This window comes from Robertmurraya dakarensis, assembly GCF_900156875.1.
GTDB lineage: Bacteria > Bacillota > Bacilli > Bacillales > Cytobacillaceae > Robertmurraya > Robertmurraya dakarensis.
In genome coordinates, this window is sequence record NZ_LT707409.1 from 2,155,324 (window position 1) to 2,212,994 (window position 57,671).

The following is a 57,671-nucleotide window of genomic DNA, read 5'->3' on the forward strand; positions in this document are numbered from 1 at the left end:
CTGTATACAATTCGTCAATCGAAGGTCCTGAACCAGCCTTCTTTTGAAACCGCACTTTATTCTTATCAAATGTTTGATCAGATTGAAGCTCAACCCCTTTACGAACTAAGGTCGAAAAGTTCTCCAGTTGACTTGGATCGGTCCATTCTGGTCTTTTATCCTTTGTCATTTTAATCAGCTACTTCCACATAACCAAGACGTTCATAAATGGAACGAACAACCTTTTGCGCCGCCACAGGAATAACGGTTCCCGGACCAAAAATGGCTGCAGCTCCTTTGTCATATAAATACTGATAATCCTGAGCAGGGATAACACCGCCAGCAACAACCAGGATATCTTCACGGCCAAGCTTCTTTAATTCCTCTATTAATTGAGGAAGCAGCGTTTTATGGCCGGCTGCTAATGAACTCATACCGATCACATGAACATCATTTTCAACAGCCTGAAGAGCCGTTTCTTCTGGAGTTTGGAACAATGGGCCGATATCTACATCAAATCCTAAGTCAGCAAAGGCAGTTGCTATGACCTTCGCCCCGCGGTCATGTCCATCCTGACCCATTTTGGCAATTAAGATCCTTGGACGACGGCCTTCATTTTCTAAGAATTCGTCGGTCATCTTCTTTACTTCTGCGATTTCTTCTTCATTGGAGAATGCAGTGCTATATACTCCGCTAATTGAACGGATGACAGCTTTATGGCGATTCGCTACTTTTTCAATTGCAGCGGAGATTTCACCTAGAGTGGCTCTTACCCTAGCAGCATTAACAGCAAGCTGGAGCAGGTTTCCTTCTCCTGTTTCGGCAGCCTTTGTAATCGCTTCAAGGGTTTCTTTAACTTTGTCCTCATCACGGTTGGCCTTTAATTCCTGAAGCTTCTCAATCTGGCGCAGGCGGACAGCGGTGTTGTCGATATCCAGAATATCGATTGGATCTTCTTTATCAAGTCGATATTTATTCACACCGATAATCGTTTCTTTTCCAGAATCAATTTGAGCCTGGCGTTTTGCAGCTGCCTCTTCAATCCGCATCTTTGGAAGACCAGTTTCAATAGCCTTTGCCATACCGCCCAGGTTCTCGATTTCTTCAATATGCTCCCATGCACGTTGTACTAGCTGATCTGTAAGAGCTTCTACATAGTAAGAACCAGCCCATGGGTCGATCACATTCGTTATCCCTGATTCTTCTTGTAAATATAATTGTGTGTTACGTGCAATTCGTGCAGAGAAATCAGTCGGGAGGGCAATCGCTTCATCCAATGCATTTGTATGAAGAGATTGTGTGTGTCCCATTGCCGCTGCATGTGCTTCAATCAATGTTCTTACAACGTTATTGAACGGATCCTGCTCTGTTAAACTCCAGCCGGATGTTTGCGAGTGCGTTCTGAGCGCCATTGATTTTTCATTTTTCGGATCAAAAGTCTTCATCATTTTTGCCCAAATGAGGCGTGCTGCACGCATTTTGGCAACTTCCATAAAATAATTCATTCCGATTGCCCAGAAGAAAGATAATCTTGGCGCAAAAGAATCAATATTAATACCAGCTTTTAAACCTGTTCGAACATATTCCAAACCGTCCGCTAATGTATAAGCTAATTCAATATCTGCTGGCGCTCCAGCTTCCTGCATATGATAACCAGATATACTGATGCTATTGAATTTTGGCATATATTTGGACGTATATTCAAAAATGTCGGCAATAATTTTCATTGACATTTCTGGCGGATAAATATATGTATTACGAACCATATATTCCTTTAAAATATCATTTTGAATCGTGCCTGAAAGCTTTTCTTGTGAAACACCCTGCTCTTCAGCTGTTACGATATAAAATGCCATTACTGGAAGGACAGCACCATTCATTGTCATCGAAACGGACATTTGATCAAGCGGGATGCCATCAAATAATGTTTTCATGTCTAGAACTGAATCAATGGCAACTCCAGCCTTTCCGACATCCCCAACCACCCTTGGGTGATCAGAGTCATAACCGCGGTGTGTCGCTAAATCAAATGCGACAGATAACCCTTTCTGCCCCATTGCTAAATTTCTGCGATAGAAGGCATTACTCTCTTCTGCCGTTGAGAAACCAGCATATTGGCGAACTGTCCATGGACGATTTACATACATGGTTGGGTACGGACCTCTCGTAAAAGGAGGAAGACCGGGTAGGTGGCCTAATTGCTCCAAATCCTTCCTGTCCTCTTCTGTATACAAAGGTTTTACTTGTATTTGTTCATTTGTTTCAAAAAGTAGATCATCAATGTTTTGAGTTACTTCTTCTGCTGCTTTTTGTTTCCAATCTTCTTCAGATCTTGTTTTTTCAGAAAATAGAGAGATGTTTTTAAAATTCGGCTTATTCATCTGCTCCCACCTCCATTGCATTTAGTAGAGAAGATAGGATTTCATAACAATTACTGCGTACATGGATAAAGTCTTCTACTCCATTGTTACGCCAATCCTCCTGCTCATCTTTAGCCGGCAACCCAGCCAAATAAAGATGAATATTCGGATACTTCTCTTTTATTTGCCCAACAAATTTGGGTCCTGCCTCTTGATATTGATCGTTAGAACCGCAAATAAAGAAATGCTTTAGTCCACTTTCACTTATAAATGCTGATGCATCATCAAAAGAATGAATCTCTTTGCTTAAAACAGACTCAACCCCGCCAGGAGTTAAAAATCCTGTCATAAAGTCAGTACGAGCTTTATGGTCTTTAAGACTGCCTAAAGTTAGCAGACCGACAGAAGGTGTTTTCCCGCTTTCTTTTAGTGCATTCGCTTGAGTTCTCAACGCCTCATAAGACTCGGAAAGTCTCGTACTGCGAATAGGTTTAATCGCCCATGTTTTTTCATTCTTCTGTTCTGCTTGTTTTAAAGAAACGTTAAGAGGCTCGTCTGCTGGATTAGCATATTTGTTCGTTCCTACAACAGTTTGTTTTCTTGTATTGACAGCTTCTGCTCGCTGAACTCTTATTTCTTCAATTTGCTCCTGAATATAGCCTTGTTTTAAAGCTTGAATGAACCCGCCCTTTTCTTCAATGTCTAGGAAGAGGTTCCAGCTCTGTTCAGTAAGTTCATCTGTTAATTTTTCAACATACCAGGAACCGCCAGCAGGATCGGCTGTTTTCGTTAAATGTGCTTCTTCTTTTAAAATCAGCTGTGTATTTCGTGCAATTCTATTTGAAAACGCTGAAGCCTGCCCTTCTGGCTCATTAAAAGGACTAACATGCAAATATTGAACGCCGCCAAGAACAGCAGCAAAGGCTTCATTCCCAGCACGAAGCATATTCACATATGGATCATAGACGGTTTTTGTGAAACTTGATGTTACCGCCGAAATGACCATTCCTTGATTTGTCACATCTGCTCCATACGCTTCCGTAATTTTAGACCATAGTATTCTTGCAGCTCTTAATTTTGCAACTTCCATAAAAAAGTTTGCACCTACTGCGAACTGAAAAACTAGTTTTGAAAGGATCGTTTCAAGCGATAGACCTCTTTCTAGCAGCTCCTCGATATGCGTGACTCCTGTACTAATGGCAATGGCCAATTCTTGAACTGCATTAGCTCCGCCATTATGGTAAGGAATGGTATTCACTAGAATTGTCTTAATTTCTGGTAGAGTTTGACTAGCTTTTTCTACACAGCGAGATAATTCATTATAGTCTTCTTCAATGCTATCATTTTCAGATCCATTTTCTATGAGCACTGCAATCGGGTCATTCCCTATATAACCGGACCCTTCATTAGCCGCCGAAAACTGTGATAATTGGTCTAAAATGTCTGCTTGAAGTTTTTTAGCATTTAAGCTATACGGATATTTAGCATGCAGTTCCTCAAGAGCAGCAATCTCCGAGACTACCGACTCTTTCACCTCGAATGAAATAGCTGTTTGTCCCTTTTCAAGTGAAGTTAGCAGCGACTGCTTTAATTCTTCTCCAGATTGCGCTGATAGCGTTTGGCTGACTCTCCAGTCATTTCCAATGTATCCAAGCGCATTAAGACCTCTTCTAAAATCTTGCTGTCCAGGGTATTGTGATAAATTTACGAGCTGTTGATCCTCTTTGGAGTAAAGCGGTTTCAACTTGATCTTCTCATAGGTATCATTAGCTAGCGTGCTGACTGGTTTTCCTTTAAGTGATTCTTCAGCTTTCTTCTCCCAATCCTGATTAGTTAATACAGGAAATGTGGTATTTAACATCTCGTTCATACTCATTGCGCAGCTGCTGTTTATGAAAAAAAACAGCATTCCTCCCTTCCTTATAGTAAATAAGGTGAATTATATTAAAATTCAAAATTCTTTATGTACCATCTTTATTTTAATATACGATTAATAATCTAGCAATGAGAGAAACAAACAATATTAGAAAAACACGATGATTTACCGCCGCTAATGACTAACAGATATCTTTTCTTACACTTCAATCCTTTTGAGAAGCTAAACTTTTTTTAAGTATAAAAAAACCGCTGCCTTCGCAACGGAATTCATATATTTTCCCTTATTGATTTTTCAACTTGATATTTACTAATAGATTGATGTATTTTCTTTCGATGTCGACTCGAGGATCTCTTTTAGACGCTGTAGAAAACGTCCGCATACGAGGCCGTCTAAAATACGATGATCGAGGGATAAGCAAAGGTTTACCATATCACGAACGGCAATCATTCCATTATTCATCACAACAGGACGCTTCACAATAGATTCAACCTGCAAAATAGCAGCTTGTGGATAATTAATGATGCCCATTGATTGAACAGAACCGAACGCACCTGTGTTATTAACCGTAAAGGTGCCTCCTTGCATATCTTCTGACCTTAATGTACCATTGCGAGTTTTGGCAGCCAGTTCAGATATTTCCCGTGCTATTCCTTTTATCGTTTTTTCATCCGCCATCTTAATGACCGGAACAAATAAAGCCTCTTCCGTTGCGACGGCTATGGATAGATTAATGTCTTTTTTCTGTATAATTTTGTCGCCCGCCCAAATAGAATTTAATTGAGGAAACTCTTTCAGTGCCTGTGCGACTGCTTTTACAAAAAAGGCAAAGAATGTAAGGTTAAACCCTTCTTTAGTCTTAAACTCTTCCTTTAGAGAGTTCCGGTACTCCACCAATTCAGTAACGTCTACCTCCACCATAGTCCATGCATGTGGAATTTCCTGCTTACTTCTAAGCATATTTCCTGCTATGGCTTTTCGTATACCTGTAACAGGGATTTCGATATCACCTGCAACAACCGAAACTTGAGGTGCTGTTGGTCTTGGTTTTTCAGCGCCAATTCCTTCATTCTTAACCGTTTCCTTTTGTTCCCTTACTACTCTTTCGTTTGCAGCATGCTCTTTAGGAATATCGCCACTCTCAATTATACTCAGCAAATCTTTCCTCGTGATTCTGCCGCCGGCGCCCGTGCCATTTACTTGTTTCAGGTCAATTCCATGCTCTTGGGACAGCTTTAAAACCGCAGGAGAATACCTGGTTTTATTGGATTGATTTTGATCTTCACTTTTTTCATTTGTTGGTGTTTTCTTTTCCTGAGAGATCTGCTCTGGATCACGGTCAGAGAGTTCCGCCCCGCTCTCCTCTGCTTCAATGCTGCAAATAATTTCTCCAACCTCAAGTGTATCGCCTTCTTCAGCAATTAATTCCTTTATGATGCCCGTAAAAGAAGAAGGAATCTCCGCATTTACCTTATCTGTCATTACTTCCGCAAGAGGGTCATATTTATTTACCTTATCACCCGGTTTGACAAGCCATTTACTGATCGTTCCCTCTGTTACACTTTCACCTAACTGAGGCATTGTTATTTGCTGTATGGACATCTTATCCCTCCTTTTTCCTATCCGCTTAGACTAGAACAATTCCTCTATTCCTCAAAATTCGGCCAATTCTCTCATTGCCTGTTCAACCTTTTCAGGATTGACCATAAAAAACTTTTCCATCGTCGGCGCATACGGCATCGCTGGTATATCTGGACCTGCTAACCTCTGAATTGGAGCATCTAATTCAAACAAACAATGTTCAGCAATGATTGCTGAAACTTCACTCATAATGCTCCCTTCTTTGTTATCCTCCGTGATAAGCAGTACTTTCCCCGTTTTGGCAGCTGCCTCTATAATTGCTTCCTTATCTAATGGATAGACCGTTCTTAAATCCAAAATATGTGCAGAAATTCCATCAGCCGCTAATTTTTCAGCAGCTTGCAGGGCAAAATGTACACAAAGGCCATAAGTAATGACCGTGATATCTTCTCCTTTTCTCTTTACATCGGCCTTGCCAATAGGCAGCACATAGTCATCATTAGGGACTTCTCCTTTTATCAATCGATATGCGCGTTTATGCTCGAAAAACAAGACCGGGTCGTCATCTCGAATCGCCGCTTTCAAAAGCCCCTTCACGTCATAAGGAGTGGAAGGCATGACAATCTTCAAACCTGGCTGATTGGCAAATACAGCCTCAACAGATTGGGAATGATATAGTGCACCGTGAACTCCCCCTCCATATGGGGCCCGAATCACGATTGGACAATTCCAATCATTATTGGAACGATAGCGAATCCTAGCTGCTTCTGAAATAATTTGGTTTACGGCCGGCATGATAAAATCAGCAAACTGCATTTCTGCTATTGGACGCATACCGTATAACGCAGCCCCAATTCCAACACCCGCGATGGCAGATTCTGCAAGAGGCGTATCAATAACTCTTTGTTCTCCGAATTGCTCATATAAACCTTGAGTCGCTTTAAAGACCCCTCCTTTTCTTCCCACATCCTCTCCAAGAACAAATACTTTTGAATCTCTTTCCATTTCTTCACGAATTGCCATTGTTACGGCATCGATATAAGAAATTACAGCCATTGTTCTTCCCCCTTACTGTTCAGCATAAACATGCTTCATCGCATATTCTGGTGGAGCATATGGAGCATTTTCCGCATACTCTGTCGCTTCATTTACAATATTCATCACTTCATCATTAATTTCTTTTTCCAATTTATCATCCATAATGCCCGCTTCTTTCAAGTAAGCGCCAAATGTAATGATTGGATCCTTCGTTTTTGCTTCCGCCACTTCATCTGGCGCACGGTAACTGCGATCATCATCATCTGATGAGTGGGGGGTTAGTCGGTAGGAAACGGTTTCGATTAGAGTAGGACCCTCACCACGGCGGCCTCGGTCTGCTGCTTCTTTCACGGCTTTGTATACCTCTAGCGGGTCATTCCCGTCTACCGTTACCCCAGGCATCCCATATCCGATTGCTCGATCTGATACACGTTCACATGATAATTGTTTTTCAATCGGTACAGAAATAGCATATTTGTTATTTTCACACATAAAAATAACGGGGAGCTTATGAACTCCAGCAAAGTTTGCTCCTTCGTGGAAATCACCCTGATTGGATGATCCTTCTCCAAATGTCACGAAGGTAACTAAATCTTTCCCTTCCATCTTCCCAGCTAATGCAATCCCTACCGCATGGGGGACTTGAGTCGTAACTGGGGATGACCCTGTAACAATCCGATTCTTCTTTTGTCCAAAATGTCCCGGCATTTGACGGCCGCCCGAACTTGGGTCTTCGGACTTAGCGAAAGCGGAAAGCATTAAATCCTTTGCTGTCATGCCGAAGGTTAAAACAACCCCAACATCTCGGTAATAGGGAAGAACGTAATCTTGTTCACGATTTAACGCAAACGAAGCACCAACCTGTGCTGCCTCTTGCCCTTGACAAGAAATGACAAACGGGATTTTTCCCGAACGGTTTAGAAGCCACATCCGTTCATCAATACGACGGGCCAGCAACATCGTTTTATACATTTCTAATATCTGTTCATCATTTAAACCTAATGCAGAATGACGGTTTTCAGCCATTTTTTTCACTCCCGTAATCAAATATAGGCTCTCTTAGAGGATACTCTTCTTAACTTCCATGTAGTGCCTTCCCATCTACAGCCAACGCCGCTTCGCCAATGGCCTCTGATAAAGTTGGGTGCGGGTGTATTGATTGTGTGATTTCCCATGGTGTTGCATCTAATACCCGAGCTAACCCTGCCTCAGAAATAAGATCCGTGACATGAGGGCCAATCATATGAACTCCTAAAATATCATCATTTTCCTCATTTGCAATTACTTTCACAAACCCGTCCGCATCGCCAGCTACTAACGCCTTGCCAATTGCACGGAAAGCAAATTTTCCTGCCTTCACACGATAACCCATATTCTTTGCTTCTTCCTCCGTATAGCCGATACTAGCTATCTCGGGCCTGCTATAGATACATCTTGGTACTAAACTATAATCGATTGGAACTGGGTTTTCACCAGCGATATGTTCCACTGCACGGATGCCTTCATGTGAAGCGGCATGTGCTAATTGAGGGCCGCCAATACAATCACCAATTGCGTAAATATGAGATTCCTTTGTTTGATAGTATTCATTTGTGACGATGACACCTTTTTCAACCACGATATCCGTATTTTCCAGGCCAATTCCCTCAACATTGGCATTCCGGCCAACCGAAACAAGAATTTTTTCAGCTTGAAATTCCTTAAGCTCCCCCTTTACATCTGCAGAAACCTTGACACCTTCCGCAGCTTTATCCAGTGTTTCCGGCAGTACTTTCGCATTCGTTACCACTTTTATTTTTCTCTTTTTGAACAGTCTCAGTAATTCCTTCGAAACTTCATGGTCTTCTGTAGGTACCAGCCGATCTGCAAATTCTAAGACTGTTACGTCCGTTCCAAAGTCCGCCAGCATCGATGCCCATTCCACTCCTATAACGCCTCCGCCAATGATGACGATTGATTTAGGAACTTCATTCATCTGTAATGCTTCATCTGATGTCAAGACCGTTTCACCATCGATATTTAAGTTTGCTAAGGTGCGAGGGCGCGATCCGGTTGCAAGTATAACGTTCTTTGGGATGAGCATTTCATTTTCATCCCCGTTATTCATCTCAACTGAAATCGTTCCTGGCATCGGAGAAAATATGGACGGTCCAAGTATTCGTCCGATTCCTTCATAAACATCGATTTTCCCCTGCTTCATTAAATGCTGTACCCCTTTATAAAGTTGATCGATGATTTTATTTTTTCTTTCTTGCACCTTTGGAAAATTTAAAGTCACATTGGAAGTTTCTATCCCAAACTCATTGCTGCGTTTCGTCAATGCAAAAACTTCCGCGCTTCTTAAAAGGGCCTTGCTCGGAATGCAGCCTTTATGCAAGCAGGTTCCCCCAAGCTTTGCTTTTTCAACTATGGCTGTTTTCAAGCCCAGTTGCGATGCGCGTATGGCAGCTACATAACCGCCTGTGCCGCCTCCAAGAATAACTAAATCGTACTCCTTTGCCATGTTTGATCCCCTCCTTTTTCCATTACTTGCACGAAATCACTCGGATATGTCTTTTCTAATTCTTCTCCTCTCAAAACCCTTATTGCACCTTCTGCTAGTGCTTGAAGCTCATTTTCACCAGGCTGTACGATTACATCTGCGATCCAATTGATCCTATCACTAATTTGCTCAACGAGTTCCTTTCCATGAGCTAGACCGCCCGTTAAGATGATGCCATCGACTCTTCCTGCAAGAACCGCACTGGCAGCACCAATTTCCTTCGCAACCTGATAAGCCATTGCAGAATAGACTAACCGAGCGTTTTCGTCTCCATTCGCAATCATATTTTCCACAGCAATCGCATCATTTGTTCCCAAATAACTAACAAGCCCTCCCCGTCCTACAAGCTGCTTGATGATCTCTTCTCGAAAAAATTCACCAGAATAGCAGAGGGAAATTAAATCTCCTGCCGGGACTGTACCAGCCCTTTCAGGACTAAAGGGTCCTTCTCCATTCAATCCGTTATTAACGTCTACTACTTTTCCTTTTCGGTGAGCACCGACTGTAATGCCCCCGCCCATATGTGAAACAATTAAATTTAACTCTTCATATTTTTTTCCAAGTTGTTTTGCCACCCGCTTAGCTGCCGCCTTCTGGTTTAAAGCATGAAAAATACTTTTTCTTTGAATTAAAGAGGAACCTGAAATTCGCGCAATCGAGTCCATCTCATCTACTACAACCGGATCAACTATATATGCAGGGATGTTTAACCCATCTGCAATTTCATAGGCAATAATCCCCCCTAAATTCGATGCATGCTCTCCTCCATATCCCGATCGTAAGTCAGCCAGCATTTCAGGATTCACCCGATAGGTTCCTCCTTCAATCGGTCTTAATAGACCACCACGCCCGCAAACAGCATCAAGCTTGGATAGATTAAATCCCTCATTATCAAGTGACTCTAAGATAATTTGTTTACGGTAATGGTATTGATCTATTATATGGGCAAATTCAGCAAGGGTTTCAAAATTATGCCGGATTGTTTTCTCTAATACAGGGAGATCATTATCATAAATCGCTATTTTGGTTGAAGTCGAGCCTGGATTAATGACAAGAATTCGATAATTTGTTTCCTGCAATGTGTATAACCCTCCCATTACTAGATGCTTCCAGCTACTGTGTCTAACGCCATTCATTTAAGTTTATTTCAGTAAAATAACTAAATTTATATAAACTATTAGGAATAGGTACTAAACCCTCCTATAGACTAATTGATCCTTTTATAAAAATCCATGCACGATTATCATTAAAGGAATATGATAAATGTCATATTTTGCAGGCATTGTAAGGTTAGACATGCCCTATCCAAACTATCTTCGACTTAAGATATGGTGGCCATTTTGCAAAAATTGACTGCGAGATCGACGCATTTTTTCAATTCGTTCCTCTGCCATCCGATCCGCCGCTTTATAGGTTGGAATTTTATCTCTTTTCGCTATTTCAATCACTTTTGAAATATTATCATAAATTCCTTCAACCCTTTTCATAGCCCGTTCACGATTATACCCATACAGCTCGTCAGCAACATTGATGACACCCCCGGCGTTTATCACATAATCAGGTGCATATACGATTCCCAATTCATGAATCATATCTCCATGACGTTGATCTTTCAGCTGGTTATTAGCAGCACCTGCAATCACCTTTGCTTTTATTTGCTTGATACTTTCATCATTGATGACAGCACCTAAAGCGCAGGGCGCAAAAATATCACATGAAGAGCTATATATTTCATGAGGCTCTACCGCCTTTGCTCCAAACTGCTCTACAGCTTTCGCAACAGCCTTTTTATTAATATCCGTAACAATTAATTTCGCGCCTTCTTCATGCAGATGTTTGCACAAATTATAAGCAACATTTCCAACCCCTTGAACAGCAATGACTTTGCCTTCAAGTGAGTCTGAACCAAAAGCATCCTTTGCAGCTGCTTTCATCCCGCGGTAAACTCCATATGCGGTAACAGGAGAGGGATTTCCTGAAGAACCAAAAGCAGGGGAAATACCTGTTACATAATCTGTTTCTTCATGAATAATATCCATATCTGCAACTGTTGTTCCAACATCCTCAGCCGTAATATATCGTCCATTTAAACCTTGAATATATCGCCCAAAAGCGCGGAACATTTCCTCATTTTTGTCCTTGGACGGATCGCCGATCAAGACAGTCTTTCCTCCACCGAGATTTAAACCTGCCGCCGCATTCTTATACGTCATCCCTCTCGCAAGCCTCAGAGCATCCTCTATCGCAGCTTCCTCAGAATCATATGTCCACATTCTCGTCCCGCCCAATGCAGGACCTAATGTCGTATCATGGATCGCTATAATCCCTTTTAATCCAGATTCCTTATCCTGGCAAAAAATCAATTGTTCATAATCATATTTTTTCATGTAATCGAAGATTTGCATTCAGACTCTCTCCTAATTTGATGATATTTATTGTTGCGCTGTGCAAATAGCAAGCCCAAGTGAATATAATTTACTTTCTGCACTATCTGACCGTGAAGTTAACACAATTGGTGCACGCGCCCCAGCAATCATTCCACCCACCTTTGACTGCGCAAAGTAAATCAACGATTTATACAAGACATTTCCTACTTCTATGGAGGGCATTAACAAAATATCAGCTTTACCGGCAACCATGCTTTTTATTCCCTTTTGCTCTGCAGCAATTGAGGAAATCGCATTATCGAGCGCCAGCGGTCCGTCCACTACACAGTTCTTAATTTGTCCCCTATTATTCATTTGAGATAAAAGTGCCGCATCGATAGTAGCCGCCATCGCCGGGTTTATAACCTCTACCGCTGCAATAGGTGCTACTAAAGGCTGTTCAATCCCAATAGACCTAGCCACCTCAACAGCATTGGTAATAATTTCGACCTTATCTTCCAGGCTTGGGGCGATATGCATTCCAGCATCTGTCAGAATAATAAACCGGTCATATTCAGGGATTTCAAAAACTGCTACATGAGAAAGGGTCCTTCTATCCTTCCTTAGGCCGTACTCTTTATTTAAAACAGCTTTTAATATCATCGCTGTAGGAATATGACCTTTCATTAAAATCGTTGCTTCATTCCTGCTTACGGCCCCAACAGCTAGTTCTGCTGCGATTTCTTTTTCAGGTGCATGAACAACCTTTACACTGTCGTTGTTCATAAGTTTAGGAAATAAATCATGTATGATTTCAAAGATTTTTTCTTGATCACCAAATAACTGAAACTTAGCTAAGTTATGTTCCAATGCTAGCGAGACCGTCTCGAGTATATCTTTCTCGTCTGCTGCTGCAATAGCTATCGTTTGCTTGTTATAATGTGCCGCCCTATTAACTAGTGAATGTAATAACATCTATCTCACTCCTATGCAGTTGCAGCTACATCCTCTGTATTTTGTTATGCAAGAACCATGCCACAGCGGAAACTCCTTTGAAAGCGCTTTAATTAATGAACACACTGTGCAATATTCTTCATACTATGAAGAATATTGCGTGCCATCATTTTCAATATTATGCTTTTCAAGCTTGTAATATAGATTTCTTACTGACAAGCCTAATGATTTTGCAGTTGCTGTCTTATTTCCATTCTTTTTTACTAATGTTTCCACGATAATCATTCTTTCATACTGTTCAAGAAGTTTATTTAAGCTTTCTCCTTCCTTCCATTTACTTATGCCTCCCATTACAATTGGTTCATCAGGTTCCATCATTAAATCTGGGAGATGAACAACGTCTATTTCATTTTCATGAAAGTTCATAAAAATCATCGCTCTTCCCAATACATTTTCTAATTCACGTACATTACCAGGCCAGTTGTATTCCATGAGTTTCTGTATGGCAGCAGCACTAACTCCTTCAACATTCCGTCCATAATCTTGGTTAATTTTGTGAATCAGTCTTTCCGATAAAACTGGTATGTCTTCCTTCCTGTTCCGAAGCGGTGGAATATGAATAGGCATTCTATTCAGCCGATAATACAAATCCTCCCTGAAGCTCCCAGTTACAATGCCTTTTTCTAGATTAACATTTGTAGCCGCAATCACTCGAACATTGATTGAGATTGGTTTTGTTCCACCCACTCTTGTTATTTCATGTTCTTGCAGCACCCTCAATAGTTTCGCTTGTGTATTGGGTGTTAATTCACCAATCTCATCTAAAAAGATACTGCCATTGTTTGCTTCTTCAAATAAACCTCTTTTTCCCCCGCGTTTTGCTCCTGAGAACGCTCCTTCTTCATAGCCAAAAAGCTCACTTTCCAATAAGTTCTCAGAAATCGCTGCACAATTTACTCTAATAAATTTGTTATATTTGCGATCGCTAGCGTTATGAATGGCATGAGCAAAGAGCTCCTTGCCTGTTCCTGACTCCCCTCTCAACAAAACTGTTGCCGGCGTTTTCGCTCCTAATTTTGCTTGTTCTATTGAAAGCTTCATTTCTTCTGATTGTCCAATAATATCGTCAAAAGTATACTTCGCTTCTAAATTTCGAATTATTTGTCTTGCTCTGCTTAGCTCTCGATTTAGACTTTTTATTTCGGACATATCATGGATAACTCCTACACTTCCCTTAAGCTTTCCATTTACAATCACAGGTGCAACATTCACAATTACTTCTTTTTTATTTGGCCCGACTCGCATCGCGACGCCCCGTACAGCTCTTCTCGTTTTAAGCACTTGCATATGCATACTGTCTCCTTCAGAGATATCCGCTGTTGCTGGCTGGCCAATTACATCCTCCTCAGTTAATCCCGTCAACCTCGTGTAGGCTGGATTAATAATAATTCCCTTCCCTGACTCATCCACTACCGAAATTGCATCATCACTTGATTGAATAACGGCTTGAAGCATCGTTTGAATTTCTTTTAAGTTCGTTATTTCTTCTGCCAGCCTGACGACCTCTGTTATATCTTTAAAAACAGCAAACGCACCAATTATTGTGTTATTTTCATCTATAATTGGAATGCGTGTCGTAATGATTTTGAATCCATTGGGCAAAATTTGCTCCTGGTTCGCTTCGGGCCTCCTAGTTTCGAGTACTCTTGTAAGCTGGCTAGTTGGAATGACTTCTAGGACATGCTTTCGAAGCACTTCTTCCTTTTTAATCCCAATCATCTTAGCAGCACTGGAATTCAGCAAAATAATATGACCTATCTCATCGATGACAATCATCCCATCATCAGTCGAATTAAAGATAAGGTCAAATTTGTTTGTTTCATTTTGAAATTTTGATATTAACTCTTCTTTTTCCCTCATCAAACTCGCTACTAAATAAGCAACACTCCCAGGGATTATGACCGTATCCTTTCCCCTTGCTTGGCGAATTTCTTTAAATACATCCTCTTGTCCTGTCACTTCAATAACAATGTCAATGTCATCATTTAAGTAGGCTTGCCAATCCGTTCCTGTAATAATTCCATATTGTTTAGCGAGAAAAATTCCGGGGGCTTCTTTGTTAATATCGATAACAACCTTAACATCTAGAACATCACTTTCTTTTAAGATTTTTAGAATGGCTGTACCACCTTTTCCAGCACCCACGATCATCACTGTCTCCATATGATAGGTCCTCCTTTCTATGTTCACGAAAACTTTTTCAACCTCTGCAATTTTTTTCATACATATAAAATATAGTAACCTTCTTGGTACGCCATGACAAATTTACAGAATAGATTAACTTTTCTCTATGAATAATTAGACAAACACTTCTACAATTGTCATGATATAATTTAACTAAGATCCAAAAAGAGAGGATTTCAATCATGATACGAATAGTTGCGCTACTGATATTAGTGATTCCGGGAGTATTTGCAGCTTATGGCATAAAACTAATGAGGGATATGGCATTTGGAATTACCAATGCTCCATTTACAACCTCTTTATTATGGCTTCAATTTCTTATTGGCCTGATTTTGTTTTTAGCTGGACTAGCTTTCATCGCTGGGTTCATTTTTTACCGGGATCGAAAGAAAAATAAAGTTCAGGCCCGTTTCCGCGTGGACAATAATGAAAAATAAAATGCTTGGAAGGATAACCCTCCAAGCATTTTATTTTTTTACCTGTTTCTTTACTCTCAGTGCTCTTACTGGATCATCCGTGATAAAAGCTGTACAGCCTACATCAAGTAATCTTTTCATATCAGATTCTTTATTGACCGTGTACGGACGAACTGCTATTCCATTTTCCATAGCTGAGACAATTAACTCATTGGAAGCTGCAAGATGCTTCGGATGAATGGCCTTTGCTCGGATGGATTGCGCATACACCCAAGGCATATAAAGCCCCTCTGCAAGGAGAGGAGCCGTTTCAATTTCAGGTGCAATGCGATAGCAGTAAACAATGCTATAATGGTTAAAGGATGAGATAACGACTCTGTTAGACATCTCATATTCCCTAATTAAACTAATTACTTTTTCCTCCATACCCTCATAAGGAATAATGCCATTTTTTAATTCGATATTACAGATGAGTTGATTTGACTTCATCCATTCTAATACTTCCCTCAGCGAAGGAATCAGTTCTTTTTTAAAAAGCATTTTATGTTGGTAACTTGCATCTAGCTTTCGTATCTCTTTAAAGGTAAAATCTTTAACATAGCCTGATCCATTAGTTGTACGGTCAACCTTCTCATCATGAATTACGACGACTTCACCGTCTTTCGTCAGCTGAACATCAAGCTCAATCCCATCACAGCCAGTCTTTTCTGCCTCTTTGAAGGCCTTCATCGTGTTTTCCGGATAAGAAGCAGAATAGCCTCGATGGGCAAATATCATTGTCAACACGACCACATCCTTTTTAAAAATGAACGGGGGAACCAACTTGAAACCATTACAAATTTCCGCTGAAACGGCCATAAAATTAGCCGAAAAACTTAAAGTTCCGATCGAACAAATCATGCATATGCCACAGCATATACTTATTCAGAAACTAGCGCAATTAGAAAAAGAAAATAAGAGTGAAGAATAAGGACATTAATCCATTTTGTTCCGAATTCCAATAAAATCCAAAAAGGCGCCCTAGGCGCCTTTTAAATATCCGTTGACTTCTAACTCTTTCAAGAAGCTTTATGCTCTAAACGAAGTTTATCCGCAACCATGGCGATAAACTCAGAGTTCGTTGGTTTTGCTTTGGACATCGATACAGTATAACCAAATAAAGATGAAATCGAATCGATGTTGCCGCGGCTCCATGCAACTTCAATAGCATGACGAATCGCCCGTTCAACACGGCTTGCAGTTGTGTTGTATTTTTTCGCGATATCAGGATAAAGAACTTTTGTGATCGAGCCGAGCAGTTCAATATCGTTGTAAACCATGGAAATCGCCTCTCGTAAATATAGGTAACCTTTTATATGAGCAGGAACACCGATTTCATGAATAATACTTGTTATACTCGCATCAAGATTCTTCGGTTTCGATTCTGACTGTTGACGGTTCACCGAAGATGTAAGTGGAGAAGATTTTCTAAGTACTGAATTCGTTTGTCCGCTTACTTGGCGTATATGGTTGCCTAAGTTTTCTAAGTCGAACGGTTTTAAAATAAAGTAAGATGCGCCTAATTCTACAGCTTTTTTAGTAACATCCTCCTGTCCAAATGCGGTTAACATGATAACGTTTGGAAAAGAATTTTTCTTTATGTCACGAACTCTTTCTAGGACAGCCAGCCCATCTAAATGCGGCATAATAATATCTAAAACAAGAACATCTGGATCTGTGCTTTCTAATAAATTCAGGCATTCTTGACCATTATGTGCTACTCCAACAACTTCCATATCCTCTTGAGCTGATATATAATCCTCTAAAAGGCCAACAAGTTCTCGATTGTCATCCACAATGCAAACTTTTATCTTTTTCACTAATTATTTCCTCCTCGGTCCGATTTCTCGTGTCTCTTTGTCAATATATATATTTATTCTAATAATGATTTCGACATCTCCACAGAAAATCCTTTTCTTTTTTTAGTTTTTGTTAAAAAACGTATAAAAGCTTATTAATTCTTTCGTTTTCTTTCATTTTCGACTATATTCGTCAGTTGATTTTTTAATTCGGACAAGTTTGTCGAATAATCTTTATTTCCTCTATCATATCATAAAAATTAAAACAAAAAACCAGGCGGATGTCTCCGCCTGTTCTTTTTTTATTCTTAGCTCGCTTTTTCCTCTTGTTTTTCATATATATTAATTCCTGCTTCATTTAACATCCACTCAATGTGTACCCCATATCCACTCGTAGGGTCGTTAACAAAGACATGAGTGACAGCTCCCACTACCTTGCCATCTTGAATGATCGGACTTCCACTCATCCCTTGGACAATTCCACCGGTTTTATCGAGCAATTCTTTATCTGTTACTTTAATGACCATTCCTTTTGTAGCAGGAAATTTCTGAGGAATGGTACTGACAATTTCTATATCAAAAGCCTTTACCTCGTCATTGTCTACAACTGTTAAGATTTTGGCTGGACCCTCTTTTACTTGGTGGGAAAGGGCAATCGGCATCGGCTTGTCCATAACACCGTTTTCTATATCACGATTAAGTTTGCCAAATATCCCAAATGGACTGTTCCTTTGAATATTACCAATTACTTCTTTATCTGAAGAGAACCTTGCAAGTTTTTCACCCGGATCTCCATTGCTTCCTTTTTCAATCGACGTAACGGTTGATCGGACAATTTGTCCATCCTCAACCACAATCGGTTTTTTTGTATCCATATCAGAAATAACATGTCCTAATGCTCCATATCTTTTTGATTCTGGATCGTAAAACGTCATCGTTCCAATCCCAGCTGCTGAATCACGAATATAGAGACCTAATTTAAAATTTTCTTCCCCTTTTTCTTTTTCCGGTTTTAAATCAGTTGTGATTTTACCGCTTTCTCTGCTTATTTCCATCTTAAGCGGCTTGCCGTTTTGACCAGCTTCCTGAACAAATGGAGCAACATCCGACATTTTTTCAATTTCTTTGCCGTTTATTTTTGTAATAATATCTCCTACTTTAATACCTGCCAGCTCTCCTGGAGATACTTTTCCTTGTGAGGTGTTTACTTGATGATGTCCTACCACCAACACCCCAACCGTATTCATTTTTACACCAATGGACTGACCGCCAGGAATGACTCTAAAATCCTTTAGAACATCAACATCGACTTTTTTAATGGGGAAACCTGCTAATTCTAAAAACATTTCGTCTTTTCCATATTTTTTCGCATTTAACGTAACACTTTGGTTATTTTGTTCAATTGAGATATTATCCATCGACACTTTCGCAGATACAGGTGAAGCTTTGCCAAACTCTATTGTATGACCCTCAAAGAGAGTTACCTGGTTCGGTATTTGTAAATACTGTTGGAAAGGCTTGGAGAATCCAATTGCAACTAATGAAACAAGGAGAATTCCACCAATTATTTTTCTAAGAAGTTCATATTTCAACTATCTTCACTCTCCTCGCTTCTAGTCCACACACACTTTTAATGGCTACATCTTTAATTTTGCCTGCATCAGACGCATTTATAACCCCTGTCAAAATAAAAAAGCTACCCATATTGGATAGCTTTTCAAGTTATTTTTAATTCTTCTGCAAGAAGCAGTAATTCCTTAGCATGTTCTCTTGTTAATTCAGTGATTTCAACACCTGAAATCATTCGGCCAATTTCTTTAATTTTCTCATCTTGATTAAGCACTTTGACTGATGTTTTTGTTCTTCCAGCACTTGTGGATTTCTCGATATATAGATGTGTATCTGCCATCGCGGCAACTTGCGGAAGATGTGAAATACAAAGGACTTGCGAGTTTATGGAAACATTGTAAATTTTTTCAGCAATCGCTTGAGCAACTCTTCCACTGACACCAGTATCAACTTCATCAAATATAATCGATGTGACTCCCTGATGTTTAGAAAATATACTTTTCATCGCAAGCATGATTCTTGAAAGCTCACCGCCTGATGCAATTTTAGAAAGTGGCTTTAGCGGCTCGCCAGGGTTCGTTGAAATATAAAATTCAATTTTGTCTGAGCCTGTTGACGTAAAAAGATCATAATTGCTTGAGAACATCACTTCAAAAATGGTTTTCTCCATGTAAAGCTCTTTTAATTCTTTGTGGATTAAATTCTGTAATTTCCCTGCAGATTGCTGTCGTAAATTACTGAGTTCTCTCGCTTCAATCTCTAAGTCACTCTTTAAGGATTCCAGTTCTTTTTGTAATTTTTCAATATGGGTTTCTTTATTTTGCAGCGTCTCCATTTCTTCTTCTATCTTTGAGGCATATTCTAATATCTCTTCGATCGTTTTCCCATATTTTCGTTTTAAACCATTTATTTCATTTAATCTATCTTCTATTTCACTAAGACGCTCTGGATTAAACTCAAGCAAATCAAATTGGCTGCGAATATTTCTTGCAACCTCTTCAAGCAAATAAAAACTATTTGAGACAGAATCAGCCATTTCCTTATAGGCAGTATCTAAACCTGCCGCCTCTTCCAAATGGTTCATACTTAAACCTATCCAATCCAGCCCCTTCTGTTCACCCTGCAAGGCTGAATAGCTTAATTTTAAGGCATCATAGACTTTTTCAAAATTGCCTAGCCTTATTTTTTCTTCAAACAACTCTTCATCTTCATTGATCTTTAATTGCGCTTTTTGAATTTCTTCAAATTGAAAGGAAATTAAGTCAAGACGGTGTGCCATTTGCTGTTCATTTTCACTAAGATTTTTAAGCTGCTTGTATGTTTTTTCATATTGATGAAATATCTGCTTATATTCTTCTAAAGCAGGTGAGATTTTTTGTTCGCCAAATTGATCTAATAATGGAAGGTGTTTTGTGTCATCCATTAATTCCTGATGTTCATGTTGGCCGTGGATATCAACAAGGGTAGCACCAACCTCCCTTAGGATTGCGATTGTTACAAGCTTTCCGTTGATTCTGCATACACTTTTTCCCGAACGTGAAATATTACGGCGCATGACAATCATGCCGTCTTCCATACTAATTCCAAATTCAGATAACTTTTGGCTGCATGGATGATCATCGCTATCTATTTGAAAAAGACCTTCTATTTCTGCCATATCTTCTCCATGACGAACGAACTCTGATGATCCTCTTCCCCCAACTAACAAATGAATAGCATCAATAATAATTGATTTACCTGCTCCTGTTTCACCAGAAAGTACTGTTAAACCCTTCTCAAATGAAATGGAAAGTTCTTCGATGATGGCAAAATTTTTAATGGATAATTCACTGAGCATGGACATTCACTCCTGTTAAAGCATTTCTAAAAATCGATTTGAGATCACTTCAGTATCTTCTGGTGTCTTGCAGATAATTAGAATTGTATCATCGCCACAGATCGTCCCTAGTATCTCTTCCCAATCGAGATTATCAATTAATGCTCCTATCGCCATTGCATTTCCTGGCAGAGTTTTCATTACTAATAAATGACCTGCTTGATCAATTTTCACAAAAGCATCCATCAAATTTCTCTTTAGTTTTTGTAGAGGATTAAATCTCTGATCTGCAGGCAGGCTGTATTTGTAACGGCCATCCAGCATCGGTACCTTAACTAAGTGCAACTCTTTAATATCTCTTGAAACAGTTGCTTGAGTCACGTTAAACCCTGCGCTTTTTAATTCATCCACTAATTCATCCTGTGTCTCGATGTCATTATTTGTAATAATTTCTCTTATTTTAATATGTCGTTGTCCTTTATTCATTAACCTCACCTTACTATTCGCTAATTCATGCCTATTTTCATGTTAGCTTAATCTGATGAACTTGTAAAATTATTCATCGTTCTGTATATTTTTTATTCTCCAAAAGTCGACAATTTCCTCTTTCTATTATTGATAAAACCAAAATTATTTTCCATCGGAAAAAGAAAAGGGAACAAGCAGCAGCTTATTCCCCATCCTTTTGTTTGTTTTTTAATTGTTCATGTGCCTTTGAAACAATTTCCGAAGGCGGTGTCTTTAATAAATTACTGCCAATTTCCTTTTGATTCCATGTTAAGTGCAAGAGAAATTCAATATTGCCGTCTCCACCAGTTATCGGGGAGAAGGATAAATCTCTGACATCATAGCCATTATTTAAAGAAAAATCAATCATGGTGGTTAACACCTGTTCGTGAACCTTATAGTCGCGAACAATCCCTTTTTTGCCAACTTGTTCTCTACCTGCTTCAAATTGCGGCTTAACTAAAGCTACCACATCACTACCAGGTACAAGCAAAGTCTTTAGCACTGGCAATATGAGCTTTAAGGAAATAAATGATACATCAATACTAGCGAAGGTAGGCATGTCCCGAACTAAATCAGCAGGGGTGACATAGCGGAAATTCGTCCGTTCCATCACAACAACACGTTCATCCTGCCTAAGCTTCCACGCAAGCTGGTTGTAACCCACATCTAATGCATAAGACATTTTTGCCCCATGCTGCAAAGCACAGTCGGTAAATCCTCCGGTAGATGATCCAATATCAAGCAAAACCTTATCTTTAATATCTAAATCAAATACTTTTAGTGCTTTTTCAAGTTTTAAACCGCCTCTGCTGACGTAAGGAAGAACATTCCCTTTAATGATAAGAGGCAAGTCAGAACTAATCTTTTCACCTGGCTTATCCATCCGGGTTTCATTGCTGTATACCAAGCCAGCCATAATTGCCCTTTTCGCCTTCTCGCGGGTCTCCGCTAGACCTCTTTCAACTAGTAATACATCTACTCGTTCCTTTTTAACTTTCATGTTTTATGCCCTTTTTTGTTTTTTTCTAGCTAGTATTTGCAGCTTTTTCACAACATTTTCAGTAGTTAAGCCGATTTCTTCCAATAATTCATTTACACTCCCATGTTCTATGAATTGATCCGGAATGCCCATTCTTTCAATTTTTGCATGTTGAAAGCCTTGTTCTGAGGCAAATTCAAGGACATAACTTCCAAAACCGCCTTGAAGAACTGCTTCTTCTATCGTTAAGATCGGCATATTGTTTTTAAATAACTGTAAAAGCATATTCTCATCTAATGGTTTTATGAAGCGGGCATTAACCACTTTAATGGAATATCCTTGTTTTTCCAACACTGCAGCAGCTTTCATTGCCATCGGAATTGTCGTGCCAAAAGTAAGAATAGCTGCATCATTACCCTCTTTTAAGATTTCCCATGATCCGATAGGTATTTCCTCCAACTTCTCATCCATTGGCACACCTAAACCATTTCCTCTTGGGAATCTCATGGCAATCGGACCGTCATCATAATTAATGGCCGTATACACTAAATGCTGCCCTTCATTTTCATCCTTTGGCATCATGAGAACCATGTTCGGTATATGTCTTAAAAACGCTATATCAAAAACACCTTGATGTGTTTCTCCATCTGCCCCAACAAGTCCTGCTCGGTCAATCCCGAAGAATACATTCAGGTTAGGCCGGCAGATATCATGAACAACCTGGTCATATGCTCTTTGTAGAAAAGTTGAGTAAATCGCTAAGAAAGGCTTCATCTTCTGCGTTGCAAGTCCAGCAGCTACGGTTGCTGCGTGCTGCTCCGCAATTCCAACATCATACATCCGATCAGGAAATTCACTTGCGAACCCTTCTAACTTTGATCCAACCGGCATGGCAGGTGTTAAAGCAACAATTCGCTCGTCTTCTCGGGCAAGTTTTCTTACTGTCTCACTTACAAGTTTACTCCATGCTGGGGGAGATTGAACCGGTTTAATGAAATCACCCGTTTCAATTTTATAGGCTCCAGTACCATGCCATGTTCCGATCGTGTCATTTTCAGCAGGCTGGTAACCTTTCCCTTTCTTTGTAATCACATGCAGTAGAACGGGACCCTCAATTTTTTTCGCATAGGCCATATTTTCAAATAGAGCTTCAAAATCATGACCATCAATCGGGCCTAGATACGTAAACCCTAACTCTTCAAAGAAAACTCCTGAAACGAGCAGATATTTCAAGCTGTCTTTGATTCTTTCTGCTGTTGTAGCGAGCTTGCCGCCTACCGCTGGAATTTTCTTTAATAGAAACTCTAGCTCATCTTTTACCCATTGGTACTTGCCAGCCGTTCTTAGGCGGCCTAATACATTATGAAGAGCTCCCACATTTGGAGCAATTGACATTTCATTATCGTTTAGGACAACAATCATATCTTTCTTTTCATGCCCAATATGATTTAGCGCCTCTAGAGCCATTCCGCCCGTTAAAGCTCCATCGCCAATTACAGGAATGATGTAAGAGTCTTCCTTTTTAAGATCACGCGCAATCGCCATTCCCATCGCAGCTGACAATGAAGTAGAACTATGGCCTGTTTCCCATACGTCATGCTCACTTTCATTCATTTTAGGAAATCCGCATAAACCTTTATACTGTCTTAATGTATCAAATTGACAAGCTCTCCCAGTAAGGATTTTATGAACATAGGATTGGTGTCCCACATCCCAAAGAATCTTGTCCTTTGGGCTATCAAAACATTTATGAAGAGCAACCGTTAGCTCTACGACGCCCAGATTAGGGCCAATATGACCGCCAGTTCTAGATAGCCTCTCTATTAAAAACTGCCGGATATCACTGCTTAATTTTTCTAATTCCTGATTTGATAAACCTTTCAAAAAGGCTGGGTCTTTTATTGATAACAAATCCATGAGTGGACCACTCACTTTCATTTCTAATTGAAACATTTCTTGATGATATGGGAGAGGTATAAAAAATAGAACCTTGAAAAAAGAACCGCTAACACAAAAGTGATAACGGTCTTTAGACACTATATCGAACGTACTATTTTTATTTCTCCGCTTAATTGATCTATGTACGAAAAGCAGCCAAATAATGACAATTATACAGCATCAACTAAAACACTCTGTATTATATCACAAATAAGCATAGGTCTCAACGAACACAAGAGCGGAAGCATCTTAGTGGTCACGATTTGCTACGAGGTCTGTAATTTCCTCTAATAGCTTCGTATTCATACCTGTTTGCTTTAAGTTCCCCTTTGCCATTTCAATATGATGAGCAAGGGCCTTCTTAGCACCATCCATTGTAAGTAGTGACGGATAGGTACTTTTATGATTATTTTCATCACTTCCCACTTTCTTTCCGATCTTTTCTTCAGATCCCTCAAGATCTAAAATATCATCACGGATTTGAAAAGCAAGTCCCAAGTGATGAGCAAACAACGCAAATGTCTCTAGCTGATCATCATCTGCTCCCGCTAAGATCGCACCTGCTTTCACACTAGCAACTAGCAGCTTCCCAGTCTTATGAATATGGATATACTCTAGTTCTTCAAGGGATAGCTGTTGATTTTCACCGTTCATATCTGCAACTTGGCCGCCTACCATCCCTTCTGGGCCAGCAGCCTTTGCTATTTCGTTTACTAACCTGATCTTCGTCTCTGCGTCCACGTTAGCTGATTCAGAAATCAACTGAAAACTAAAGGTTAACAGAGCATCTCCAGCTAATATCGCTATAGCATCTCCGAAAACTTTATGATTAGTTAGCTTCCCTCTGCGTAAATCATCATTATCCATACTTGGCAAATCATCATGAATTAATGAATATGTATGAATCATTTCAATCGCAGCCGCTGCGTGAATTCCCTTTTCAGGCATTTCACCAAATGCCTGCAGCGTAGCAAACAACAGAAGAGGACGTATTCTTTTTCCACCAGCTTCTAATGAATACAGCATCGATTCCTTTAAATCAGAAGGTGCCTCTAATCGGGCAACACTTTCTCTAAACTTCTCCTCTAGCATGTCTTTATATACTTCAGAAAAAGAAGGCAATAGTGATTTCTCCACTTTATTCCTCCTCTCTCATGGAAAAGTTCTCTTTATTTCCATCCTCTGTGATAATTTGTGTCAGCTGCTCTTCAACATTTTTGAGTTTTTCATGACATAATTTTGAAAGCTGCATTCCATCTCTGTAGATTGAGATCGCTTCCTCTAATGGAACATCCCCTTCTTCTAATCTTTCTACAATCACTTCTAATTTCTGCATCGCTTCTTCGAAGGATAGTTTTTCTTCCATAAATAACTAGACTCCTTTCCCCTCTACATCAATTACTTCACAAGTAAGTGTACCGTCAGCCATTTGTACTTTTAGTACATCTTCTTCTTTAAAATTTTGTACACTCTTTGCAAGCTTGCCATCATTGCTGTAGATAAGACTATAGCCGCGATCCATAACCTTTAACGGATTTAACGCCTCCAGTGTAGAAATCGTTTGCTGAAAGTCTTTTCCTTTAGATGACAAAATACTCGTCATCGCCTTGTTTAAGTCTCTTTGTAATTTCCCCTGTTGTGTAGCGGCCTGTCTCAGCTGCTCAGCAGGATGATTTCTTTCCAGTCGTCTTTGAAGTATATTGTAGGCATCCCGCTTTATTTGCAGTGATTTTTCTGTATTTCGGTGTAATTGCTCTGTCGTTTTATCTAGCTGCTCCAGCCTTTGCTCATACACCTTTTTAGGATAGCGGAAAGCATATGATTTTTGAATCGAAGCTAACCTTTCCTTTTGGAAAAGCAGTTTTTCTTTCATCACTCTCATCAATCTCGTCTGTCCAGTTAAAACCCGATCTAAAAGCTCATCAATATGTGGGACAGCGAGCTCAGCCGCTCCCGTTGGTGTCGGCGCTCTTAAATCAGCAACAAAATCAGCAATGGTAAAATCAGTTTCATGACCAACTGCAGAAATAATCGGGACATTAGAATGAAAGATAGCCTTCGCAACTGATTCTTCATTAAATGCCCAGAGCTCTTCGATTGAGCCTCCGCCCCTGCCGACAATTAAAACATCTACATCCTGCATTTCATTTGCTTGTTGTATCGCTTTTACAATCGATTGTTTAGCGTAGTCACCCTGAACGGTTGCCGGGAAAATCAGAATATTTGCAATGGGGTATCTTCTTTTTATCGTTGTAATAATATCCCTTATGGCGGCTCCTGTAGGGGAGGTAATCACTCCAACAGTTCTAGGATACTTTGGAATAGGCTGTTTATATTGAGGAGAGAACAATCCATCTTTTTCTAGTTTCTTCTTCAATTGTTCATAAGCTAGATACAAGTCCCCTATTCCATCTGGCTGCATACTTTCAACATAGATCTGATATTGACCACCTTGTTCATAGACGGTAATGTCGCCAGAAACGAGCACCTTCATCCCATTTTCAGGCATAAATTTCATAGATCGAGTATTTTTTGAAAACATAACGGCGAGTATTTTCGCTTTTTCATCCTTTAAAGTAAAATACATATGCCCGCTTGAATGAAGCTTAAAATTCGAAATTTCGCCTTTTACTAACACCCCTTGTAAATGGGGGTCCGCATCAAACTTTCTCTTTATATACCTTGTTAAGGCAGTGATCGATAAATATCGCTGCTCATTCATAAGCGCACTTAACTCCTTTTAAAAAATCAAAAAACTGTCCTATCTTATTATAAAGTGAAACTTCCATCAGTGGGGGTTTTTTTCACCCCACTAATGCGATAATTGAGAATTTCACGTTCAAAGCGTCACGGTGCAGCCCTCGAGTTATGTAGAATTAATAAGTTAGGACAGATGCTCTTAATTATTAAGTTGCTTTATTTTTGAAAGAACGCCATTTATGAAACGGCTTGATTGATCATCCCCAAAAGTTTTAGCGATTTCAATCGCCTCATCAATAACAACATTTGCTGGTACATCTTCTTTACAATAAAGCAGCTCGAAAGCAGACAATCTTAAAAGATTACGATCAACCGTTGCTAAACGATCAAGTGTCCATTTTTCAAGATGTGCCTTCAACACTTCATCGATCTCATTTACATGCTCTACTACTCCATACACAATACGTTCTAAATATGGATCTGTTGCTGCCCCCTCTAGTACATGTTCAATTGCTTGTCCGGGGTCAGCACTGCTTACATCAATTTGAAATAATGCCTGTAAAGCCTTTTCTCTCGCTGTTCTTCTTTTCATTCTATTTAGAAACTCCTTTTTAGGATTAATATATGAATTCCATAAAGAATAATAGCATACCCTAGCACTCAAAGCATACAATACTCATTATTTTTTCCAAAAAACGATAAAAATTACAGAGATATGAAAGAAAAAAGCCAAAGACAGCACTGTCTTTGGCTTTTTCTTACATTTCAGGATCTATGTCTGCTTCAGGCTTTTGAGTTTCAAATACAATACCCACAATATGGATATTTACTTCCTCAGCATCAAGGGCAGTCATATTCAAAAGGGCTTGGCGAATGTTATCTTGAACTTTTTGAGCAACAGTCGGAATCGATACACCAAATTTCATTGTGCAATAAACATCGACTTTGATGCCTTCTTCAGAAAGTTCAACCTTAACCCCTTTACCATGGTTCTTTTTCCCTAATCTTTCAACTACACCAGAAGCAAAGTTTCCTCGCATTTGCGAAACGCCTTCCACCTCTGAGGCAGCAATACCAGCAATAACTTCAATTACCTCAGGAGCAATCTCAACTTTACCAAGTCCTGTATGGCTTTGGCTCATTTCCAGGATGTTATTTTCACTCATGTGTATACCTCCTGTTTATTCTGATTTCATGATATCATACATTTCCAAAAACTTTGTATTAAAATCGCCTTCTACAAATTTTTCGTGACTTAGCAACTTCAAGTGGAAAGGTATAGTTGTGTGAATTCCTTCAATGACAAACTCACTTAACGCCCTCTTCATTCGAGAAATCGCTTCATCTCTTGTACTTCCGTACGTTATGACCTTCGCAATCATGGAATCATAGAAAGGTGGAATAGTATACCCTGGATATGCAGCAGAATCAATTCTAACTCCTAGTCCGCCTGGAGGCAGATACATATTGATCTTCCCTGGTGACGGCATGAAATTCTTACTAGGATTTTCCGCATTGATACGGCATTCTATCGCCCAGCCATCAAAAGTGATTTCTTCCTGATTAAAAGATAAAGGCTCACCAGATGCAACCTTAATCTGCTCTTTAATTAAATCTGTTCCAGTGACCATTTCTGTTACAGGATGCTCCACTTGGATACGGGTATTCATTTCCATAAAGTAAAATTTGCGATTACGATAATCATATATAAATTCTATCGTACCTGCGCCTGTATAATCAACTGCTTTAGCAGCTTTTACTGCCGCATTACCCATTTCTTGCCTAATTTCACCGTCTAGAGCCGGAGATGGAGTTTCTTCTAATAATTTTTGAAGTCGTCTTTGAATTGAACAGTCTCGTTCACCTAAATGGACAACATTTCCAAAATTATCAGCCAATACTTGAATTTCTACATGGCGAAAGTCTTCAATATACTTTTCTATGTAGACTCCAGGATTTCCAAAGGCAGTTGCTGCTTCTTGCTGCGTAATATTGATGCCTTTAATAAGCTCTTCTTCTGTTCTTGCTACACGAATACCTTTTCCGCCACCGCCGGCAGTTGCCTTGATAATGACAGGGTATTCAATTTTATTAGCAAGTTCAATAGCTTCATCCGTGTTTTTAATGATCCCTTGTGATCCTGGAACAATTGGAACACCAGCTTCTTTCATCGTTTCACGGGCAATATCCTTCGTACCCATTTTTGAAATTGCTTCCGGTGTAGGTCCTACAAACGTAATGTTGCACTCTCTGCACAGCTCGGCAAAATCAGCATTTTCCGCCAAAAATCCATAGCCTGGGTGGATTGCCTGACAATCAGTTAACTTTGCTACACTGATAATGTTCGTGAAATTTAAATAACTGTCTTTAGACAATGTCGGCCCAATACAGTATGCTTCATCTGCTAACTGTACGTGTAAAGAATCTTTATCAGCTTCTGAATAAACGGCAACTGATTCGATTCCTAGTTCTCGGCAAGCACGAATAATCCGTACAGCTATTTCCCCTCTGTTTGCAATTAATATTTTTTTTATCATTCGGAAATCGCTCCCTTATTCAGGCTTTACTAAGAATAGTGGTTGTCCGTATTCTACAAGCTGACCATCTTTAACAAGTACTTCTACGATCTCACCTGTAACTTCAGCTTCGATTTCATTAAATAATTTCATAGCTTCTACGATACAAACAATGGAATCGCTCGTTACTTTAGATCCTGCTTTTACATATGCATCTTGATCTGGTGATGGTGATTGATAGAATGTCCCCACCATTGGTGATGTAATTTTATGTAGATTTTCTGTATCAACAGCTTCAGAAACAGTCTCTTGGACCGGTGCTTCTGTTTTTGGCTGTGCTGGAACTTCTTGTTTAATAGCAGCAGTTTCAACTACTTGCGGCTTTGCTGGCGCTGCTTGTAAAACATGACTAGCTGGTTGTGCAACAGAAACTACTCCCGCGCTATTTTTCTTCAATTTAATTTTTGAACCTTCAACTTCATACACTAATTCATCCAGGTTGGATTGATCTACTAGTTTAATCAATTCCCTGATTTCTTGTACTTTTAACATTATAGGCACCCCTTTTGTGATCGTATGATTAGCACTAGATATTAATATCATACGATATCAGCTTACAAAAGTTCAATACTATTCGCGCCAAAACTTTCTAATAGTTCAAAAAACTTTTAAAATCACATGACTTCTCGCCTATAATAGTTGAAGTCAATGTCTTTTCTTACACAATAAAAATACGGGAAAGTACATGCTTTCCCGCTTTTAAATCTTATTTGCTTGGTTGAAATTCTACAGCAACTGCCTGCATCTGACCAATTTCATTTTTAACAACCTGGATGATATCATTCGCCGCTGATGCAGAAGGTTCATTTGATTTTACTGTAATGCGAACATTTTCGCCGTCTGCACGTACAAGAGCATCTTCATAGCCCATCGCGATAATTAAAGTTTCAAGGACAGATTCTTTTTGGGAAATTTCATCTAATTTTTGAATTCTATCATATGCTTCTCCGCGTTCATCTGATGGAAGTTCTGTTGAAGCCATAATATCTCTTAATTCCTCTTTGATTTTACTGCGTTCTTCGTCAAGCTTTAGTCTTAACCCTTCAAACACTTCATCACTTGCAACGCTGGAAATGATTGATTCCTCTCCTTCTACTTCAGTGGAATCCGCCTCGTCAGCAGCATCAGTTGCAGCACTCTCCTCTGTATTTTCCGTTTGTTCCTCTTTTTGTTCATCAACTGCTGCAAACTCACTGCCGTTTTGTTCCGGTGAGGTAATATAATAGACAGATAGAACAACTACCAAACTTAACATCGTCAATAACCAAACTGTTTGTTTTTTTAATAGCATTTATACTTCCTCCTTCTTTTATTGCAAATAATAGTTATATCCTACTAGGTTTAGACCTAGATTATTTGAATCTTATAAATTAGTTAAATTCTACTAGAAACCGATTTATTTCTTCGGCATAACGGATACACGATGGCTTGGAACATCAAGCAATTTTGTAACAGATTCAATGATCCATTTCTTCACTTGGATATTATCAGCACCTTTTGCTACGACAAGAACCCCCCTAATTTCAGGCTTCTTCGTCTCAAGCAAAATCGGAACTTCCTTTTCACCATCCCGGATAATTACCATCTGTTCATCTTTTGATAAATCCTCAACTACTCTTTCCCCGCCTTCCCGGTCTTTTTCTTCCGTTTTTTGCGAAGAGGTTACGGTATTTTTTTCATAAACCATTCTTTCAGTTGCCTCTACATTAACAACGACCGTCACATCACTAACACCCGCGATTTCATCAAGGGCATCTTTAAGCTGTGTCTCAAATTGTTCCTCATAGTTAGTGATTATGTCGTTTCCAGCAGATTTTTTCTGTCCAAAGGTTTCAACCTCCTCCGAGCTGTCACTGCCATTTCCTGAAACTGGTACACTTACATTTGGATCACCATCTTTAAATAGAATATTGCTTACAAGCATGAACGCTGCTCCAACTAGAAAGACGATTAGCAGATATTGATATTTTCCTTTTTTTTGATCAGGCTTAGCCTCTTTAGTAAAAAGCCTTTTCAACCAGGAAATCGGCCCCTTCTCTTGATCCATTTGTTATGTGTTCCCCCCTCCTATGACTACTTGAATTGTTTCTGGTTCCACATTCCATCTTTCTGAAAGAAGAGAAGCAATTTTTTTAGTTTCGTTTGTCTCGTCATTCGATGGAAGAGGCTCACTTGTATTTATCTCTACTTTTCTAACCACTTCAACGGCTTCGGCTTCTTTTTCTGGTTCCATCAATTGGACGATAATGGCTTGAAATTGCATTTCCGTATTGGATTGATTTTCTTCATCCATAACAAGGTCAATGTTTGAAATCTTTAATCCGTATTGTTCCATCAACTCCTCTTCTGCCGTCTGTTTCAGTTGGACAGCCACTTCTTCTAAAATATATGCATCTTGTGAAGCTTGTATTTCTTTTTTCTGCAAATCTATTAAATTTTCCATGTTTTTTTGCTCTAGACTATCGATTGAAGGCATCGATGCAATAGCTGCATCAAAATCCGTCGATAGAAGCTTTAAAATTGGTGACAAAATGATCACAATTAATAACAGACCCATGACCATTTTTGTATACTTCTGCATAGAAGAATTAGGGAGCAGCAAGTCAATAACCGTAGCAATTAGAACAAAGATGATAATATTGGTAATCCATTCAGTAAAGAAATCCATATTCATCCTCCCCCTAACTAGCGGACCATCATCGTTAAATTTCCTGCTGCAATTATGACCGTTAAGCTTAAAAAGAACATTAAAGACACGATTGCAAGTGCTGCAAATACATACATAATGCTTTTGCTCATGATGTCCAAGCACTTAATGACTGCGCCGCCTCCTAAAGGCTGGAGAATAGCTGCAGCAAGTTTATATATAAACGCAACCATCAGTATTTTGATTGCTGGGAACGCAACTATAAGTAAGAGGATCACGACTCCGGCAATACCTACCGTATTTTTCAAGAGAACGGATGCACTTATTACCGTATCTGTAGCATCTGTAAACACCCTCCCAATAACTGGGATGAAATTACCAGTGATAAATTTCGCTGTTCGAATGGCAATTCCGTCTGTGACAGCAGCTGATGCACCCTGCACAGAAATGACACCGAGGAAGACAGTTAAAAACAAACCTAGCAGTCCGACACTCCAATTCCGTAAAAGATTCCCGAGCTGGGTGACCTTGTAATGTTCTGTCAACGTACTAACTATGTTTAGCAGCACTGATAAAAACAGAAGAGGCAGAACGATAAATTGGATAAAGGTACCACTTAAATTCATCAAAAACAAAATAACAGGATGGAAGAAAGCCGCTGAGATTAAGCCACCCGAACTTGCAATTAAAGCCAGTAATAAAGGAATAAGGGCAATAATAAAGGAACTCATGGTGTGGATGGCACCACTCGCATAATCAATCACGATATGAAAACTATTTAAGGCGATGATAATTAAGACCATAAATACGATCGCGTACGCTACTTTGCTGACGGTACTTGTTTCAAACGAATTTTGCAGGGTTTGTAAAAACATTGAAAAGACGGTCAACATAATTAATGTCCCTAGTAACTTCCCATTCACAAGGAACTCATGGAACATGTATTTGGTAAAGCCTGAGAACCATTCCTTTAGAGAGAATTCCTTTTCACCCTTTACGAAATCATAAAGGCTTCCCTTCTGACTTTCAGGAAGAAACCCTCCATATTCATTAAGGATATTTTCCCAGTAAATTTTCAATTCATCTAAATCCAAGGCATCCAACTGCGTCTCGACTAGTCTGCTGGGGTCAATACTTTCATTTTCTTGATCTTCAGTTATAGCTTGTACACTTGGAATGAGTAGAAAATAAAAGAACAAGAAAAAGATCGGAATAGACTGCATCCATTGCTTCAAGTGGTTCACCTTCTTTTAAGAGGGTACTAGATCAATTAATTCGGTATTAATTGTATGATTGTCTCGATAAGTACGGTTAAGATAGGAATGGCCATAGCCAAGATCAAGATTTTACCGGCTAATTCAATTTTGCTGGCAATTGCCCCTTGACCGGCGTCTTTCGTGATTTGTGCAGCAAATTCAGCGATGTATGCGATTCCGATTATTTTCAAGATGGTCTCAACATAGACGATATTGATATTGGCATTCACGGCAATTTTTTCAAGCATATGAATAACGGCATAAATTTGATCTATAAGAAATAAGAAAATAGCACAGCCAACAAAAACGGTAAGCAAAAATGCAAAGTTGGGCTTCTGTTCTTTTACAATCAATGCTAGGAAGGTTGAAACAAACGCAATCCCTACGATTTGTAAAATCTCAATCCTTAAGCCCCCCTTTACCCTTGGAAAAGGAATACTGATTTAATCTTCTGGAACAGCTCATCTACAATAGAGGCGACCATAAATAAAATATATATAAAACCAAAAAGCGTAACCCATTGGGCATATTCCTTTTTACCAACTTGATCAAGAATTGTATGCAAAAATGCTACTACGATGCCTACTCCAGCGATTTTGAAAATGATATCTACCTCTAATCCCATTTGTTTTCCTCCTAAACGGTTGTTGGCCCAGTTCTATCTTTAGCTGCATATTTTTTTCAAAGAAGTTTTTTAAATTAGCAGGATGACGAGAAGCAATCCTGAGAGAAATCCTAAACTTTTTACCATGCGTTCGTACTTTATTTGTTTGTCGCAAGCATCCGCTTCTTCTCTTTCCAGATGTGTAATCGCAAGTTGTATATGCTTTTGCTGTGACATTCGATCATGCCTCCCGAGCGTTTCACCAAATTGTTTCAAGATCTCAATTTCACCTTGCTTAAAGGCGGTTAGCTTCCAAACCTCTTTCAAACTTTCATCCCAAGCATCTTTTACTGTCGTTTCAGCTTTCGTCAGCTTGTTAGAAAATGCCTCAAAAAACCAAGAAAGCGGTTTTGTTAACTGCGCAGCCAGCCGTCTTGAGGCTTCATGTAAAGGAGTATGACCATACATGATTTCAGCTTCTAAAGATTGCAGTGCTGATTTTAACTGCCGAAGCTGCCTTGGACGTTCACTCAAATGCCTTGCCGCTTCAAAGCCTGTCCAAGTAGTTGCAATCATAATAAAGATCGCTCCGATTATTTTTATCATTTAAGTCACTCTCACTTTTTGAACAATCTCTTTCCCATGACTGTTTTTAATCGCTGTAATGGTACCGGGACCTTCATTTCGGCTCAGTTCAATAAAACGTCCGAAAATACCTAACTCTAATAGAGGTTTTAGAAATGGACGATTTCTTAACTCATCAAGTGAATTTCCGTGTGTGGTCATAAACAGCTTGATTCCTGCATGAACAGCCTCCATGATCGCCTCGCAGTCTTCTTTCCTGCCTATTTCATCAACAATTAATACATCTGGACTCATGGACCGAATCATCATCATCATCCCTTCAGCTTTAGGACAAGCATCTAATACATCGATTCTTGGCCCAAACGTTAGTTGAGGGATGCCATTGACACTGCCAGCTATTTCAGATCTTTCATCCACTATGCCAACCTTTAAAGGTGGATATGATTGATGGCCAGTAGAAATAATCCTTGCGATATCCCTAAGCATGGTAGTCTTGCCTGTCTGTGGAGGTCCAATAATCATCGTATGCTGCAAGCCCTTTTCATAGATATAGGGAAGTAATTTTTCGGCAATCCCTATTTTTTCTCGGGCAATTCGTATATTAAAAGAAGAAATATCACGTATTGCTTTTACTTCACCATTTTCTAAAATGACTTTGCCTGCCAGACCTACACGATGACCTCCAGAGATTGTGACATAGCCCCTCTTTAGCTCTTCTTCCAATGTATAAATAGAAAAATGGCTGACTTTATTAAGTAGTTGTACAGCATCTTCAGGATTCACTAAGTAGGAGAGAAATTTAGGCTTACCGTTGACGGTTACTTCTATGGGCCTCCCAATCCGAAGCCGTATTTCTTCCATGCCATCTTTGTAAAAAGGAGGGAGTTGTTCCAATTGTTCTGCAATTCTGCTCGGCAACATATTAATAACTTGATCCACAGCCACACTCCTCCTAGTAAAATCTCTTGTCATTAATAAAAATGTATGCCTGCTTGGCTACTTTATGACTTTGTTTTAAAAACTTCAAAATAAGAATTAAAGAATAGATAGCTGCGGCATTTAGTACATTTTTAATAACAGAAGGATAGAATTTATAAACAAAATTTTAAAGAATGGGGGAAGGAAGATGTATTTTACAAACCCTTACTATCGGCAAGTACCAGATGGCCAAGAGCAGGTGAATTTTTATAATAGAGAGATAAGAGTGACCGGGGAAGGAGTGCTATCTGTCCAGCCAGATCAAGCAGAAGTTTCATTAGGGGTAAGTTCGGAGGGAATGGAGCTTAAAGAAGTTCAAAGAGAAAACGGAGCAGTCATCACACAGATTATTCAAGCTGTTCAGAGCGTTGGAGTGAAAGCAGAGGATATTCAAACAATTGAGTATTCCATCTATCCTGTATACGACTTTGTAGACAACACTCAAACGTTAAGAGGCTATAAAGTGAACCATATCCTTAACATTCCTGTAACAGATATTCAAAACGTTGGGCTTGTTGTTGATACCGCTGTGAGCAATGGTGCCAACACGGTCTCAAATATTTCTTTTTCCATCTCTAATCGACAGATTGTCTATCAACAGGCATTAGCAATGGCGGTTGAAAACGCTATATTAAAAGCCTCCACCATCGCTCGCAAATTACAGATTAGATTGATAACCCCTCCTTTTCAAATAAGTGAAAATACTCACGGGGGCGTCCAGCCTCCAAGTCCTTATGGAGATATGGTTAAAAGCGCCGCCACAACCCCTGTCTCCCCAGGAACACTAGAAGTTAAAGCGTCGATTACAGCTAGATTTTTATTTAGTTTCTAGGCGTAGCTATTTATAAGAGTTTCCTTTCATATTTTGGTAAAAAGGAGTGAACAATAATATAGAAAGGGGCGAGTAATAATGACAAATGATAATAGAGAGAAATTTTTGCGTGATCAGCGTGACCTGCACGATCAATATCTCGGCGGAGCTAGAGACAACCGTAAAAGCGCCAACTCTGACCCTGAGTATAATAATAAAAATGATACAGATATTTCAGTTGGTGCCTCTGGCAGAGATATTACAGAAGGAAAATAGGAAGAGATACCTTATAACAGAAGAAAAACCCTAAATGGTTAGTTCACCATCTAGGGTTTTTCTAATAATACAGTTATGCACGTGAAACATATGAAGCTTCAGATGTGTTAATGATCAAACGATCTCCTTGGTTCACGAAGAAAGGAACTTGAACCGTTAGACCTGTTTCAAGTGTAGCTGGCTTTGTGCCTCCTGAAGCAGTGTCTCCTTTAATTCCTGGTTCTGTTTCTGTTACTTCAAGTTCAACTGTATTAGGCAATTCAACACCTAATGTCTCTCCTTGGAACATCATGATATGAACTTCCATATTTTCTTTCAAGAATTTCAATTCATACTCAATAGATGCTTCTGGAAGTTCGATTTGGTCATATGATTCAACATCCATAAACACATGCTGTGAACCGTTAGCGTATAGGTATTGCATTCTACGATTATCAATTTGTGCTTTGGCTACTTTTTCTCCCGCACGGAATGTTTTTTCTTGAACAGCACCTGTACGTAGATTACGAAGTTTTGAGCGAACAAACGCCGCTCCTTTTCCTGGTTTAACGTGTTGGAAATCCATTACACGCCATAAACCGCCGTCTACTTCAATTGTTAATCCGGTACGAAAATCGTTAACAGAAATCATGCTAATATCCTCCTAAATTTGTTATAAAATAATTAGTTCCTTTGTTGAATGAGTCAGCGTTTCATTATGATTCTCCGTAATCATCGTGTCATCCTCTATCCGAACGCCACCAAGTCCTGGTATGTAAATCCCTGGTTCCACCGTGACAATCATCCCTGGTTCTAATATAATATCAGACCTCATCGATAATGTCGGACCTTCGTGAACCTCTAAGCCAATTCCATGTCCAGTGGAATGACCAAAATACTCACCATAGCCTTTTTCAGTGATGTAATCTCTTGTCAGTGCATCAGCTTCTTTACCACTCATCCCTGGTTTGATTCCGTCCATTGCCCGTTCCTGTGCTTCTAAAACAATCCCATAAATGTCCTTCAGTTTCTCATCAGGTTCTCCCACTGCCACCGTACGAGTGATGTCAGATACATATCCTTGATAATATGCACCATAGTCAAGTGTAACAAAATCACCTTTTTCTATCACCTTGTCTGAAGCCACTCCATGTGGAAGTGCTGAACGGTAACCTGAGGCAACAATAATATCAAACGAAGAAGAAGCGGCACCTGCTTTCCTCATAAAGAACTCAAGTTCATTCGATACCTCAAGCTCAGTTACACCCGGCCGAATGGTATCTAAAATATGTTTAAACGCAGCATCAGCAATGTCCGCTGCTACCTTTAATATCTTAATCTCTGCGTCGGTCTTAATCAAGCGTAATTTTTCAACTAATTCAGAAACTGGAACCAGTTCTGCATCCACTTTATTTTCATAATCTTTGTATTCGGCAAAGGTTACATGGTTCTGCTCAAATCCCAACTTTTGAATCCCAAGTTCCTTCACTTGTTTTGCGACTTCTTCAGAGATAGGTCCTGTATGTTTTATAATTTCAAACCCTGCACATTGTTCCGTTGCCTGTTCAATATATCTAAAGTCTGTTATAAATTGTGCTTTATCAAGGCTGATCAGTGCAACTCCGCTCGTCCCCGTGAAATTGGAAATATATCTGCGGTTAAAATCACTTGTTATTAATAACCCATCAATGCCAGACTTTCCATATTCAGCTCTTAATTTCTCCAATTTTTCCATTGCTCATCTCTCCTTAAGGGAAAAAATTCTCCACATCTATTTCTATATTATGTAAAAAAGAATGTCCTTTTAAGAACATTCTACCATATTATATTTTCCGCTACCTGCGATATGCTACGATGGTACGTCACTTTCACTTTCGCTTTCACGCTTTCTTCTAACATGCCGTTCTTCCTCCTCAAAAGATATGGAGTACCCAACAAATGTCCCAAAAAGAATATATAAGCAGGCGGAGGTAATAATGGTATCCCGTTTCAGCTCATTAAACGGCTCAATTCCTGGAAAAATGGGATTCAAAATGAAAAACACTAATAAAAATAGGACGATACCATATAAGATGGAAATGAAAATATTTTTAAATTTTCTCAATGCGCCATAATAAATTAAAGCAGCCACCATCCCTAGAACTCCTATTAAAATAATTGAAATAACTGTTCCTAACCAGCGTTCTTTCCAATCACCCAGCGCCCACGGTTCTAATAGGACATTAGGAGAAACTTCAGTAAAATTAAAAAGATACGCTACATAACCTAAGCCACTCCAAAGAATCCCGCCAACAAAACCGGTTAATAACGCCATCGCTAACAGAGACATCGGTTTTTCTTGTTGATTTTGTTCAAGTTTTTCGTTTTCTTCTGCCATGTTCATCACCTCCTTTTTATTATGTCCCTGCATTCCTATTCCTTTTCATCACAAACAAAATTCTTTACAACAATAGGCTTAAATAAAAATTTCTCTTTCTTTTTTGTGCTTGTTCGTCCATAATTGTAAGAAAAAAACATTTATCAAATCCTTGAAGAATATGGAGCTTTTTACAATTTTAAAGTAAAATAAAGATAGAGAATAATAACTCTTTTTGTTTGTCCTGAATATAATAAGGATAATAGTAAATAAGAAGCACTAATTTTTTATCATTCTAATAAGTATCTTTTGACATAACTTTGAAGTTTTACCCTATTTTTGGTTCTTATTCAAGGGAAAATGTGTTAAATTCTAGAAACCCTTGTTTAAAAGAACGCATTTATGCTTATCATGCTCTTAGGGAGGTGGCTTTCATGAAAAATCGGACTTCATTATATTTTGTAATAGGGCTGGTCACGTTAGCTATTATTGGAGTAGCTAGTAAATTCATTTCAGACCCATTAGCCTTTCTGCAGAGTATCTTCGTGTTTTTAATCATCGGCGTGGTCATTTTCTATTTAGTACGACGCTTTAATGGAGCTAGCCCTCAGAAGCGTGAACAAAGTGCGTTTCGAAAAGCAGCAAAAATGTCCAAGAAAAGATATAAACAAAACGACCAGCGGAAACCAATTCATAAAAAGGCTGGTACGGGGAATATCACAACATTAAAAAGAACTAAACATAAATCAAAATCTGCCACACATCTTACTGTTATTGATGGCAAAAAAGGAAAGAAAAAAAATCGGGCCTCATTTTGATGGCTCGATCTTTTATTTTAATTGGCTTTTTGTTTTTAATAGCCCCATCTTGAAAAAAATTGATTTGCCTTATTATATCCTAATTGAAATAACTGTTCCTTCTTCTCATCCGAAAGATCAAACTCAGTGGTTAATATACCATCTGTCGGGATAAATATAATATTCTTCTCATGCTTTCTGGATATATAGCGTGAATCATGGGCCTCCTTCATCGTCACAAACAACGCTTCAAATAACTCAATTGCATTCCGGACCTTCTTTTTAGGCCTTTCGTTGAGATGATGACTTAATTTAATCCCCAGAACCGGGCGGACTTTTTTTACATTCTCTTTATCGAAAAGCCACATCGGAAAATTACTTAGTACTCCACCATCCACAACGACACTTGGAAAATGCCCATTCTTTAATTTTACCGGTTCAAAAAAATACGGAAGGCTGCAGCTCATCCTGATGGCTTTTGCTACCGAAAAATAACGAGGATCAATACCATACAGTCTTAGGTCGTCTGGGATCACTATCATCCGTCCATTGGTGATATCAGAGGCAATGATTCTCAAGGCTTGCGGTTCCAAGTCAGCAAATGTCTTGACTCCCTTGTCTGCTAATTTAGACTCAAGCCACTGCTCGAACTTATTTCCTTTATACAACCCCAGCCTCCAATAGAGGAATAGCCATCTTGCAACGGGAAATGGAGCAATAGCATGTCTAGGGTCTAATAGATCTTCGAGTTCCAATTCATCCACAAGCTCAAATATCTCATCACTGGTATAACCTGCCGCAATTAAGGCCGCGACAATTGAACCCGCGCTTGTTCCAGCCATTCGTTTAAAACGAAACCCTTTATTTTCAATTGCTTTATAGGCACCGACAAGGGCAAAGCCTTTTATCCCTCCCCCAGAAAACACACCGTCTATATACATGGAAACCACTCCCTTGATGGATGTTGTTTCCATACATTTTTAAGCAAAGATTCGCGGAAATAGTACGGTCTTTTTTCTAAAATCGAAAAAAACAAGAAAAAGAGGATGGAATCATCTCCATCCTCTTACTATTTTATAGTCCACACTTTAACTGCGCATTGCAGTTCGTACATGTATTACATCCGCCGATTTCTTTTACTTTACCTTTACGGCAAACGGGACAAGTATTTCCTACTTCAGACCCAATTGTCACGTCAGTTGAACGTACATCACTGATGGTATCAACCAGGACAACATGTTGTTTTGGTTTGTCTTGCTTTTCTTTCTCATCCATTGTATTTTCTTCAGCTTTAAGTGTTAATACTTGTGAATCGCGTGATCCGTCGACATAGACTGTACCACCTTTTGCACCGCCGCGATACAATCTTTCATACACTTTCTCTACCTGCTCAACACTGTATCCTTTAGGCGCATTAACGGTTTTACTAATGGAACTGTCAATCCAGCGCTGGATGACACATTGCACATCTGCATGTGCTTCAGGTGCAAGTTCCATCGCCGTTACAAACCAATGCGGCAGGTTATTAGCATCTGCTTCAGGATGTTGATCCAAATATTCTTGAACAATATCCGCCTTCACTTCAATAAACTTACCTAAACGTCCGCTTCTGAAGTATGAGAAGGAGAAGTAAGGTTCAAGGCCTGTAGATACCCCAACCATTGTTCCAGTGCTTCCCGTGGGAGCAACAGTGAGTAAGTGGGAGTTACGAATACCGTTTTCTAGTATCGCTTTTCTAATATCTTCAGGCATTTTTTTCATAAAGCCTGTTTCGGTAAATGCTTGGCGAAGTCGATTTGTTTCACCATCAGTTTCGCCAACCAAGAATGGGAAGCTTCCTTTTTCTTTTGCTAACTCAACTGAAGTACGATAAGCAGTAGTCGCGATCGTTTCAAATACTTTATCGACTAACTCATTACCCTTTTGGGAGCCGTACTCCGTTTCACAGTAAATGAGCAAGTCATGAAGACCCATGACACCTAAGCCAACACGTCTTTCGCCTAGTGCTTGTTTTTTATTTTCTTCAAGAAAGTACGGTGTTGCATTAATTACGTTATCCTGCATACGCACACCGACTTCTACAGTACGCTTCAATTTTTCAAAGTTAACAGTCTTTGTTTCTTTGTCGGCCATTTCTGCTAAGTTAACCGCAGCAAGGTTACAGACAGAAAATGGAGCGAGAGGTTGCTCTCCACATGGATTTGTCGCAACAACCTTCTGACCGTACGCTTTTGCATTGGTCATGTCGTTTGCGTTGTCTATAAAGAAAATACCTGGCTCTGCTGAGTATGTTGCACAGATGTTAATTAAGTTCCATAATTCTTTTGCTTTCATTTTACGATAGACGCGAACTTTATAGCCCATCTTTTCCCATTCGCGAACATCTCCGACTTTATGCCACTCTTCATTGTAGTATTTCATTTCTGTAGCATTGTAGTGCTCTACATCTGGGAAGCGCAGTTCATAATCGGCATCGTTCTCTACTGCTTCCATAAATTCTTTTGTTAAACAAACAGAAATATTTGCTCCTGTTAAGAACTCAGAATTATGAACAGAATAGTTACCGCCAGTTGTCAATTTTTCTTCTGCTTCTTCGATAATTTCCTGACTAAATCCACCTAGTCCAGGAATGCTTCTATAATTTAAGATCCCTTGATACATCGCTTTTTCCTGCTCTGTAAGCGGGGTAAACTTTAATTTTTCTTTCGCATATCTTTTGATCGCTTCATCATTTGTTGTTTCTAGAAGAAAACGTAGTATTCTTGGATTTTGCATTTTAGAAATAATGAATTCAATAATATCAGGATGCCACGTATTTACCGTCCTTTTCAGGATATTACATTGCAATAATGCAATCGGACTAGACTATATCATCACCCTCAGCAAGACTGTTAGGGGCCGGGCGCTAGTGAGAGTTTATTGTTGGGACTCACTCTCTAGTCGTTGAACCTTCGCCATTACCTTTGCCCAATGACGCTTGGCTGCAGATTGTCCAATGCTAACAATTTTTAAAGCCTTCACGCTCACCGTTTCCAGTCACGTTGTGGCTTGCTAGCCTCTAAGGAGTTCCCCGCAATTCACCCGATTTTCTAGTCATTCATTTTCTGAACGACGCGGACTAGTGCATCATTGTTAATCCGCCAGCATAATCATCTGGGCACCTCTGCGCGACCCGCCTTGCTCAACTAGATGCGTTAGCTTTGCAATGTCATCCAGCCATGATACTGAACCAGATGATTTACCGTTGACACCTCGAGCAAGTGTATTTCGCGGACGCAGTGTCGAACCGTTTGTACCAACTCCGCCGCCGCGGCTCATGATTTCCATTACTTGCTTTCGGTGTTCAGAAATTCCTTCACGAGAGTCTTGCACAAAAGGCATAACATAACAATTAAAGTAGGTTACATCTGTATCTGCTCCCGCACCGTACAGAACCCTGCCGGCAGGAATGAAATTCAATTGAACAAGTTCTTGATAAAACTTCTCAAACCATTCTTTTCTCTTCTCTTCTGTCGTTTCAACTGAGCTTAAGCCTGTTGCGTTGCGTTTCGCAATTTGCTCATAATATAGCTCTAGCGGCTTCTCAATCACATCTAGTGAACGATTAATAACTCCCGTTCTAACTTCTTCAGGATCATCGAGCACACCTCTGAACTCTTCATCAACAAGAACTTGAGCTGTCTTTTCCTCCCAATCAATTCCCATAATTATTCCTAATCCTCTTGCTGGAAATTTAGGGTCCTCCTTGATGGTTAATACAACAAAATCCCCATTTGCTAGTGTAATCTTTTCCGTATCCTTGAAAGTATAACGATCAAGCATGACCAAACGGGAAACACCTTTATGCGTAATCTTCATATCAGCAGTGATTGGGTGAACTTGAGGAAATAATCGGATATCCTTGTTCAAACGCTCCACATCAATATTCATTTTTTGTCCTAACGCAACAGACATACACACAACTCCTTTAAGAAATAAAATTCAGCATTACTATGTCTATTTACAAAGTTAATAGAAACTGAAGTATACTCTAGCTGTTAATCAAAGTAATCTAAAGTTATCATATCTATCTCTATAAATCAATATATTGTGTTGCAAATATTTCTTTTAACACTATATATTGTGTTTCGAGCAAATAAAAATATTTTTGTCAAACATAAAAAAAACAACAAAGATGAGAAAAATAGAGTTATAGATATATTTCCGTTCTTTTTTCAGTTATTTTGACAAATTTTGCACCTTGCGCATTTTTTTACATAGGACTTAAGATTGGCTGCACAGTCCAAAACAAAAAGCGACATACGTCGCTTATCTACGATAATTCCACTCATCATTTTCATATCTTTCTTGTGCAAGCTCTTTAACGAAATTCATTTGTTGATCTGTAAGCTGATAAGGAACTAAATCTATATTTAACCCATCTTTAAAACCTTGATGAAAAGCTTCCTTTGCCTCGTCAATATTTATTTTTCGGCTGCTGATTTCGTTAATGGCGACCGCTTTATTTTTAAATGCTCTTTGCATTCTTTCTTTTACTCTCTCATTTGGATACTTGAATAAGCTAAAAAGCTTATCTTCATCCAAATCAAGCAAAATAGAGCCATGCTGGAGGATAACCCCTTTTTGTCTCGTTTGTGCACTACCCGCCACTTTTCTGCCTTCTACCACTAGCTCATACCAGCTTGGGGCATCAAAACAAACAGCAGACCGCGGGTTTTTCAAAGACTCTTTCTCTTCAGAAGTTTTCGGGACAGCAAAATACGCCTCCATCCCCAATTGATGAAATCCTTTTAAAATCCCCTCAGAGATGACTCGGTAAGCCTCTGTCACCGTCTTCGGCATTTCAGGATGATCCTCAGATACAATCACGCTATAGGTTAGCTCATGTTCATGCAGGACCCCTCTGCCGCCAGTCGGTCGGCGGACAAAGCCCAGCCCCTGTTCTTTAACGGCTTCCATATTAATTTCTTTCTCCACTTTTTGAAAGTAACCGATAGATAGTGTCGCCGGATTCCAGCCGTAAAAGCGAATGACTGGAGGAATTTCTTTTTTACTATGCCATAATAATAATGCTTCATCCATGGCCATGTTAATAGCAGGAGAGCAATCTCCTGAATCAATAAAATACCATTTTTCCTTCTCCATGCTTAAACCTCTTTTTCATTGTGATAACTTTCACTCTTTCTAAGTCTATCAAATGGTTTAAAAAAAACAAAGAATCACGAATTTAAATTAAATAGTCGGGATTCTTATTTTGCTCTTTACTCAAAATAGGAAAGACTTATATAATATAATTTGGCGTATGCTTTTGTGGAAGGAGATATAAAGATGGAAACATTGTATTTATTGCTTGTTATCGTTGGAGCAATCCTTGTATACAGCTTAATCACTTGGCTATATCAAAAGAAGGTTGTGAAAACATTAACGGAAGAGGAGTTCCGTGCAGGGTATAGAAAAGCACAACTAATTGATGTACGTGAACCAAACGAATTTGAAGCAGGTCATATTTTAGGAGCAAGAAACATTCCTATTTCACAAATGAAAATGCGATTACAGGAAATTCGTCCGGACAAGCCGGTATATTTATACTGTCAAAGCGGGATGAGAAGCGGCCGTGCAGCCCAAACCCTTTATCGAAAAGGATACAAAGACTTATACCATCTGCAAGGTGGATTTAAAAAATGGTCTGGAAAAGTAAAAACGAAATAATTTACTAAAATAATGACCTAAAAGCAGGGTCTTATTGCATAAAGAAAAGGAATCTCCATTATGCGGCAGATTCCTTTTTCTTTTGATTTAGTGTTTTTGGTAGCGCAGAACCGGTTTTCTGGCAGCCATTGTTTCGTCAAGGCGTCCCACAACTGTTGTATGCGGAGCTTCTTGCACAATTTCTGGATTATCTTCTGCTTCCTTCGCAATTTGAATCATTGCCTCTATAAACTCATCGAGTGTTTCCTTCGATTCTGTTTCGGTTGGTTCAATCATGATACATTCTTCAACATTTAATGGGAAGTAGATAGTTGGCGGATGATAGCCAAAATCAAGCAGCCTTTTAGCAATATCTAACGTACGTACACCTAGTTTCTTTTGGCGTTTTCCACTTAAGACAAACTCATGCTTACAATGACGGTCAAACGGCAGATCAAAATGTAAAGCTAGCCTTCTCATCATATAGTTTGCGTTCAAGACTGCATTTTCAGTAACAGCCTTCAACCCATCAGGTCCCATTGAACGGATATACGTATAAGCTCTCACATTAATTCCGAAATTACCGTAATAAGGTTTGACTCTGCCGATTGATTGCGGACGTTCATAATCAAAGGCAAATTCATCTCCTTTTTTGACGATAAGCGGTTTTGGAAGGAATGGGATTAACTCAGCCTTGACTCCAACTGGACCAGAACCAGGTCCACCTCCGCCATGCGGGCCAGTAAATGTCTTATGCAGATTTAAATGAACGACATCAAATCCCATGTCTCCAGGTCTAGCCTTAGATAAAACAGCATTTAAATTAGCACCATCATAATAAAGCTTTCCACCTGCACCATGAACAATTTCTGCCATTTCTAAAATATTCTCTTCAAATAGTCCCAGCGTATTAGGATTTGTCAGCATTAGGGCTGCTGTATCTTCTCCGACTACTTTTCTTAAATCCTCAATGTCTACAAGGCCGTTTTCATTTGATTTTACCGTAACCGTTTCAAAGCCGGCTACAGTAGCAGATGCTGGATTGGTACCATGTGCTGAGTCTGGCACAATGACCTTTGTACGTTTTACATCGCCATTTGCTTCATGGAATGCACGAATCATCATCAATCCGGTCCATTCCCCATGCGCACCAGCAGCAGGCTGCAATGTCACTTGGTCCATACCAGTGATTTCAATTAAATGCTCCTGTAAATCATACATTAGCTCTAGTGCACCTTGTACAGAGCTTTCATCCTGCAATGGATGAATATGAGCAAATCCATTAAAACGTGCCACATTTTCATTGATTTTCGGATTATATTTCATCGTACATGATCCTAATGGATAAAATCCTGAATCAACACCATGGTTTCTTTTAGAAAGTGCTGTGTAGTGTCTCATGATGTCAAGCTCAGATACTTCTGGTAATTCCGGTTCTTCGGCACGGACATAGCCTTCTGGGAAAAGTTCATTTATGTCGATTTCCGGTACATCTAATTCTGGGAGACTGTAACCAATTCGACCAGGTTTACTTAATTCGAAAATGAGTGCTTGATCTTCTTTATGCATGGTAATCCCCCAATTCTTTAGCAAAAATATCAATTTCTTCTTTTGTTCGCAGTTCTGTTACGGCCACTAACATATGATTTTCAAGATCCGAAAAATCTCTGCCTAAGTCATATCCGCCAATCATATCTTTTTCTATGAGCCTTTGGTTCACTTCTTTAATCGGTTTATTTAGCTTTATCACGAATTCGTTAAAAGAAGGTCCATCGAAAACCACTTCTATCCCTTGTTCCTTTAAAGCATTTTTTGCATAGTACGCTTTTTGTATATTTTGAACTGCCATTTCTCTGACACCGTTCTTACCTAAAGCAGTCATTGCAACAGACGCTGCTAACGCATTCAGTGCCTGGTTTGAACAAATATTAGATGTCGCTTTATCGCGGCGTATATGCTGTTCCCGTGCTTGAAGTGTAAGAACAAAACCACGTCTTCCTTCGTCATCAATCGTTTGACCAACAAGACGTCCAGGCACTTTTCTCATCAGCTTCGAGGTGACAGCAAAATAACCGCAATGCGGTCCGCCAAAGGCAGTCGGTATACCAAACACCTGTGCATCGCCAACGACAATATCTGCACCGAACTTTCCTGGAGGTGTCAGCGCACCTAAAGCCAGCGGATTGCTTGAAACAACAAACATTGATTTGAAACTGTGTGAGATTTCTTCAATTTTTTCCATTGGCTCAATACGTCCAAAGAAGTTTGGATATTGTACGATTACAGCAGCTACTTCATCATTCATTAATTGTTCTAAGGCTTCTAAATCCGTTACACCGTTTTTATGCGGCACTTCTACTACTTCAATATATTGACCTTTAGCATACGTTTCCACTACCTCTTTTGACTCAGGGTGTACAGCACCTGAAACTAATACTTTCTTGCGTTTTGTCTGTCCGGTTGACAGCATTGCCGCTTCTGCTAGAGCTGTTCCACCGTCATACATTGAGGAGTTTGCTACATCCATCCCGGTAAGTTCACAAATCATTGTCTGAAATTCAAAAATGGCTTGAAGCTCTCCTTGAGAAATTTCAGGCTGATAAGGTGTATACGCGGTGTAAAATTCTGAGCGTGAAAGAACATGGTCAACAATCACAGGGATATAATGATCATAAACACCAGCTCCTAGAAAGGAGGTGTTTGCTTTTAGGTCAGCATTCTTTCCTGCAAGTTGAGATAGTTCCTTCATTAAAGCACTTTCCGGTTTGGCTTTTTTTATCTTGTATTCCCCTTTAAATCGAACCTGCTCTGGAATATCATTAAAGATTTCATCTACAGATGAAACCCCAATCGTGTCTAACATTGATTTTTGATCAGATTCCGTCATTGGTAAATAACGATGTTTCATGTTGTTTTCCCTTCCCCTCTACCTATTTCTTGTCTCTCTTATAAAATGGAGTTTGAACGATCTTCGCTTTCAACCTTTTCCCTCGGATCTCCACCTCAATCTCCGAGCCCACTTTTGTATAAGCTACATCAATTAATGCAAGACCGATGTTTTTCTTTAATGTAGGAGATTGTGTCCCTGTTGTCACTTCCCCGATTTTTTGATCATCTTTATAGACGCTGTATCCATGGCGTGGAATTCCTCTGTCAATCATTTCAATTCCCGCTATTTTTCTTGTCAAACCGCTCTCCATCTGCTCTTTCAACGCTTTTTTCCCAATAAAGTCATCATCCTTATTTATCTTAACGGCGAAGCCAATCCCTGCTTCATAAGGGGAAATTTCCGGGGAGAGTTCCTGTCCATAAAGTGCCAGAGTTGCCTCAAACCTTAATGTGTCGCGGCAGCCCAGCCCGCATGGTACAACACCCTCATCTTTTCCCGCTGAAAGGATACTTTTCCAAATCTCAACAGCGTCACTAACATTACAGTAAATTTCATAGCCATCTTCACCGGTATAGCCAGTACGGGAAACTAATGCCTTTTTTCCATCAATCATGATATTTTGCTGGAATTTAAAAAAGTTAATTTCCTTTACATTAGGAGTGTCGCCGACTATCTTTTGAAGAATATCTCCTGCAAGCGGCCCCTGTAATGCAAGCTGAGCCATTTTTTCGGAAAGGTTATCCAGGAGGACATCTCCTTCAAGATGATCTTGAAGCCACTGGAAATCTTTTTCAGTATTCGCTGCATTTACAACAAGTAAATAATGTTCATCCGCAAGCTTATAGACAAGTAAATCATCAACTGTGCCGCCATTTTCGTAGCACATCGCAGTGTACTGTGCAGCACCATCCTTTATTTTTGCAATATCATTTGTCATCATTTTTTGGAGAAACTTCAGACTATCAGGACCCTTGACCTCAATTTCTCCCATATGAGAAACATCGAACAGTCCTGCTCTTGTACGAACCGCTTCATGTTCTTCCTTAATACTGGAGAATTGAATAGGTAAATCCCATCCTCCAAAATCAATTGTCTTCGCCCCATATTCTTTATAAACCTGGAATAACGGTGTGCGTTTTAACTCTGACATCATCCTATCCCCTTTCTTAAAAATGACCATTAGAAAAACACGATTTGCAACCCACAATGGCGGAAATCGATGTCTTTTCTTATACTTTAGTCCTTTAGAGAAGTTAAATTTAAAGTATAAAAAAGGACAGAGACCTCCCTATATTAAAATAAGAAGGTCTCTGTCCTGGCACCTGAAAGTTTACCTTGATGGCTTTCCCCTTTGGTGGCTTCTATAAAAAAGAAGCTCTCTCCAGAGCTGCGTCAAACGAGGGTTCTTTTGCCTGAGAGATTCACAATCAACTTGCTTGCTCCTTCGGCGCTACATCCGTAGTCTCTCCCCTAGTTATCATTCGCTTTTATAAAATTTTCCAAGTTGGTCATAATAAAACAAAATGAAAAATGCATCGTTAAATTTATTAACTAATATTGTAGAAATTTCACAAAATTTTTATTACTACTAACATCCTACCATTAAGAATCTAATTGAGCAATATAAATTCTGCATCAAAAGGAGTTGTTTTTATGACGGTAGAGATTGACTTTGATCCCTCTTGGTTAGATGGGTTTGATCAGAGAATTTCTAATGATGGACCATGGGGAAACTGGGAATTGTACAAGCTTGCCATCGAGGTGGAAAAACATACTGTCATTGAAGATTTCGAAGGTTTACAGGCTCCAAAGCACCTGCCGCAATTAACACCACTTCCTCACCAAATTGAAGTGGCCAAACAGGTTGTAGAGAACATGAATGGTAAGGCTATTTTGGCTGATGAAGTAGGACTTGGTAAAACCATTGAAGCAGGATTAATTTTGAAAGAATATATGATTCGCGGTCTCGTCAAAAAAGTCCTTATTTTGGTGCCAGCATCCCTTGTCTCCCAATGGGCGAATGAATTAAATAGCAAATTTTATATTCCTGCTATAGCTCAGAAAAAAAGTTATGTTTGGGAACAATGCGATGTTGTCGTTTCTTCTATAGATACAGCAAAGCGCAATCCACATCGCGATATTATTTACAATCAGGATTATGACTTGATTATCATCGATGAAGCACACAAACTTAAAAATAATAAAACAAAAAACTATGAGTTTGTACAAAATTTAAAAAAGAAGTTTTGTCTGCTTCTTACGGCAACTCCGATCCAAAATCGCATAGGTGAAATTTTCAACCTCGTTTCCCTGTTGAAACCAGGTCATTTAGGGAATGAATCGGTCTTTTACGAAAATTACAAGAAAGATTCCCGCTCATTGAACGACGATGAGCATTTAAAAGAACTCGTTAACAAAGTGATGATTCGTAATCGACGAGCTGATACTGGTATTGAGTGGACAAAACGCAAGGTGGAAACAGTTCCAATACATTTTTCCAAGGAAGAACGAGACTTGTATGATTCTGTTACAGCCATGATTGGTGAAGGTGATTGGCTAAGCTCCAGTCAATTTTCAGTTATGACCTTGCAGAGAGAAGCATGCAGCAGCAGGGAAGCTGTCTTCCTTACATTAAGGAATATGCTTCAAAAGCAAGAGTCACCTACTGAATATTTTCAGGATCAAATTAATAAGCTCATCGAGAAGGTAAATGCGGTCCAAACCAACTCAAAGGCGGAGAAGGCTTTAGAGCTTATCAAAAAAATAGACGATAAAGTGATTATCTTTACTGAATATCGTGCAACGCAAATGTATTTACAATGGTACCTTAAACAGAACGGAATAACATCAGTACCTTTTCGCGGCGGATTTAAACGCGGCAAAAAGGATTGGATGAGAGAGCTTTTTGAGAAGCACGCACAAGTGCTTATTGCCACTGAAGCAGGCGGTGAGGGAATTAACCTCCAATTTTGTAATCACATTATAAATTTTGACTTACCTTGGAATCCAATGCGGCTAGAACAAAGAATTGGAAGAATACACCGACTTGGTCAGGAAAAAGATGTTATGATTTATAATTTTGCCACAAAAGATACGGTTGAAGAACATATCTTAAAGCTTCTTCATGAGAAAATTTCATTATTCGAGAAAGTGATCGGCGACTTAGACGATATATTAACAAAACTGGATTTCGGTAATTTCGAAGATTATCTTGTTGATATATTTGGTCATTCTGCTTCAGAAGGAGAAATGAAGGTCAAACTTGATAACTTAACCTCAATGATTCAATTTGCAGAAGAAATGAAGGAGGATGGTGTACGTGCAGCAGCAGGAAATTCATCAATTTCTTGAAAAGTACTTTCTCGCTAACGGCTGTGAGATTATTGAAAATAAAGACGGCTACATGACCGTCCAGCTCACAATAGAATTAGACAAGGAATTAATGAACCGCCCTTTTTATTGGCACTATGTTGAAAAAATCGGCGGAGAACCTAATCCAATGAAATTAACCTTTATAACAGATCAACAATCTGTTCCTGATGATGTAAAGGGGGAAATCATTCACTTTGGTTCCCCCCGCCTTCATCAAATTTTTCAATCCACGAAGAACCTTGCTGGATATATCAGGCTATACGAAAATCATCAAGCTGGAGGCGGTCAACAAGTGCCGCTTCGTCCATGGCTGGGACTTAACGTAAAAATCTCTTACCAGTGCGACCGAAAACGAGATATTTTTAAGTCTCTAGGGCTTCAGCTCATAAATGGACAGGTTGTAGAGAACTTTCATGACCATTTACTTAATGTTAATCTCACACCTAAAATACCGGACTACTCATTTACATTATCACCACTGATCATGCCGAAAAGCGGCGTGTTTAGAATTGAAAATCTCTTAAAACAAGAAATTGTACAGGAAGACCATCAGTGGGCAGATGAGGCACGAGAAAGATGGCAGAAGGATTTACAGTTATTAGAACATTTTTATGAGGATTTAGAAGAAAAAGGCGAAAGTTATGATATTGAAAAAAAAGCACTGCAAGAGCAGTATGAACCTAAAATCAAAATCTCTATTATTAATGGAGGCATGTTCTACTTGACGGAAAAAGCTGTTGTATAGCTGAAAAGGAAAAAAGGTAAGCATCAATCCTGCTTACCTTTTTTCTTTACTCTTCCCATAAACATATATGGGAGGACACCAAACCAGCGATACCAAAATGGTTCTTGTATTCCCTTCTTTTCCATCTTTAACTTTTTTCGTTCATCTTTCGGTTGATCAATATACTTGACAACAGTTTCAGTCACATATTTGACATAATCATTTGTCTTCATCGACACACCTGCCTTTTCTTACATTATGCAGTATGTCCGAAGATGCCTTTTCTAATCACGTACAAAAACAATTGAAAAATTGCCATCATTTCCTCTCAGCCCAACTAATCATTTTCATATATTCTAAATCGAAGTATCCGAAACCCGTGAGAATAGAATCGTTATCAACAACCTTCAAGTTAAAGATAATCTGAAGCATGTATGCGTTAATTGGCTGGATCTCGTAGGTGACAGTACCTTCTTCAAAATAAATTTTGCCGGATGTTCCAACATTTCCATTGATCAGAAGCTTTTCCACTTTTATAAGAGACTGAAGAAAATAGGATTGATTTCTCTCTAGATGACTAATTTCTTGCAAAAGCTTTTTTTCCGCCAAGTACTGATTAAATTGTACCGCAAGGAAAATTGAAAATAACATCAAGATACACAATGTGACGGGATACATAAAACCTTTTTCGTTCATTGCAATTGACCTAATCTGATAAAAGAATAGATAGTCGCGGTATGATATTTTGCAAAAGTGTCCTTTACTTCTATTTTCACGCCGCCACCTCCTTTTACAAAGCGTATTGACTCCACATTCTGCAAGACAATTTCATGTCCTTTCGTGTTGACTCTTCTTCTTAATTGATTGTTATATTTCTCAAATGTCACAATGTCTGTTCCATCCATTAAAACAAGTTGTCCATTAACAACGAGCAGGTCGTCACATGACTGAATTTCCTTTTTTATTTGGCTCAAAAACAACTCCCATTCCATTTTTTGAATTCTAGCGTCGATGGAAGCGTGGTTGAACACAATGGAAAAAAACAATGGTAAAAAAGAGGCGAGCATACAAAACATCGTAAAACTTAATAATGTTTCTAGTAATGTAAAGCCTTCATGATTGAATGGTTTCACAGTTTTGGATATCTTTGCCGGACCGGTTTTTATACTGAATGCATACTTCAAGGGAATCTAGCTCCTCCTTACTCCATACAATTGTGTATGAATCTAAATCACTCCTAACAATTGTTTTATTACTTCTATTTCCATTTAGAAGATAATCTTGAATAGTTTCATAGAGAACATGTGTTGCCTCAATCTCCTGCTGGATTTGGTTGTGCTGTTTGCTTACATGGATATAAACCGGCAGCAGCCATAACGAAAGGAGCATCCAAATCATAAGTGAGAGAAGCAGTTCCAGCATAAAGAACCCATTAGATTTTCATAACATAAAATCTGCCACCTCCAATGAGAAATGTGAACAAGTAACCTTCTTTCCCAATGTAAATATACAATGACCCAAAACTATTAATGTTTCCACTTGATGTGTATTTAAATGATGTTGGCTGGGTACCACCTGTAACAGAAATGTCTTCTGAGTAATCTCTCTTTACTAAAAGCTCACCATTGTATTTGCGAATATAGTAGAAATGATTTTGATTAGAGAAAGTTACGTTTACTTGTTTCTGAGTTGATAATGCATATTGTTGTGCATAAAGTAAGTCCGCTTTCAACTGTGAAAAAAAGAAATGTTTTTCTAATATTAAATAGTGAGGTTTTAAGAGGATTAGGGAAAAGGATACAACTAAAAGAAAAATACTTAGTACTAATAGTGATTCTAATAATGTGAAGCCTTTTTCGTTATAAACCATTTGCTTCTTCACCTGAAGGCTGTGCAGGAGCTTCTTCAACTGAAACTGAATCCACTTCTCCAGCTTCATTAATCACGATAACATCACCGTTTGGACAGGATGTTTGTCCTTCGTCTAAATACTCAGATGTTAACATGGCGATACTTGCGGGTTTCTCTGAATGATCAATTTCATAAGCCTGAATTTGTGCCTCTACCATTTTCTTTAATGCCTCGCAGCCTTTATCATTTATCGTAGAGTTATGCTTCGTAACATTCGGTATTGTTACGAGGAGCAACACTGAGATCACAAGCAGTACAATCATCATCTCAAGTAATGTAAAGCCTTTTTCATTTTTCATACTTATCTCCTTTCTAAAATCCCTCTAATAGTTGAAACATTGGAAGCAAAATAGCTAAATACATACACACAATAATCATCCCAATAATGGAGTAAAGAAGCGGCTGTATCAATTTAAATGTTCTTTCGGTTTTATCTTCTAATCGAGCTAGGCAGTGTTTGCTAAAAAACAATAATTCCTGATCAAGCTTTCCATTTTCCTGACCATGCTTGACAATGAAAGCTAATTCTCTTTCAAAAAATATGAATTTTGATAAGATGTTTTCAAATGTATGGCCGGATGCCAAGTTCATCTGAATTTCGGAACCTAGCTGCCGATCAAATGGATGCTTCACATGCTGTTCAAATAACTTTAGTGCCTCTAATATAGAAAGGCCCCCGCTTAACAGGAAACTCAGTTGGATGGTGAAATAGTGAGTGACGAGCAGACGATAAAATGGTCCATAAATCGGGAGAGTCGAGAGGATTGTTTTTTTCTTTAAGGGAGGTAGTTTACTAAATTTTAGATAGTAAAGGAGAATAGCTGACAGAATACAAATCAATAGCATCCAAAAAATATAAGGAAAAATCTCCCCAGCCAAATAAACAGCCTTCATAAAAGAATTCGGATTTAGCTTCATCGATTGGAATAAGTTTGAATACTTAGGCAAGAGCACCTTTTCAACAAAAATAAATAACAATAAGGTGATCATCATTAAAAAAATCGGATAGACGATGATCTTCTTTAATTTTTGTAAATCAATGTCCCTTTTCAACATCATCCTGCTGCCTTCTTGAAATGCGCTTGCTAGTGATCCATGCTGTTCAGCAAAATACACAAATCCAACTAAGGTTTGATTGAATTGCAAATCCAGCAAGATTTTGTGAAAGGGATGTCCTTCCTTTAACACCTTAAGCGCCTCATTGATTTCCTCCTTTCGATTTTTCTTCATTTGATAGGTTAATGAGTGAACAGCTTCTGCTAGCGGATAACCTCTTTCAAGCAGTTCACCAGTTTTTCTTAAAAATTCTGCTTGTTCCCTAACAGACCACCTCCTACGCTTTTTCATTTTCGTACACCCAGCGTTCATACTCAGACTCCTTAATATAACCTAACGCAACCCCTTTTCTAATAACATCTCTTAATGTCTTATGGGAGGGCAGCTCCAAGACATGAGGATCCTTCATGGCGGCTGTCAGGGCTCTACCTGTTAAGATTTCGAACACGCTGGCCCTTTTTAACCTTTCCGTCGTAAAGCAGAACGGTGAACACTCTTCCTTACAAAATGGACAAGAAAGTTCTACTAAACGCTGTGCGGCTACTGCAATTAATGTTTGCTGGATCTCAACCTGATTCACACCAAATTCCAGCAATCGATAAATAGCTCCTTTTGCATCCCTCGTATGCATGGTTGATAGCACTAAATGACCTGTCAGCGCAGCCCTCACGGCAATTTTGGCTGTTTCGCTATCACGTATTTCTCCTACCATAATGATATCAGGATCATGACGGAGGATCGCTTTCAGGCCAGCTGCATAGGTAACTCCCGCTTTTTCATTAACCTGCACTTGCAGGACGGTATCACTTTCCTTTTCAATTGGATCTTCAAGAGTAATGACGTTTCGGTTAAAGTAATGAGAGGTTTCATTTAGCAATGAATACAGTGTTGTGGTTTTACCGCTGCCAGTCGGACCTGTTAGTATGAGGAGACCGTGTGCATGATTTAATAGTGCTAATAATTTCAATGTGGTCTTAGGAAAAAGAGAAATCTTATAAAATGGAATTTGCTCTTGCTGAGGTAGAATTCGAATAACAAGACTTTCTTTTTGATTAGCCGGGAGAGTTGATAGGCGCAGGCTGATGTCATAATCATTTACTTTTACTGAAAATGCACCGCTTTGCGGCCGCCTTTTTTCACCTATGTCCATCGAAGCTGTAAATTTGAAGTGGGAGATTAATCTTTCACAATCTTCTTTTGGTAAGTGAAATCGGGGAATTAATCTGTTTGCCATCCTTAATTGAATGAGTGTGTCATGTCTGCGAGGAATAATGTGGATATCTGTTGCATAGTTGCGGACTGCATCTTTTATGATTCTATCCGCTAGGAGTTCAATGGATTTCAAGAAGAAAGACACCACCTTTATATTTTATGATATACATAATTCGACAGGATTCTACCTAATCCTTCTAGCACAGAAATTTTTTTCAAAAAAACAACAGCGTGTTCAAATTTTAGACAAATTAATGTGAACATTTTCTAAACTTATAGTGATTACAGTGTTAACCTGTGATACCTATATTATAATTGGAGTAAATTTACACAATCTGAGGTGAACTCTGTGGAAAAGACATTAAAAATAACCAATGTTTTATCTGATCCAACAAGATATTATATTTATCAATACATTACTAAAAGACATAAAGACGTTACCGTTCAGGAAATTGCCGATCATTTCGAAATCCATCCAAATGTTGCCCGCCTCCATTTATCAAAGCTTGAAGACGTGAACATGCTTGCTAGTGAAACGAAAAAGACAGGAAAAGGCGGAAGACCGAGCAGACTATACCGTCTTTCTGATGATGTGATCCAATTAAACTTTCCATTCAGAGACTACCAGCTTCTTTCGAAGATAGCGATTGAAACAATGATCTCTCTAGGAGAAGAAGGTAAAAGAGTCCTGTATGCGACCGGGAAAAAGTTCGGATCTGAATTAATCGAAAGAGAAATGTCTAAAACTCATCACAACGACAGCCTAAACTTCGATCAGAAAATGGACATTTTAAAAGATGCAGCGACGGTTGCTGGTTTCTATCCGGAATTCGATGTGAACGAAACTAGTACAAAAATTTATTTCCAAATCTATAATTGCCCATTTAAGGAAGTAGCTGCTGAACATACGGAAGAAGTTTGTACGACACACTATGAATTTTTAAAAGGAATGTTTGAATCATTATTCGATAACGTTGAAATAATAGAAAAAGGAAATATGCTCAAAGGCTGCGATGCTTGTGCCTACCATGCTTTAGTGTCTAACTAAATAAACTGTTGTTTACTTTTCATTAAGACTTACCTTATAATATGATAGTAATGGACTAGTACGAAAAAGGAGGGGGATACATATGGATCGCATGTACAGAGTAATGGGATTTTGGACAGGAATCTTCGCTGTAATGTTCTTCTTAGGCGATATGCCTACAACGTCTCTAATCTTCTTTGGCCAAACAGCATTTTTTGTC

The 57,671-nt window shown here is 39.1% G+C and carries 59 protein-coding genes, 2 pseudogenes and 1 riboswitch (2 of these 62 only partly in view); of the genes and pseudogenes, 10 read left to right on the forward strand and 51 right to left on the reverse strand.

Going from position 1 to position 57,671, the window contains the following annotated elements:
- The 11 genes from meaB to CZ487_RS19305 all read right to left on the reverse strand — a co-directional run.
- Window positions 1-169, reverse strand: partial view of a methylmalonyl Co-A mutase-associated GTPase MeaB gene (gene meaB / locus CZ487_RS19255; protein WP_077213909.1) — the 5' end (the start) only. 968 nt of this gene lie to the left of the window's left edge; 169 of the gene's 1,137 nt are visible here — the first part of the coding sequence; the start codon lies at window positions 167-169; its stop codon lies beyond the left edge, outside the window.
- A gap of 1 nt (window position 170) precedes the next feature.
- Window positions 171-2,360 carry a methylmalonyl-CoA mutase gene (gene scpA, locus CZ487_RS19260; RefSeq protein ID WP_077213910.1) on the reverse strand — a complete coding sequence of 730 codons (2,190 nt, stop codon included), beginning with the start codon at window positions 2,358-2,360 and terminating at the stop codon, window positions 171-173.
- Window positions 2,353-4,215 (reverse strand): methylmalonyl-CoA mutase subunit beta, encoded by a 1,863-nt coding sequence (locus CZ487_RS19265; protein WP_077215391.1) that lies wholly within the window; start codon window positions 4,213-4,215, stop codon window positions 2,353-2,355. The genes scpA and CZ487_RS19265 overlap by 8 nt, the downstream gene beginning before the upstream one ends.
- Before the next feature lie 309 nt (window positions 4,216-4,524).
- Complete coding sequence (locus CZ487_RS19270) at window positions 4,525-5,817, reverse strand: dihydrolipoamide acetyltransferase family protein (protein ID WP_077213911.1); 1,293 nt, start codon at window positions 5,815-5,817, stop codon at window positions 4,525-4,527.
- 51 nt (window positions 5,818-5,868) lie between these two features.
- Window positions 5,869-6,852, reverse strand: a complete 984-nt coding sequence (locus tag CZ487_RS19275; protein WP_077213912.1) for an alpha-ketoacid dehydrogenase subunit beta — start codon at window positions 6,850-6,852, stop codon at window positions 5,869-5,871.
- A gap of 12 nt (window positions 6,853-6,864) precedes the next feature.
- Window positions 6,865-7,860 (reverse strand): thiamine pyrophosphate-dependent dehydrogenase E1 component subunit alpha, encoded by a 996-nt coding sequence (locus CZ487_RS19280; RefSeq protein ID WP_084783335.1) that lies wholly within the window; start codon window positions 7,858-7,860, stop codon window positions 6,865-6,867.
- Window positions 7,861-7,909: 49 nt separating this feature from the next.
- Entirely contained in the window at window positions 7,910-9,337 is a 1,428-nt protein-coding gene (gene lpdA, locus CZ487_RS19285) for a dihydrolipoyl dehydrogenase (RefSeq protein ID WP_077213913.1), read from the reverse strand.
- Window positions 9,316-10,473 (reverse strand): butyrate kinase, encoded by a 1,158-nt coding sequence (gene buk / locus CZ487_RS19290; RefSeq protein WP_419865730.1) that lies wholly within the window; start codon window positions 10,471-10,473, stop codon window positions 9,316-9,318. The genes lpdA and buk overlap by 22 nt, the downstream gene beginning before the upstream one ends.
- A gap of 213 nt (window positions 10,474-10,686) precedes the next feature.
- Window positions 10,687-11,781, reverse strand: a complete 1,095-nt coding sequence (bcd, locus tag CZ487_RS19295; protein ID WP_077213915.1) for a branched-chain amino acid dehydrogenase — start codon at window positions 11,779-11,781, stop codon at window positions 10,687-10,689.
- Between the two features lie 27 nt (window positions 11,782-11,808).
- Window positions 11,809-12,717 carry a phosphate butyryltransferase gene (gene yqiS, locus CZ487_RS19300; protein ID WP_077213916.1) on the reverse strand — a complete coding sequence of 303 codons (909 nt, stop codon included), beginning with the start codon at window positions 12,715-12,717 and terminating at the stop codon, window positions 11,809-11,811.
- 123 nt (window positions 12,718-12,840) lie between these two features.
- Window positions 12,841-14,919, reverse strand: a complete 2,079-nt coding sequence (locus tag CZ487_RS19305) for a sigma 54-interacting transcriptional regulator (RefSeq protein WP_077213917.1) — start codon at window positions 14,917-14,919, stop codon at window positions 12,841-12,843.
- 203 nt (window positions 14,920-15,122) lie between these two features.
- On the opposite strand from CZ487_RS19305, the gene CZ487_RS19310 reads away from it, so the two are divergent.
- Window positions 15,123-15,377 (forward strand): DUF2627 domain-containing protein, encoded by a 255-nt coding sequence (locus CZ487_RS19310; protein WP_077213918.1) that lies wholly within the window; start codon window positions 15,123-15,125, stop codon window positions 15,375-15,377.
- Window positions 15,378-15,407: 30 nt separating this feature from the next.
- Here the strand turns inward: CZ487_RS19310 and CZ487_RS19315 are convergent, their stop codons facing one another.
- Window positions 15,408-16,139: a glycerophosphodiester phosphodiesterase gene (locus tag CZ487_RS19315; protein WP_077213919.1), complete on the reverse strand. Its 732-nt coding sequence runs from the start codon at window positions 16,137-16,139 to the stop codon at window positions 15,408-15,410.
- A 40-nt stretch (window positions 16,140-16,179) separates the two neighbouring features.
- Here CZ487_RS19315 and CZ487_RS19320 point away from each other — a divergent pair, with 40 nt between their 5' ends.
- Complete coding sequence (locus tag CZ487_RS19320; RefSeq protein ID WP_077213920.1) at window positions 16,180-16,326, forward strand: YycC family protein; 147 nt, start codon at window positions 16,180-16,182, stop codon at window positions 16,324-16,326.
- Between the two features lie 88 nt (window positions 16,327-16,414).
- Here the strand turns inward: CZ487_RS19320 and spo0A are convergent, their stop codons facing one another.
- From spo0A to spoIIIAA, 21 genes are all read right to left on the reverse strand, one after another.
- A complete protein-coding gene (spo0A, locus tag CZ487_RS19325) occupies window positions 16,415-17,215 on the reverse strand; it encodes a sporulation transcription factor Spo0A (protein ID WP_077213921.1) in 801 nt (266 codons plus the stop codon).
- A 287-nt stretch (window positions 17,216-17,502) separates the two neighbouring features.
- Window positions 17,503-18,786 carry a SpoIVB peptidase gene (spoIVB, locus tag CZ487_RS19330; RefSeq protein WP_077213922.1) on the reverse strand — a complete coding sequence of 428 codons (1,284 nt, stop codon included), beginning with the start codon at window positions 18,784-18,786 and terminating at the stop codon, window positions 17,503-17,505.
- A gap of 125 nt (window positions 18,787-18,911) precedes the next feature.
- Window positions 18,912-20,600 (reverse strand): DNA repair protein RecN, encoded by a 1,689-nt coding sequence (recN, locus tag CZ487_RS19335; protein ID WP_077213923.1) that lies wholly within the window; start codon window positions 20,598-20,600, stop codon window positions 18,912-18,914.
- A gap of 15 nt (window positions 20,601-20,615) precedes the next feature.
- On the reverse strand, window positions 20,616-21,065 hold the full coding sequence (gene ahrC, locus CZ487_RS19340) for a transcriptional regulator AhrC/ArgR (protein WP_077213924.1): 450 nt from the start codon (window positions 21,063-21,065) through the stop codon (window positions 20,616-20,618).
- A 184-nt stretch (window positions 21,066-21,249) separates the two neighbouring features.
- Window positions 21,250-22,089 (reverse strand): TlyA family RNA methyltransferase, encoded by an 840-nt coding sequence (locus CZ487_RS19345; RefSeq protein ID WP_077213925.1) that lies wholly within the window; start codon window positions 22,087-22,089, stop codon window positions 21,250-21,252.
- Window positions 22,090-22,092: 3 nt separating this feature from the next.
- Window positions 22,093-23,985, reverse strand: a complete 1,893-nt coding sequence (gene dxs, locus CZ487_RS19350; protein WP_077213926.1) for a 1-deoxy-D-xylulose-5-phosphate synthase — start codon at window positions 23,983-23,985, stop codon at window positions 22,093-22,095.
- Between the two features lie 270 nt (window positions 23,986-24,255).
- Window positions 24,256-25,098 (reverse strand): polyprenyl synthetase family protein, encoded by an 843-nt coding sequence (locus CZ487_RS19355; protein WP_077215393.1) that lies wholly within the window; start codon window positions 25,096-25,098, stop codon window positions 24,256-24,258.
- Between the two features lie 46 nt (window positions 25,099-25,144).
- Entirely contained in the window at window positions 25,145-25,372 is a 228-nt protein-coding gene (locus CZ487_RS19360) for an exodeoxyribonuclease VII small subunit (protein WP_077213927.1), read from the reverse strand.
- Between the two features lie 6 nt (window positions 25,373-25,378).
- Entirely contained in the window at window positions 25,379-26,728 is a 1,350-nt protein-coding gene (xseA, locus tag CZ487_RS19365) for an exodeoxyribonuclease VII large subunit (protein ID WP_077213928.1), read from the reverse strand.
- A 177-nt stretch (window positions 26,729-26,905) separates the two neighbouring features.
- Window positions 26,906-27,298 carry a transcription antitermination factor NusB gene (gene nusB, locus CZ487_RS19370; protein ID WP_077213929.1) on the reverse strand — a complete coding sequence of 131 codons (393 nt, stop codon included), beginning with the start codon at window positions 27,296-27,298 and terminating at the stop codon, window positions 26,906-26,908.
- Window positions 27,299-27,464: 166 nt separating this feature from the next.
- Window positions 27,465-27,872: an Asp23/Gls24 family envelope stress response protein gene (locus CZ487_RS19375; RefSeq protein WP_077213930.1), complete on the reverse strand. Its 408-nt coding sequence runs from the start codon at window positions 27,870-27,872 to the stop codon at window positions 27,465-27,467.
- 15 nt (window positions 27,873-27,887) lie between these two features.
- Complete coding sequence (gene accC / locus CZ487_RS19380) at window positions 27,888-29,243, reverse strand: acetyl-CoA carboxylase biotin carboxylase subunit (RefSeq protein ID WP_077213931.1); 1,356 nt, start codon at window positions 29,241-29,243, stop codon at window positions 27,888-27,890.
- A 15-nt stretch (window positions 29,244-29,258) separates the two neighbouring features.
- Window positions 29,259-29,774 carry an acetyl-CoA carboxylase biotin carboxyl carrier protein gene (gene accB, locus CZ487_RS19385; RefSeq protein ID WP_077213932.1) on the reverse strand — a complete coding sequence of 172 codons (516 nt, stop codon included), beginning with the start codon at window positions 29,772-29,774 and terminating at the stop codon, window positions 29,259-29,261.
- 214 nt (window positions 29,775-29,988) lie between these two features.
- Complete coding sequence (locus CZ487_RS19390; protein WP_077213933.1) at window positions 29,989-30,573, reverse strand: SpoIIIAH-like family protein; 585 nt, start codon at window positions 30,571-30,573, stop codon at window positions 29,989-29,991.
- 105 nt (window positions 30,574-30,678) lie between these two features.
- Window positions 30,679-31,329 (reverse strand): stage III sporulation protein AG, encoded by a 651-nt coding sequence (gene spoIIIAG, locus CZ487_RS19395; protein WP_077213934.1) that lies wholly within the window; start codon window positions 31,327-31,329, stop codon window positions 30,679-30,681.
- Window positions 31,330-31,332: 3 nt separating this feature from the next.
- The gene (spoIIIAF, locus tag CZ487_RS19400; protein WP_077213935.1) at window positions 31,333-31,950 is read right to left on the reverse strand and encodes a stage III sporulation protein AF; all 618 of its coding nucleotides are present in this window, start codon (window positions 31,948-31,950) and stop codon (window positions 31,333-31,335) included.
- 17 nt (window positions 31,951-31,967) lie between these two features.
- Window positions 31,968-33,164 (reverse strand): stage III sporulation protein AE, encoded by a 1,197-nt coding sequence (gene spoIIIAE / locus CZ487_RS19405; RefSeq protein WP_084783336.1) that lies wholly within the window; start codon window positions 33,162-33,164, stop codon window positions 31,968-31,970.
- Between the two features lie 35 nt (window positions 33,165-33,199).
- A complete protein-coding gene (gene spoIIIAD / locus CZ487_RS19410; RefSeq protein WP_139339593.1) occupies window positions 33,200-33,622 on the reverse strand; it encodes a stage III sporulation protein AD in 423 nt (140 codons plus the stop codon).
- A complete protein-coding gene (spoIIIAC, locus tag CZ487_RS19415; RefSeq protein WP_077213937.1) occupies window positions 33,604-33,810 on the reverse strand; it encodes a stage III sporulation protein AC in 207 nt (68 codons plus the stop codon). Before spoIIIAC ends, spoIIIAD begins: the two co-directional genes overlap by 19 nt.
- Window positions 33,811-33,879: 69 nt before the next feature.
- Window positions 33,880-34,395: a stage III sporulation protein SpoIIIAB gene (spoIIIAB, locus tag CZ487_RS19420; RefSeq protein ID WP_077213938.1), complete on the reverse strand. Its 516-nt coding sequence runs from the start codon at window positions 34,393-34,395 to the stop codon at window positions 33,880-33,882.
- On the reverse strand, window positions 34,396-35,313 hold the full coding sequence (spoIIIAA, locus tag CZ487_RS19425; RefSeq protein ID WP_077213939.1) for a stage III sporulation protein AA: 918 nt from the start codon (window positions 35,311-35,313) through the stop codon (window positions 34,396-34,398).
- Window positions 35,314-35,500: 187 nt separating this feature from the next.
- Here spoIIIAA and CZ487_RS19430 point away from each other — a divergent pair, with 187 nt between their 5' ends.
- Both CZ487_RS19430 and CZ487_RS27285 read left to right on the forward strand, forming a co-directional pair.
- Window positions 35,501-36,184 (forward strand): SIMPL domain-containing protein, encoded by a 684-nt coding sequence (locus CZ487_RS19430; protein WP_077213940.1) that lies wholly within the window; start codon window positions 35,501-35,503, stop codon window positions 36,182-36,184.
- A gap of 78 nt (window positions 36,185-36,262) precedes the next feature.
- Window positions 36,263-36,439 (forward strand): hypothetical protein, encoded by a 177-nt coding sequence (locus CZ487_RS27285; protein ID WP_202617858.1) that lies wholly within the window; start codon window positions 36,263-36,265, stop codon window positions 36,437-36,439.
- A 73-nt stretch (window positions 36,440-36,512) separates the two neighbouring features.
- On the opposite strand, the gene efp is transcribed toward CZ487_RS27285, so the two are convergent.
- From efp to CZ487_RS19445, 3 genes are all read right to left on the reverse strand, one after another.
- Complete coding sequence (gene efp, locus CZ487_RS19435; protein WP_077213941.1) at window positions 36,513-37,070, reverse strand: elongation factor P; 558 nt, start codon at window positions 37,068-37,070, stop codon at window positions 36,513-36,515.
- Window positions 37,071-37,091: 21 nt separating this feature from the next.
- Entirely contained in the window at window positions 37,092-38,153 is a 1,062-nt protein-coding gene (locus tag CZ487_RS19440; protein ID WP_077213942.1) for a M24 family metallopeptidase, read from the reverse strand.
- 114 nt (window positions 38,154-38,267) lie between these two features.
- The gene (locus CZ487_RS19445) at window positions 38,268-38,795 is read right to left on the reverse strand and encodes a YqhR family membrane protein (RefSeq protein ID WP_077213943.1); all 528 of its coding nucleotides are present in this window, start codon (window positions 38,793-38,795) and stop codon (window positions 38,268-38,270) included.
- A 413-nt stretch (window positions 38,796-39,208) separates the two neighbouring features.
- Between CZ487_RS19445 and CZ487_RS19450 the strand changes: the two genes are divergently transcribed.
- On the forward strand, window positions 39,209-39,592 hold the full coding sequence (locus CZ487_RS19450; protein ID WP_077213944.1) for an SA1362 family protein: 384 nt from the start codon (window positions 39,209-39,211) through the stop codon (window positions 39,590-39,592).
- Window positions 39,593-39,627: 35 nt separating this feature from the next.
- On the opposite strand, the gene CZ487_RS19455 is transcribed toward CZ487_RS19450, so the two are convergent.
- The 4 genes and pseudogenes from CZ487_RS19455 to CZ487_RS19470 all read right to left on the reverse strand — a co-directional run bounded on the left by CZ487_RS19455 (window position 39,628) and on the right by CZ487_RS19470 (window position 44,716).
- On the reverse strand, window positions 39,628-40,512 hold the full coding sequence (locus tag CZ487_RS19455; protein WP_077213945.1) for a patatin-like phospholipase family protein: 885 nt from the start codon (window positions 40,510-40,512) through the stop codon (window positions 39,628-39,630).
- A gap of 133 nt (window positions 40,513-40,645) precedes the next feature.
- Window positions 40,646-42,382 (reverse strand): annotated as a pseudogene (locus tag CZ487_RS19460) (vitamin B12-dependent ribonucleotide reductase); the annotation flags it as partial.
- 324 nt (window positions 42,383-42,706) lie between these two features.
- A pseudogene (locus CZ487_RS19465) lies at window positions 42,707-43,525 on the reverse strand (ribonucleotide reductase N-terminal alpha domain-containing protein); the annotation flags it as partial.
- 354 nt (window positions 43,526-43,879) lie between these two features.
- Window positions 43,880-44,716 carry a lipoate--protein ligase family protein gene (locus tag CZ487_RS19470; RefSeq protein ID WP_077213946.1) on the reverse strand — a complete coding sequence of 279 codons (837 nt, stop codon included), beginning with the start codon at window positions 44,714-44,716 and terminating at the stop codon, window positions 43,880-43,882.
- A gap of 183 nt (window positions 44,717-44,899) precedes the next feature.
- Between CZ487_RS19470 and CZ487_RS19475 the strand changes: the two genes are divergently transcribed.
- Window positions 44,900-45,280: a rhodanese-like domain-containing protein gene (locus CZ487_RS19475; RefSeq protein ID WP_077213947.1), complete on the forward strand. Its 381-nt coding sequence runs from the start codon at window positions 44,900-44,902 to the stop codon at window positions 45,278-45,280.
- An 87-nt stretch (window positions 45,281-45,367) separates the two neighbouring features.
- Here the strand turns inward: CZ487_RS19475 and gcvPB are convergent, their stop codons facing one another.
- From gcvPB to gcvT, 3 genes are read right to left on the reverse strand one after another with little or no spacing between them, the layout of a single operon-like run.
- On the reverse strand, window positions 45,368-46,828 hold the full coding sequence (gcvPB, locus tag CZ487_RS19480) for an aminomethyl-transferring glycine dehydrogenase subunit GcvPB (protein WP_077213948.1): 1,461 nt from the start codon (window positions 46,826-46,828) through the stop codon (window positions 45,368-45,370).
- A complete protein-coding gene (gcvPA, locus tag CZ487_RS19485; RefSeq protein ID WP_077213949.1) occupies window positions 46,821-48,167 on the reverse strand; it encodes an aminomethyl-transferring glycine dehydrogenase subunit GcvPA in 1,347 nt (448 codons plus the stop codon). Before gcvPA ends, gcvPB begins: the two co-directional genes overlap by 8 nt.
- Window positions 48,168-48,189: 22 nt before the next feature.
- The gene (gene gcvT / locus CZ487_RS19490) at window positions 48,190-49,299 is read right to left on the reverse strand and encodes a glycine cleavage system aminomethyltransferase GcvT (RefSeq protein ID WP_077213950.1); all 1,110 of its coding nucleotides are present in this window, start codon (window positions 49,297-49,299) and stop codon (window positions 48,190-48,192) included.
- 240 nt (window positions 49,300-49,539) lie between these two features.
- A riboswitch (glycine riboswitch) is annotated at window positions 49,540-49,630 on the reverse strand.
- A 172-nt stretch (window positions 49,631-49,802) separates the two neighbouring features.
- Between gcvT and CZ487_RS19495 the strand changes: the two genes are divergently transcribed.
- Both CZ487_RS19495 and CZ487_RS19500 read left to right on the forward strand, forming a co-directional pair.
- Complete coding sequence (locus tag CZ487_RS19495; RefSeq protein WP_077213951.1) at window positions 49,803-51,500, forward strand: DEAD/DEAH box helicase; 1,698 nt, start codon at window positions 49,803-49,805, stop codon at window positions 51,498-51,500.
- Window positions 51,469-52,266 carry a YqhG family protein gene (locus CZ487_RS19500; RefSeq protein ID WP_077213952.1) on the forward strand — a complete coding sequence of 266 codons (798 nt, stop codon included), beginning with the start codon at window positions 51,469-51,471 and terminating at the stop codon, window positions 52,264-52,266. The genes CZ487_RS19495 and CZ487_RS19500 overlap by 32 nt, the downstream gene beginning before the upstream one ends.
- Window positions 52,267-52,289: 23 nt before the next feature.
- Here the strand turns inward: CZ487_RS19500 and CZ487_RS19505 are convergent, their stop codons facing one another.
- The 8 genes from CZ487_RS19505 to comGA all read right to left on the reverse strand — a co-directional run bounded on the left by CZ487_RS19505 (window position 52,290) and on the right by comGA (window position 56,557).
- Window positions 52,290-52,478: a YqzE family protein gene (locus tag CZ487_RS19505; protein WP_077213953.1), complete on the reverse strand. Its 189-nt coding sequence runs from the start codon at window positions 52,476-52,478 to the stop codon at window positions 52,290-52,292.
- An 85-nt stretch (window positions 52,479-52,563) separates the two neighbouring features.
- A complete protein-coding gene (gene comGG, locus CZ487_RS19510; protein WP_077213954.1) occupies window positions 52,564-52,941 on the reverse strand; it encodes a competence type IV pilus minor pilin ComGG in 378 nt (125 codons plus the stop codon).
- The gene (gene comGF / locus CZ487_RS27775) at window positions 52,938-53,378 is read right to left on the reverse strand and encodes a competence type IV pilus minor pilin ComGF (RefSeq protein ID WP_272914212.1); all 441 of its coding nucleotides are present in this window, start codon (window positions 53,376-53,378) and stop codon (window positions 52,938-52,940) included. The genes comGG and comGF overlap by 4 nt, the downstream gene beginning before the upstream one ends.
- A complete protein-coding gene (locus tag CZ487_RS26970) occupies window positions 53,359-53,667 on the reverse strand; it encodes a hypothetical protein (RefSeq protein ID WP_161949669.1) in 309 nt (102 codons plus the stop codon). The genes comGF and CZ487_RS26970 overlap by 20 nt, the downstream gene beginning before the upstream one ends.
- A 10-nt stretch (window positions 53,668-53,677) precedes the next feature.
- A complete protein-coding gene (gene comGD / locus CZ487_RS19520; RefSeq protein ID WP_077213955.1) occupies window positions 53,678-54,115 on the reverse strand; it encodes a competence type IV pilus minor pilin ComGD in 438 nt (145 codons plus the stop codon).
- Window positions 54,105-54,455, reverse strand: a complete 351-nt coding sequence (gene comGC / locus CZ487_RS19525) for a competence type IV pilus major pilin ComGC (RefSeq protein ID WP_077213956.1) — start codon at window positions 54,453-54,455, stop codon at window positions 54,105-54,107. The genes comGD and comGC overlap by 11 nt, the downstream gene beginning before the upstream one ends.
- A gap of 13 nt (window positions 54,456-54,468) precedes the next feature.
- Window positions 54,469-55,503 (reverse strand): competence type IV pilus assembly protein ComGB, encoded by a 1,035-nt coding sequence (comGB, locus tag CZ487_RS19530; RefSeq protein ID WP_077215397.1) that lies wholly within the window; start codon window positions 55,501-55,503, stop codon window positions 54,469-54,471.
- Complete coding sequence (gene comGA, locus CZ487_RS19535) at window positions 55,490-56,557, reverse strand: competence type IV pilus ATPase ComGA (protein WP_077213957.1); 1,068 nt, start codon at window positions 56,555-56,557, stop codon at window positions 55,490-55,492. The genes comGB and comGA overlap by 14 nt, the downstream gene beginning before the upstream one ends.
- A 216-nt stretch (window positions 56,558-56,773) precedes the next feature.
- Here comGA and CZ487_RS19540 point away from each other — a divergent pair, with 216 nt between their 5' ends.
- Complete coding sequence (locus tag CZ487_RS19540; RefSeq protein ID WP_077213958.1) at window positions 56,774-57,472, forward strand: helix-turn-helix transcriptional regulator; 699 nt, start codon at window positions 56,774-56,776, stop codon at window positions 57,470-57,472.
- A gap of 82 nt (window positions 57,473-57,554) precedes the next feature.
- A protein-coding gene (locus CZ487_RS19545) for a DUF2626 domain-containing protein (protein ID WP_077213959.1) crosses the window boundary here: on the forward strand, window positions 57,555-57,671 show its 5' portion. It continues 126 nt past the right edge of the window; the window shows 117 of its 243 coding nt (coding positions 1-117); the start codon lies at window positions 57,555-57,557; its stop codon lies beyond the right edge, outside the window.

What these genes read in the sequence shown, in the direction of transcription:
- scpA (WP_077213910.1), bottom strand. Translation starts at nt 2,360, where the DNA reads ATGAATAAGCCGAATTTTAAAAACATCTCTCTATTTTCTGAAAAAACA.
- CZ487_RS19265 (WP_077215391.1), bottom strand. Translation starts at nt 4,215, where the DNA reads ATGAGTATGAACGAGATGTTAAATACCACATTTCCTGTATTAACTAAT.
- CZ487_RS19270 (WP_077213911.1), bottom strand. Translation starts at nt 5,817, where the DNA reads ATGTCCATACAGCAAATAACAATGCCTCAGTTAGGTGAAAGTGTAACA.
- CZ487_RS19275 (WP_077213912.1), bottom strand. Translation starts at nt 6,852, where the DNA reads ATGGCTGTAATTTCTTATATCGATGCCGTAACAATGGCAATTCGTGAA.
- CZ487_RS19280 (WP_084783335.1), bottom strand. Translation starts at nt 7,860, where the DNA reads ATGGCTGAAAACCGTCATTCTGCATTAGGTTTAAATGATGAACAGATA.
- lpdA (WP_077213913.1), bottom strand. Translation starts at nt 9,337, where the DNA reads ATGGCAAAGGAGTACGATTTAGTTATTCTTGGAGGCGGCACAGGCGGT.
- buk (WP_419865730.1), bottom strand. Translation starts at nt 10,473, where the DNA reads ATGGGAGGGTTATACACATTGCAGGAAACAAATTATCGAATTCTTGTC.
- bcd (WP_077213915.1), bottom strand. Translation starts at nt 11,781, where the DNA reads ATGCAAATCTTCGATTACATGAAAAAATATGATTATGAACAATTGATT.
- yqiS (WP_077213916.1), bottom strand. Translation starts at nt 12,717, where the DNA reads ATGTTATTACATTCACTAGTTAATAGGGCGGCACATTATAACAAGCAA.
- CZ487_RS19305 (WP_077213917.1), bottom strand. Translation starts at nt 14,919, where the DNA reads ATGGAGACAGTGATGATCGTGGGTGCTGGAAAAGGTGGTACAGCCATT.
- CZ487_RS19310 (WP_077213918.1), top strand. Translation starts at nt 15,123, where the DNA reads ATGATACGAATAGTTGCGCTACTGATATTAGTGATTCCGGGAGTATTT.
- recN (WP_077213923.1), bottom strand. Translation starts at nt 20,600, where the DNA reads ATGCTCAGTGAATTATCCATTAAAAATTTTGCCATCATCGAAGAACTT.
- ahrC (WP_077213924.1), bottom strand. Translation starts at nt 21,065, where the DNA reads ATGAATAAAGGACAACGACATATTAAAATAAGAGAAATTATTACAAAT.
- CZ487_RS19345 (WP_077213925.1), bottom strand. Translation starts at nt 22,089, where the DNA reads ATGAAAGTTAAAAAGGAACGAGTAGATGTATTACTAGTTGAAAGAGGT.
- dxs (WP_077213926.1), bottom strand. Translation starts at nt 23,985, where the DNA reads ATGGATTTGTTATCAATAAAAGACCCAGCCTTTTTGAAAGGTTTATCA.
- CZ487_RS19355 (WP_077215393.1), bottom strand. Translation starts at nt 25,098, where the DNA reads ATGCTAGAGGAGAAGTTTAGAGAAAGTGTTGCCCGATTAGAGGCACCT.
- CZ487_RS19360 (WP_077213927.1), bottom strand. Translation starts at nt 25,372, where the DNA reads ATGGAAGAAAAACTATCCTTCGAAGAAGCGATGCAGAAATTAGAAGTG.
- xseA (WP_077213928.1), bottom strand. Translation starts at nt 26,728, where the DNA reads ATGAATGAGCAGCGATATTTATCGATCACTGCCTTAACAAGGTATATA.
- nusB (WP_077213929.1), bottom strand. Translation starts at nt 27,298, where the DNA reads ATGAAAAGAAGAACAGCGAGAGAAAAGGCTTTACAGGCATTATTTCAA.
- CZ487_RS19375 (WP_077213930.1), bottom strand. Translation starts at nt 27,872, where the DNA reads ATGAGTGAAAATAACATCCTGGAAATGAGCCAAAGCCATACAGGACTT.
- accC (WP_077213931.1), bottom strand. Translation starts at nt 29,243, where the DNA reads ATGATAAAAAAAATATTAATTGCAAACAGAGGGGAAATAGCTGTACGG.
- accB (WP_077213932.1), bottom strand. Translation starts at nt 29,774, where the DNA reads ATGTTAAAAGTACAAGAAATCAGGGAATTGATTAAACTAGTAGATCAA.
- CZ487_RS19390 (WP_077213933.1), bottom strand. Translation starts at nt 30,573, where the DNA reads ATGCTATTAAAAAAACAAACAGTTTGGTTATTGACGATGTTAAGTTTG.
- spoIIIAG (WP_077213934.1), bottom strand. Translation starts at nt 31,329, where the DNA reads ATGGATCAAGAGAAGGGGCCGATTTCCTGGTTGAAAAGGCTTTTTACT.
- spoIIIAF (WP_077213935.1), bottom strand. Translation starts at nt 31,950, where the DNA reads ATGGATTTCTTTACTGAATGGATTACCAATATTATCATCTTTGTTCTA.
- spoIIIAC (WP_077213937.1), bottom strand. Translation starts at nt 33,810, where the DNA reads ATGGGATTAGAGGTAGATATCATTTTCAAAATCGCTGGAGTAGGCATC.
- spoIIIAB (WP_077213938.1), bottom strand. Translation starts at nt 34,395, where the DNA reads ATGATAAAAATAATCGGAGCGATCTTTATTATGATTGCAACTACTTGG.
- CZ487_RS19430 (WP_077213940.1), top strand. Translation starts at nt 35,501, where the DNA reads ATGTATTTTACAAACCCTTACTATCGGCAAGTACCAGATGGCCAAGAG.
- CZ487_RS27285 (WP_202617858.1), top strand. Translation starts at nt 36,263, where the DNA reads ATGACAAATGATAATAGAGAGAAATTTTTGCGTGATCAGCGTGACCTG.
- efp (WP_077213941.1), bottom strand. Translation starts at nt 37,070, where the DNA reads ATGATTTCTGTTAACGATTTTCGTACCGGATTAACAATTGAAGTAGAC.
- CZ487_RS19440 (WP_077213942.1), bottom strand. Translation starts at nt 38,153, where the DNA reads ATGGAAAAATTGGAGAAATTAAGAGCTGAATATGGAAAGTCTGGCATT.
- CZ487_RS19445 (WP_077213943.1), bottom strand. Translation starts at nt 38,795, where the DNA reads ATGGCAGAAGAAAACGAAAAACTTGAACAAAATCAACAAGAAAAACCG.
- CZ487_RS19450 (WP_077213944.1), top strand. Translation starts at nt 39,209, where the DNA reads ATGAAAAATCGGACTTCATTATATTTTGTAATAGGGCTGGTCACGTTA.
- CZ487_RS19455 (WP_077213945.1), bottom strand. Translation starts at nt 40,512, where the DNA reads ATGTATATAGACGGTGTGTTTTCTGGGGGAGGGATAAAAGGCTTTGCC.
- CZ487_RS19470 (WP_077213946.1), bottom strand. Translation starts at nt 44,716, where the DNA reads ATGGAGAAGGAAAAATGGTATTTTATTGATTCAGGAGATTGCTCTCCT.
- CZ487_RS19475 (WP_077213947.1), top strand. Translation starts at nt 44,900, where the DNA reads ATGGAAACATTGTATTTATTGCTTGTTATCGTTGGAGCAATCCTTGTA.
- gcvPB (WP_077213948.1), bottom strand. Translation starts at nt 46,828, where the DNA reads ATGCATAAAGAAGATCAAGCACTCATTTTCGAATTAAGTAAACCTGGT.
- gcvPA (WP_077213949.1), bottom strand. Translation starts at nt 48,167, where the DNA reads ATGAAACATCGTTATTTACCAATGACGGAATCTGATCAAAAATCAATG.
- gcvT (WP_077213950.1), bottom strand. Translation starts at nt 49,299, where the DNA reads ATGTCAGAGTTAAAACGCACACCGTTATTCCAGGTTTATAAAGAATAT.
- CZ487_RS19495 (WP_077213951.1), top strand. Translation starts at nt 49,803, where the DNA reads ATGACGGTAGAGATTGACTTTGATCCCTCTTGGTTAGATGGGTTTGAT.
- CZ487_RS19505 (WP_077213953.1), bottom strand. Translation starts at nt 52,478, where the DNA reads ATGAAGACAAATGATTATGTCAAATATGTGACTGAAACTGTTGTCAAG.
- comGG (WP_077213954.1), bottom strand. Translation starts at nt 52,941, where the DNA reads ATGAACGAAAAAGGTTTTATGTATCCCGTCACATTGTGTATCTTGATG.
- CZ487_RS26970 (WP_161949669.1), bottom strand. Translation starts at nt 53,667, where the DNA reads ATGCTGGAACTGCTTCTCTCACTTATGATTTGGATGCTCCTTTCGTTA.
- comGD (WP_077213955.1), bottom strand. Translation starts at nt 54,115, where the DNA reads ATGGTTTATAACGAAAAAGGCTTCACATTATTAGAATCACTATTAGTA.
- comGC (WP_077213956.1), bottom strand. Translation starts at nt 54,455, where the DNA reads ATGAAAAATGAAAAAGGCTTTACATTACTTGAGATGATGATTGTACTG.
- comGB (WP_077215397.1), bottom strand. Translation starts at nt 55,503, where the DNA reads ATGAAAAAGCGTAGGAGGTGGTCTGTTAGGGAACAAGCAGAATTTTTA.